Source organism: Streptomyces sp. NBC_01446, assembly GCF_026340095.1.
In the GTDB taxonomy this organism is placed as follows: Bacteria; Actinomycetota; Actinomycetes; order Streptomycetales; family Streptomycetaceae; genus Streptomyces; species Streptomyces aureus.
This window is the reverse complement of record NZ_JAPEPO010000002.1, coordinates 171,484-228,828: the sequence shown is the minus strand read 5'-3', so window position 1 is coordinate 228,828 and position 57,345 is coordinate 171,484. Positions and strand designations below refer to the sequence as shown.

The 57,345-nt window shown below is 68.6% G+C and carries 49 protein-coding genes and 13 pseudogenes (2 of these 62 cut by a window edge); 39 read left to right on the top strand and 23 right to left on the bottom strand.

The window, feature by feature from the left end; all coding sequences use genetic code 11:
* From OG456_RS38485 to OG456_RS38475, 3 genes are all read left to right on the top strand, one after another.
* Nucleotides 1-1,291, top strand: the 3' portion of a protein-coding gene (locus OG456_RS38485; RefSeq protein ID WP_266569754.1) for a non-reducing end alpha-L-arabinofuranosidase family hydrolase. 134 nt of this gene lie to the left of the window's left edge; the window shows 1,291 of its 1,425 coding nt (coding positions 135-1,425); its start codon lies off the left edge, out of view; it ends in the stop codon at nt 1,289-1,291.
* 665 nt (nt 1,292-1,956) lie between these two features.
* On the top strand, nt 1,957-2,496 hold the full coding sequence (locus OG456_RS38480) for a winged helix-turn-helix domain-containing protein (protein WP_266569753.1): 540 nt from the start codon (nt 1,957-1,959) through the stop codon (nt 2,494-2,496).
* Entirely contained in the window at nt 2,493-3,029 is a 537-nt protein-coding gene (locus OG456_RS38475) for a transposase (protein ID WP_266570726.1), read from the top strand. The genes OG456_RS38480 and OG456_RS38475 overlap by 4 nt, the downstream gene beginning before the upstream one ends.
* An 8-nt stretch (nt 3,030-3,037) precedes the next feature.
* Here the strand turns inward: OG456_RS38475 and OG456_RS38470 are convergent.
* A pseudogene (locus OG456_RS38470) lies at nt 3,038-3,157 on the bottom strand (transposase); the annotation flags it as partial.
* Between the two features lie 27 nt (nt 3,158-3,184).
* Nucleotides 3,185-3,574: pseudogene (locus OG456_RS38465) on the bottom strand (chloride channel protein); the annotation flags it as partial.
* Nucleotides 3,575-3,729: 155 nt separating this feature from the next.
* Here OG456_RS38465 and OG456_RS38460 point away from each other — a divergent pair.
* From OG456_RS38460 to OG456_RS38445, 4 genes and pseudogenes are all read left to right on the top strand, one after another.
* Nucleotides 3,730-3,894, top strand: a pseudogene (locus tag OG456_RS38460) (zinc ribbon domain-containing protein); the annotation flags it as partial.
* A gap of 355 nt (nt 3,895-4,249) precedes the next feature.
* The gene (locus OG456_RS38455; protein WP_266569752.1) at nt 4,250-6,310 is read left to right on the top strand and encodes a glycoside hydrolase family 15 protein; all 2,061 of its coding nucleotides are present in this window, start codon (nt 4,250-4,252) and stop codon (nt 6,308-6,310) included.
* A gap of 460 nt (nt 6,311-6,770) precedes the next feature.
* Nucleotides 6,771-10,505 (top strand): S8 family serine peptidase, encoded by a 3,735-nt coding sequence (locus OG456_RS38450; protein WP_266569751.1) that lies wholly within the window; start codon nt 6,771-6,773, stop codon nt 10,503-10,505.
* A 137-nt stretch (nt 10,506-10,642) separates the two neighbouring features.
* Nucleotides 10,643-11,635: a helix-turn-helix domain-containing protein gene (locus OG456_RS38445; protein ID WP_266569750.1), complete on the top strand. Its 993-nt coding sequence runs from the start codon at nt 10,643-10,645 to the stop codon at nt 11,633-11,635.
* Nucleotides 11,636-11,674: 39 nt separating this feature from the next.
* Here the strand turns inward: OG456_RS38445 and OG456_RS38440 are convergent, their stop codons facing one another.
* Entirely contained in the window at nt 11,675-12,361 is a 687-nt protein-coding gene (locus OG456_RS38440; protein WP_266569749.1) for a hypothetical protein, read from the bottom strand.
* A 539-nt stretch (nt 12,362-12,900) separates the two neighbouring features.
* On the opposite strand from OG456_RS38440, the gene OG456_RS38435 reads away from it, so the two are divergent.
* Both OG456_RS38435 and tnpB read left to right on the top strand, forming a co-directional pair.
* The gene (locus OG456_RS38435) at nt 12,901-13,476 is read left to right on the top strand and encodes an IS607 family transposase (RefSeq protein WP_266569748.1); all 576 of its coding nucleotides are present in this window, start codon (nt 12,901-12,903) and stop codon (nt 13,474-13,476) included.
* Nucleotides 13,473-14,969 carry an IS607 family element RNA-guided endonuclease TnpB gene (tnpB, locus tag OG456_RS38430; RefSeq protein WP_266569747.1) on the top strand — a complete coding sequence of 499 codons (1,497 nt, stop codon included), beginning with the start codon at nt 13,473-13,475 and terminating at the stop codon, nt 14,967-14,969. The genes OG456_RS38435 and tnpB overlap by 4 nt, the downstream gene beginning before the upstream one ends.
* Nucleotides 14,970-14,972: 3 nt before the next feature.
* On the opposite strand, the gene OG456_RS50590 is transcribed toward tnpB, so the two are convergent.
* From OG456_RS50590 to OG456_RS38410, 4 genes and pseudogenes are all read right to left on the bottom strand, one after another.
* Entirely contained in the window at nt 14,973-15,131 is a 159-nt protein-coding gene (locus OG456_RS50590) for a hypothetical protein (RefSeq protein WP_323136451.1), read from the bottom strand.
* Between the two features lie 246 nt (nt 15,132-15,377).
* Nucleotides 15,378-15,661: pseudogene (locus tag OG456_RS38420) on the bottom strand (AMP-binding protein); the annotation flags it as partial.
* Nucleotides 15,662-16,207: 546 nt separating this feature from the next.
* Nucleotides 16,208-16,333: a hypothetical protein gene (locus OG456_RS38415; RefSeq protein ID WP_266569746.1), complete on the bottom strand. Its 126-nt coding sequence runs from the start codon at nt 16,331-16,333 to the stop codon at nt 16,208-16,210.
* A gap of 141 nt (nt 16,334-16,474) precedes the next feature.
* Nucleotides 16,475-16,750, bottom strand: a pseudogene (locus tag OG456_RS38410) (transposase); the annotation flags it as partial.
* A 325-nt stretch (nt 16,751-17,075) separates the two neighbouring features.
* On the opposite strand from OG456_RS38410, the gene OG456_RS38405 reads away from it, so the two are divergent.
* From OG456_RS38405 to OG456_RS38395, 3 genes and pseudogenes are all read left to right on the top strand, one after another.
* Nucleotides 17,076-17,750 carry an HAD family hydrolase gene (locus tag OG456_RS38405; RefSeq protein ID WP_266569745.1) on the top strand — a complete coding sequence of 225 codons (675 nt, stop codon included), beginning with the start codon at nt 17,076-17,078 and terminating at the stop codon, nt 17,748-17,750.
* 62 nt (nt 17,751-17,812) lie between these two features.
* Nucleotides 17,813-18,224, top strand: a pseudogene (locus tag OG456_RS38400) (LLM class flavin-dependent oxidoreductase); the annotation flags it as partial.
* Between the two features lie 649 nt (nt 18,225-18,873).
* A pseudogene (locus OG456_RS38395) lies at nt 18,874-19,476 on the top strand (transposase); the annotation flags it as partial.
* A 465-nt stretch (nt 19,477-19,941) separates the two neighbouring features.
* Here the strand turns inward: OG456_RS38395 and OG456_RS38390 are convergent.
* On the bottom strand, nt 19,942-20,385 hold the full coding sequence (locus OG456_RS38390) for a MarR family winged helix-turn-helix transcriptional regulator (protein WP_266569744.1): 444 nt from the start codon (nt 20,383-20,385) through the stop codon (nt 19,942-19,944).
* A gap of 107 nt (nt 20,386-20,492) precedes the next feature.
* Here OG456_RS38390 and OG456_RS38385 point away from each other — a divergent pair, with 107 nt between their 5' ends.
* From OG456_RS38385 to OG456_RS38370, 4 genes are all read left to right on the top strand, one after another.
* Nucleotides 20,493-21,032: a phenolic acid decarboxylase gene (locus OG456_RS38385; protein ID WP_266569743.1), complete on the top strand. Its 540-nt coding sequence runs from the start codon at nt 20,493-20,495 to the stop codon at nt 21,030-21,032.
* 26 nt (nt 21,033-21,058) lie between these two features.
* Nucleotides 21,059-21,400, top strand: coding sequence for a YciI family protein (locus OG456_RS38380; protein ID WP_266569742.1), 342 nt, complete (start codon nt 21,059-21,061; stop codon nt 21,398-21,400).
* 806 nt (nt 21,401-22,206) lie between these two features.
* Nucleotides 22,207-22,398: a hypothetical protein gene (locus tag OG456_RS38375; protein ID WP_266569741.1), complete on the top strand. Its 192-nt coding sequence runs from the start codon at nt 22,207-22,209 to the stop codon at nt 22,396-22,398.
* A 381-nt stretch (nt 22,399-22,779) separates the two neighbouring features.
* Nucleotides 22,780-23,658, top strand: coding sequence for a hypothetical protein (locus tag OG456_RS38370; protein WP_323136428.1), 879 nt, complete (start codon nt 22,780-22,782; stop codon nt 23,656-23,658).
* Between the two features lie 676 nt (nt 23,659-24,334).
* Here the strand turns inward: OG456_RS38370 and OG456_RS38365 are convergent.
* Nucleotides 24,335-24,502, bottom strand: coding sequence for a hypothetical protein (locus tag OG456_RS38365; RefSeq protein ID WP_266569739.1), 168 nt, complete (start codon nt 24,500-24,502; stop codon nt 24,335-24,337).
* Nucleotides 24,503-24,716: 214 nt separating this feature from the next.
* On the opposite strand from OG456_RS38365, the gene OG456_RS38360 reads away from it, so the two are divergent.
* Nucleotides 24,717-25,832: a PP2C family protein-serine/threonine phosphatase gene (locus OG456_RS38360; RefSeq protein WP_266569738.1), complete on the top strand. Its 1,116-nt coding sequence runs from the start codon at nt 24,717-24,719 to the stop codon at nt 25,830-25,832.
* Nucleotides 25,833-26,105: 273 nt separating this feature from the next.
* Here the strand turns inward: OG456_RS38360 and OG456_RS38355 are convergent, their stop codons facing one another.
* Entirely contained in the window at nt 26,106-26,762 is a 657-nt protein-coding gene (locus OG456_RS38355) for a hypothetical protein (protein WP_266569737.1), read from the bottom strand.
* A complete protein-coding gene (locus OG456_RS38350) occupies nt 26,759-27,580 on the bottom strand; it encodes an ABC transporter ATP-binding protein (RefSeq protein ID WP_266569736.1) in 822 nt (273 codons plus the stop codon). The genes OG456_RS38355 and OG456_RS38350 overlap by 4 nt, the downstream gene beginning before the upstream one ends.
* Nucleotides 27,581-27,775: 195 nt before the next feature.
* Here OG456_RS38350 and OG456_RS38345 point away from each other — a divergent pair.
* Nucleotides 27,776-27,934 (top strand): annotated as a pseudogene (locus OG456_RS38345) (IS5/IS1182 family transposase); the annotation flags it as partial.
* A gap of 421 nt (nt 27,935-28,355) precedes the next feature.
* Here OG456_RS38345 and OG456_RS38340 read toward each other — a convergent pair.
* Entirely contained in the window at nt 28,356-28,754 is a 399-nt protein-coding gene (locus tag OG456_RS38340; RefSeq protein ID WP_266569735.1) for a hypothetical protein, read from the bottom strand.
* A gap of 35 nt (nt 28,755-28,789) precedes the next feature.
* On the opposite strand from OG456_RS38340, the pseudogene OG456_RS38335 reads away from it, so the two are divergent.
* A pseudogene (locus OG456_RS38335) lies at nt 28,790-29,533 on the top strand (RNA-guided endonuclease InsQ/TnpB family protein); the annotation flags it as partial.
* A gap of 120 nt (nt 29,534-29,653) precedes the next feature.
* Here OG456_RS38335 and OG456_RS38330 read toward each other — a convergent pair.
* Together OG456_RS38330 and OG456_RS38325 are read right to left on the bottom strand one after the other, a co-directional pair.
* Nucleotides 29,654-32,536, bottom strand: a complete 2,883-nt coding sequence (locus OG456_RS38330) for a M48 family metalloprotease (protein WP_266569734.1) — start codon at nt 32,534-32,536, stop codon at nt 29,654-29,656.
* Nucleotides 32,533-33,060, bottom strand: coding sequence for a hypothetical protein (locus tag OG456_RS38325; RefSeq protein WP_266569733.1), 528 nt, complete (start codon nt 33,058-33,060; stop codon nt 32,533-32,535). Before OG456_RS38325 ends, OG456_RS38330 begins: the two co-directional genes overlap by 4 nt.
* Before the next feature lie 207 nt (nt 33,061-33,267).
* On the opposite strand from OG456_RS38325, the gene OG456_RS38320 reads away from it, so the two are divergent.
* Together OG456_RS38320 and OG456_RS38315 are read left to right on the top strand one after the other, a co-directional pair.
* Nucleotides 33,268-33,654, top strand: a complete 387-nt coding sequence (locus OG456_RS38320; protein ID WP_266569732.1) for a hypothetical protein — start codon at nt 33,268-33,270, stop codon at nt 33,652-33,654.
* 276 nt (nt 33,655-33,930) lie between these two features.
* Entirely contained in the window at nt 33,931-34,629 is a 699-nt protein-coding gene (locus OG456_RS38315; RefSeq protein WP_266569731.1) for a nucleotidyltransferase domain-containing protein, read from the top strand.
* A 231-nt stretch (nt 34,630-34,860) separates the two neighbouring features.
* Here the strand turns inward: OG456_RS38315 and OG456_RS38310 are convergent, their stop codons facing one another.
* Together OG456_RS38310 and OG456_RS38305 are read right to left on the bottom strand one after the other, a co-directional pair.
* A complete protein-coding gene (locus tag OG456_RS38310; RefSeq protein WP_266569730.1) occupies nt 34,861-35,757 on the bottom strand; it encodes a hypothetical protein in 897 nt (298 codons plus the stop codon).
* 212 nt (nt 35,758-35,969) lie between these two features.
* A pseudogene (locus OG456_RS38305) lies at nt 35,970-36,100 on the bottom strand (IS5/IS1182 family transposase); the annotation flags it as partial.
* 119 nt (nt 36,101-36,219) lie between these two features.
* Here OG456_RS38305 and OG456_RS38300 point away from each other — a divergent pair.
* From OG456_RS38300 to OG456_RS38260, 9 genes and pseudogenes are all read left to right on the top strand, one after another.
* Nucleotides 36,220-36,378, top strand: coding sequence for a hypothetical protein (locus OG456_RS38300; protein ID WP_266569729.1), 159 nt, complete (start codon nt 36,220-36,222; stop codon nt 36,376-36,378).
* Between the two features lie 108 nt (nt 36,379-36,486).
* Nucleotides 36,487-37,290 (top strand): hypothetical protein, encoded by an 804-nt coding sequence (locus OG456_RS38295; RefSeq protein WP_266569728.1) that lies wholly within the window; start codon nt 36,487-36,489, stop codon nt 37,288-37,290.
* Between the two features lie 62 nt (nt 37,291-37,352).
* A pseudogene (locus OG456_RS38290) lies at nt 37,353-38,915 on the top strand (IS1182 family transposase); the annotation flags it as partial.
* A gap of 312 nt (nt 38,916-39,227) precedes the next feature.
* The gene (locus OG456_RS38285) at nt 39,228-39,767 is read left to right on the top strand and encodes a hypothetical protein (protein ID WP_266569727.1); all 540 of its coding nucleotides are present in this window, start codon (nt 39,228-39,230) and stop codon (nt 39,765-39,767) included.
* 304 nt (nt 39,768-40,071) lie between these two features.
* On the top strand, nt 40,072-40,251 hold the full coding sequence (locus OG456_RS38280; protein ID WP_266569726.1) for a hypothetical protein: 180 nt from the start codon (nt 40,072-40,074) through the stop codon (nt 40,249-40,251).
* A gap of 112 nt (nt 40,252-40,363) precedes the next feature.
* Entirely contained in the window at nt 40,364-40,939 is a 576-nt protein-coding gene (locus OG456_RS38275) for a hypothetical protein (RefSeq protein ID WP_266569725.1), read from the top strand.
* Between the two features lie 77 nt (nt 40,940-41,016).
* A complete protein-coding gene (locus tag OG456_RS38270; RefSeq protein WP_266569724.1) occupies nt 41,017-42,363 on the top strand; it encodes an IS701 family transposase in 1,347 nt (448 codons plus the stop codon).
* Nucleotides 42,364-42,645: 282 nt separating this feature from the next.
* Entirely contained in the window at nt 42,646-43,887 is a 1,242-nt protein-coding gene (locus tag OG456_RS38265; RefSeq protein WP_266569723.1) for a PP2C family protein-serine/threonine phosphatase, read from the top strand.
* A gap of 88 nt (nt 43,888-43,975) precedes the next feature.
* Nucleotides 43,976-44,224: a hypothetical protein gene (locus OG456_RS38260; protein ID WP_266569722.1), complete on the top strand. Its 249-nt coding sequence runs from the start codon at nt 43,976-43,978 to the stop codon at nt 44,222-44,224.
* A 213-nt stretch (nt 44,225-44,437) separates the two neighbouring features.
* Here the strand turns inward: OG456_RS38260 and OG456_RS38255 are convergent, their stop codons facing one another.
* Entirely contained in the window at nt 44,438-44,974 is a 537-nt protein-coding gene (locus OG456_RS38255; RefSeq protein WP_266570724.1) for a DUF5994 family protein, read from the bottom strand.
* 594 nt (nt 44,975-45,568) lie between these two features.
* Between OG456_RS38255 and OG456_RS38250 the strand changes: the two genes are divergently transcribed.
* A complete protein-coding gene (locus tag OG456_RS38250; RefSeq protein ID WP_266569721.1) occupies nt 45,569-46,078 on the top strand; it encodes a transposase family protein in 510 nt (169 codons plus the stop codon).
* A 221-nt stretch (nt 46,079-46,299) separates the two neighbouring features.
* Here OG456_RS38250 and OG456_RS38245 read toward each other — a convergent pair whose 3' ends face one another.
* A complete protein-coding gene (locus OG456_RS38245) occupies nt 46,300-47,763 on the bottom strand; it encodes a hypothetical protein (RefSeq protein WP_266569720.1) in 1,464 nt (487 codons plus the stop codon).
* Nucleotides 47,764-48,002: 239 nt separating this feature from the next.
* The gene (locus OG456_RS38240) at nt 48,003-49,043 is read right to left on the bottom strand and encodes an IS701 family transposase (protein ID WP_266569719.1); all 1,041 of its coding nucleotides are present in this window, start codon (nt 49,041-49,043) and stop codon (nt 48,003-48,005) included.
* Here OG456_RS38240 and OG456_RS38235 point away from each other — a divergent pair.
* From OG456_RS38235 to OG456_RS38215, 4 genes and pseudogenes are all read left to right on the top strand, one after another.
* Nucleotides 49,012-49,836, top strand: a complete 825-nt coding sequence (locus OG456_RS38235) for an ISAs1 family transposase (protein WP_266569718.1) — start codon at nt 49,012-49,014, stop codon at nt 49,834-49,836. The genes OG456_RS38240 and OG456_RS38235 overlap by 32 nt on opposite strands.
* Nucleotides 49,837-49,855: 19 nt before the next feature.
* Nucleotides 49,856-50,336, top strand: a pseudogene (locus OG456_RS38230) (transposase family protein).
* A gap of 135 nt (nt 50,337-50,471) precedes the next feature.
* Nucleotides 50,472-51,116 (top strand): IS21-like element helper ATPase IstB, encoded by a 645-nt coding sequence (gene istB / locus OG456_RS38225; protein WP_266569717.1) that lies wholly within the window; start codon nt 50,472-50,474, stop codon nt 51,114-51,116.
* A gap of 711 nt (nt 51,117-51,827) precedes the next feature.
* Nucleotides 51,828-52,079 (top strand): hypothetical protein, encoded by a 252-nt coding sequence (locus OG456_RS38215; protein WP_266569715.1) that lies wholly within the window; start codon nt 51,828-51,830, stop codon nt 52,077-52,079.
* A 221-nt stretch (nt 52,080-52,300) separates the two neighbouring features.
* Here the strand turns inward: OG456_RS38215 and OG456_RS38210 are convergent, their stop codons facing one another.
* Nucleotides 52,301-52,651, bottom strand: coding sequence for a hypothetical protein (locus OG456_RS38210; RefSeq protein WP_266569714.1), 351 nt, complete (start codon nt 52,649-52,651; stop codon nt 52,301-52,303).
* Nucleotides 52,652-52,714: 63 nt separating this feature from the next.
* Between OG456_RS38210 and OG456_RS38205 the strand changes: the two genes are divergently transcribed.
* Together OG456_RS38205 and OG456_RS38200 are read left to right on the top strand one after the other, a co-directional pair.
* A complete protein-coding gene (locus OG456_RS38205) occupies nt 52,715-53,053 on the top strand; it encodes a DUF6233 domain-containing protein (RefSeq protein ID WP_266569713.1) in 339 nt (112 codons plus the stop codon).
* 91 nt (nt 53,054-53,144) lie between these two features.
* The gene (locus OG456_RS38200) at nt 53,145-53,354 is read left to right on the top strand and encodes a hypothetical protein (RefSeq protein ID WP_266569712.1); all 210 of its coding nucleotides are present in this window, start codon (nt 53,145-53,147) and stop codon (nt 53,352-53,354) included.
* Here the strand turns inward: OG456_RS38200 and OG456_RS38195 are convergent.
* Nucleotides 53,351-53,854 (bottom strand): hypothetical protein, encoded by a 504-nt coding sequence (locus tag OG456_RS38195; protein WP_266569711.1) that lies wholly within the window; start codon nt 53,852-53,854, stop codon nt 53,351-53,353. The two genes, OG456_RS38200 and OG456_RS38195, sit on opposite strands and share 4 nt — an antisense overlap.
* 156 nt (nt 53,855-54,010) lie before the next feature.
* On the opposite strand from OG456_RS38195, the pseudogene OG456_RS38190 reads away from it, so the two are divergent.
* Nucleotides 54,011-54,255 (top strand): annotated as a pseudogene (locus OG456_RS38190) (Na+/H+ antiporter); the annotation flags it as partial.
* 12 nt (nt 54,256-54,267) lie between these two features.
* On the opposite strand, the gene OG456_RS38185 reads toward OG456_RS38190, so the two are convergent.
* Together OG456_RS38185 and OG456_RS38180 are read right to left on the bottom strand one after the other, a co-directional pair.
* On the bottom strand, nt 54,268-55,377 hold the full coding sequence (locus OG456_RS38185) for a mechanosensitive ion channel family protein (RefSeq protein WP_266569710.1): 1,110 nt from the start codon (nt 55,375-55,377) through the stop codon (nt 54,268-54,270).
* A gap of 757 nt (nt 55,378-56,134) precedes the next feature.
* Nucleotides 56,135-56,965: a dienelactone hydrolase family protein gene (locus OG456_RS38180; RefSeq protein WP_266569709.1), complete on the bottom strand. Its 831-nt coding sequence runs from the start codon at nt 56,963-56,965 to the stop codon at nt 56,135-56,137.
* Nucleotides 56,966-57,108: 143 nt separating this feature from the next.
* Here OG456_RS38180 and OG456_RS38175 point away from each other — a divergent pair, with 143 nt between their 5' ends.
* Nucleotides 57,109-57,345, top strand: partial view of a GlxA family transcriptional regulator gene (locus tag OG456_RS38175; protein ID WP_266569708.1) — the start only. Its footprint extends 810 nt past the window's final position; only the first 237 of its 1,047 coding nucleotides appear in the window; its start codon is at nt 57,109-57,111; its stop codon lies beyond the right edge, outside the window.

The window sequence follows — 57,345 nt, the reverse complement described above, 5'->3', positions numbered from 1 at the left end:
CGGTTCCGGCCGGTGCCTCGATGTGCCGAACGCCAGCCAGACCGACGGCACCTACCTGCAGATCTGGGACTGCTCGGGTAAGGCCAACCAGCAGTGGACGTCGACGGACAGCGGCCAGCTGACCGTGTACGGCAACAAGTGCCTGGACGTCCCCGGCCACGCCACCGCGCCCGGTACCCGGGTGCAGATCTGGTCCTGTTCCGGCGGTGCGAACCAGCAGTGGCGGGTGAACTCCGACGGCACGATCGTCGGTGTGGAGTCCGGGCTGTGCCTGGAGGTCACGGGCTCCGGTACGGCGAACGGAACGGCGGTGGAGATCTGGACGTGCAACGGCGGCAGCAACCAGAAGTGGACCGGCCTGTCCGGGACGACCCCGCCCGGCGGCTCGTGTTCCCTTCCGTCCACGTACCGGTGGACGTCGACAGGGGCATTGGCGCAGCCGGCGAACGGGTGGGCCGCGGTGAAGGACTTCACCAACGTGGTGTACAACGGCAAGCACCTGGTCTACGCGTCGAACGTGTCGGGATCGTCGTACGGCTCGATGATGTTCAGTCCCTTCACGAACTGGTCGGACATGGCGTCGGCCGGCCAGACCGGGATGAGCCAGTCCGCAGTGGCACCCACGCTGTTCTACTTCGCGCCCAAGAACATCTGGGTGCTGGCGTACCAGTGGGGCGCGTGGCCCTTCATCTACCGCACGTCGAGCGACCCGACCAACCCCAACGGCTGGTCCGCGCCGCAGCCGCTGTTCACCGGGAGCATCTCCGGCTCCAGCACCGGCCCGATCGACCAGACCCTGATCGCCGACGGCCAGAACATGTACCTGTTCTTCGCCGGTGACAACGGCAAGATCTACCGGGCGAGCATGCCGATCGGGAACTTCCCGGGCAGCTTCGGCTCGTCGTACACGACGGTCATGAGCGACACGACGAACAACCTGTTCGAGGCGCCGCAGGTCTACAAGGTGCAGGGACAGAACCAGTACCTCATGATCGTCGAGGCCCAGGGTGCGAACGGGCGCTACTTCCGCTCGTTCACGTCCTCCAGCCTGAGCGGTTCGTGGACCCCGCAGGCCGCCAGCGAGAGCAACCCCTTCGCGGGCAAGGCCAACAGCGGTGCCAGCTGGACCAACGACATCAGCCACGGTGACCTGGTCCGCAACAACCCCGACCAGACCATGACCATCGACCCCTGCAACCTGCAGTTCCTCTACCAGGGCAAGTCCCCCACCGCAGGCGGCCCCTACGACCAACTGCCCTGGCGGCCGGGGGTCCTCACCCTGCAGCACTGACCCGCCCGATCCGCGGTGACCGTGATGTGGTGCGGTCTGCGAGCGGTTCACGGCGTGGGCCATTCCACCTGCTGACCGACGCTCACCGTCTCGAGGAACCCCAGCCGTGCGGCGGCCGGGGTTCCTCTCACCTCCGGTGCAGTTGTCGCGGTCCAGCCCGTCTTCGAAGAGGTCGAGACTGAGGTTCGCTTGGGCTGAACGGTCTGAGCTACAGCTTTGAGGGCTGGTGCTGCGACGAGGCGCTGCGTGCGACGTTCCGATGACGCTCGAATCGGAAGTCTGAACCCTTACGGACTCCCCGAGCCAGGCCGCGCGGACCGGGCCGTCGGCACGGAGGCAAGGACTCTGGTTCCGGCGTCCTACTGCACCTGCCCAGCGGCGGCGCGAGAGGAAGTCGCGCAGGACAACATCGACGTACCGTTCATAGCCTCAGCAGCATGTCTTCGGCCAGGCCGGGTCACGTCCGCTGGAATGGTGAATTGACGGCCACTCGGTGATCTCGTTTTGAGGCTAGGCGGTGAGTTCGGTGGGCAGGTCGGTCTCGCTGGTTTCTGACTCGATCGGGTGGAGGCGGGCCTTGGCCAGCAGGCCGAGTCCCATGTACTGAGGTTTTCGGGTTGTCGTCGGGTGGTGACGGTTGATGATCCCTGCGGTATGCCGGTGGTGTGAGATATCCGGAGGGTGGGGGCCTGACCGCTGAGCGTCGGGCGTTTCGTGAGGGGATCCGGCTCCAGGCCGGAGGACGGTTCGCGGTGGGTGAGAGGACCGCGGTGATCGCGAAGGACCTGCGGGTGAGCGTGAGGTCGGTGGAACGCTGGCGCCGGGCGTGGCGCGAGGGCGGGACGGAGGCCCTGCGCTCGGCTGGGCCGGCGAACTCCCCGACCGTAACCGATGCCCAATTCGCCGTACTCGAGGAGGAGTTGGCGAAGGGGCCGGCTGCACACGGCTTCGAGGATCAGCGGTGGACCCTGGCCCGGGTGCAGAACGTGATCCGCCGCCGTCTGCGGCTCAGTTTGTCGGTGGCGACGGTGTGGCGGCTGCTGAAACGGCACGACTGGTCCTGGCAGGCACCCGCCCGCAGAGCCCTCGAGCGCGACGAGCACGCGGTGGAACTGTGGAAAAGGGAGGTGTGGCCGCGGGTAAAAGCCTCGCGGCGGCCCATGGGGGCTGGATCGTCTTCGAGGACGAAGCCGGATTCTCCATGACGCCGCCCCGCGCCCGCACATGGGGCCGGCGCGGACACACCCCCGTCATCCGGGTCCGGGGCAGATCCCGACGCAGGACCTCGGTCGCGACCCTGTGCTGCTACAAACCCGGCGAGCCGAGCCGACTGATCTACCGGCCCCGCGCTCACCTGCTGTTGAAAGGAGCCCGGAAGAGTTTCTCCTGGCGCGACTACCGGGACCTGCTCGTTCGGGCCCACATCCAGCTCGGCGGACCGATCGTGGTCGTCTGGGACAATCTCAACACCCACCTGACAGCTGGGCTGAAGCGGTACGAGGCCGAACACGACTGGCTCACCACCATCCGTCTCCCGCCGTATGCACCTGACCTCAACCCCGTCGAGGCCATCTGGTCCCTCGTGCGCAGAGCAATGGCCAACACCGCCTTCGACACACCCGACCACCTCGACCGCATACTCCGCCGCGAGTTACGCAAAATCCAGCTCCAACCCCACCTGATCGACGGTTGCCTCACCGCCACCCGCCTGACCCTCACCCCACCGACCCCACCCTGAAAATGTCAGTAACGGCGGGCTTCGGTCCATTCGTCGTTCTGCTCGGCCAGGACCGCGCCGGCCACGCGGATCACGGCGGCGCGGTCGGGGAAGATGCCGACCACGTCGGTGCGCCGCCGGACCCGCCGCGGCCCGACCACGCCCGCCACCTCGATCAGAAGGACCGCGGCGATGAGCGGATTGCCGAAGATGGCGGCGATGGCTGCCGCCGCGCCTGCCGCGCCCAACAGGGCGGTGCTCTCGGGGCTGGCGGGGGCACGGACGAGAGTCCGGAAGAGCAGGGCCAGGCCGCCGCCGAGCGCGATCAGCGGGGCCTCCGGGCCGAGGACGGCACCTAGCGGCAGGCTCGCGGCCGCAGCGATGATCACTCCGGGCAGGACGGTGGCCGACGCCCCGCCGGCGTGGAGGCCCGACGCCGGGACGTGACCGCCCCCGCCGGGCAGATGGGTCACCACCAGCCCCACGACGACCACGGCGAGCAGGGGCAGCGGCCACCAGGCCGGCGGGGAGTCCCAGCCGAGTGCCTGCGGTACGTACGCCCACATCACGTGTTCCAGCTCGTGCAGGCCGACGAGGAACCAGAAGGCGGCCAGGGAGATCGGAACGCCGATGAGCGCGCTGAAGAACAGGACTTTGCGGTAACCGGGCGTCCGCAGGAGATCCCGCAGCCGGTCGGCCTCGGTGGGCTCCTCGGGCTCTCCGCAACACCTCGCGCACCTGCCCCGAATGCGGGCACGTGGACGCGCAGAACCGCGACGGCGAAAAGTTCCAGTGCACCTCATGCCAGCACATCGACCACGCCGACCGCGTGGGCGCCTGGAACGTCGCACTCAGGGCCGGGCTGGTCCTTCCCGACGTGGCATAGCCACCGACAGGAGAAGCCCCCCGGATTTATCCGGGCGGAGGAGTCACACGGATCTCCTGCAGAACACTCCGCGGGCGGCCGCGAGCGGCGGAGCATCCGCCGCCCGTCCAGCAAAGACGCTCCTGCGGGGCCTCGCTACCGGGGCCCGCGCCGCGCGTCGTCGTCCGGAGGGCGACGCCGTCACGGCCGCCGCGACGGACACGAGCCGGAATCCGGAACGCCGTCACCACGTGCGGCTCCCTCGTCAGGAGGGTTTGACGTCGGCGGCCTACGCTGATCGGGGCCGCCCAGTCCGCTTCATCCGCGGCGTGACGGTGCCCTGAGTGTGGCCGGCCGGGCTGAAAGGGGTCTGCAAATGGACGACTATCCTCTGATCGAGGATCATGGCCTGATCGGTGATCTGCAGACCGCGGCCCTCGTGGCAACCGATGCGACGATCGACTGGTTCTGTTGTCCGCGGTTTGATTCGCCCAGCGTCTTCGGCGCTCTGCTCGACCGGAGCAGGGGCGGCCACTTCACCGTGCGGCCGACAGCGGGGACGTACACCACCAAACAGCTCTACCATCCGGACACCGCCGTTCTGGTGACGCGCTTCATGACCGAGGCCGGAGCGGGGGAAGTCGTCGACTTCATGCCGGTGACCGGAAAGACCGCGACCGACCGGCACCGTATCGTCCGCATGCTGCGCTGTGTCCGCGGCAGCATGACGTTCGAAGGCGAGATCGCTCCGCGCTTCGACTACGGCCGTAAGCCGCACGAGCTGCACCGCACGGAGCACGGTGCTCTGTTCACCTCGGAGGACCTGGACCTCGCCGTCCATCCCGTCCGTGAGCCGCAGGACGAACGGCTCTTGAACGTCCTCTCGGCCGACCAGAACGATTTGAGCTTCTCCCTGACCCTGCGGGCGGGGCAGCAGCGCGGCCTGGTCCTGGAATCGTCGCCCGGGGGGCCTCCGCACGAGGTCCGCGTGGAGGAGTTCGAGCGGCTCTTCGACGAGACGGTTGGCTTCTGGCGTTCCTGGCTGGGGCAGTCCACCTACTCGGGCCGCTGGCGGGAGGCGGTGGAACGTTCGGCTGTGACGCTCAAGCTCATGACGTACGCGCCGACCGGTGCGCTGGTCGCCGCCCCCACGACGGGACTGCCCGAGCAACTGGGCGGTGAGCGCAACTGGGACTACCGGTTCACCTGGATCCGCGACGCCTCGTTCTCGGTGTACGCCCTGCTGGGCCTGGGATTCAGGGAAGAGGCGGCCGCGTTCATCAACTGGCTGCACGCCCGCGTGAAGCAGGAAGCCGCCAAGGGGAACGGTTCCGGGCCGCTGAACATCATGTACAGGGTCGACGGCTCCGCCGACCTGGTCGAGGAGACACTGGAGCACTGGGAGGGGTACCGCGGCTCCGCTCCGGTCCGCATCGGCAACGGGGCGGCGAGCCAGCTTCAGCTGGACATCTACGGCGAGGCGCTCGACAGCATCTACTTCGCGCATCAGCACGGCATGCATCTCGACAACGGGGGCTGGAAGGCCCTGCACACACTGCTCGACTGGCTGGTCGACCACTGGGACCAGCCCGGCGAAGGGCTGTGGGAGACCCGCGGCGGCCGGAAGGACTTCACCTACGGTCGTGTGATGTCCTGGGTGGCCTTCGACCGTGCCCTGCGGATCGCTTACGACGACGGCCGTCCCGCGGCCGGCGGACGCTGGGTTGACGCGCGGGACGAGATCTATGCGCAAGTGCTCGACCGCGGGTGGGACGCTGAGAAGCAGGCCTTCGTGCAGCACTACGGCGACGATGTGCTCGACTCGTCGCTGCTGCGCATGCCGACGGTCGGCTTCATCACGCCGGACGACCCGATGTGGAAGTCCACCTTGGACGCGATGGAACGCGAGCTGGTCAGCGACAGCCTGGTCTACCGATACAACCCGGAGGCGTCCCCCGACGGGCTGCGCGGCTCCGAGGGAACCTTCTCTCTGTGCACGTTCATGTACGTCGACGCGCTGGCACGGGCCGGACGTACGGACATGGCCAGGTTGGTGTTGGAGAAGATGCTCACGTACGCCAACCATCTGGGCCTGTACTCCGAGGAGATCGACCTGACGGGGCGGCAGTTGGGCAACTTCCCGCAGGCGTTCACACACCTGGCACTGATCGACGCGGCGATCACCCTGGACTCGATGCTGCAGGGCGCGCGGAGGGATCAGCCGTGGGCGGCAGCGCCGCCCGCGTGTCTCAGTGCGGTGCGTGGGTGGGTGCGGGCCCGAGGAGGACGAGGGTGTCACCGTCCCGCGGCACGCTCTCCTCGCTTCTCCGTGACGGGCTCCAGCCGTCGGTCGGCCCGTACCACGAAGAGCGTGTCGTGCTCCGGTGGCAGCGGGGCGGTGGCCGGCTGCGCCACGAACCGGGCACCCCGCCCGTAGCGCTCCGCGAGCACATGGCGGACCAGCGAGCGTCCGAAGAGGATGTCGCCGCCGGTGTACTGAGCGACCACGCCGTGGCTCTCGTGCGATGGCCCCACCCGGTAGACGGGCCCGTCGACATTGTCCTGCATCACGATCGAGGCGAGCGCGTTGAAGGCGTCGTCGTCGGTGGCGAGGACGACAGCCGTCACACCCTCCAGACGCGCCCCCGGGTTGATGGCCGTGGCTAGTCCTGGTGGGCGGCGAGCCGTGGGTGGTCGACCTGGGCAGGGCTCTGCGGTCCGCCGGCCGTCTCCCGACGCATGTCGGCGAGACATAAAGGTGGGTCGCCAGGCCCACGTGTGCACGGTGTCATTCCGCCCGGAATCGCGCGGTTCACGACTGACAAGCCTTTGCCATGGCGAGGACTTGCCATCATGGTGCCTTCACGCCGCCGTCACCGGGTCGATAGACCCATCGCATGCTCTCGCCCTTTCACTCATCAGTCTTCCGCCGCAGGCGCTGGCAGCTGATCTCGGCCGCCACCGCGGTGCCGCTGCTGGCGTCGGTGCTCGCGCTTCCGCAAGCGCCCGCCCAAGCCGCTCCGAGCAAGCCAACGGTTCCCGCCAAGCCTTCGGCGACCCACAAGGTCACCCTGGTCACCGGCGACGTCGTCACGGTCACCACGACCGCCGACGGAAAGCAGATCGCCGACGTCGACCGGCCGGACAGCGCCGTCGGTGGCGTAAAGATCCAGGAGATCAAGGGCGACCTGTTCGTCGTCCCGGACGAGGCGGTGCCGCTGCTCGGCAAGGACAAGCTGGACCGGCGGCTGTTCAACGTCACCGACCTGATCGAGATGGGTTACGACGACGCGAAGTCGGCCACGGTGCCGCTGATCGCGACGTACGCCCAGCCGAAGGCTCACGCGGCCGTCGAGCAGAAGGCCCCTCGCGGCAGCAAAGTGATTCGCAAGCTCAAGGGCATCCACGGTGCCGCACTCAGCACGGAGAAGCGGAAGGCCCGCACCTTCTGGTCCACCGTCGCGCCGCACGGCAGCGCGAAGCTGGGCGCGGGCGTGGCGAAGCTGTGGCTCGACGGCCGGGTGAAGGCCAACCTGAAGGAGAGTGTGCCGTTGATCGGCGCGCCCGAGGCCTGGGCTGCCGGCTACACCGGCAAGGGCGTCAAGGTCGCCGTGCTCGACACCGGTATCGATGTCAACCACCCGGACTTCGCCGGCCTGATCGACGGTACGGCCAGCTTCGTACCGGGTGAGGCCATCACCGACGTCAACGGACACGGCACACATGTGGCCAGCACGATCGTCGGATCGGGCGCCGCCTCCGGAGGGGACAACAAGGGCGTCGCGCCCGGTGCCGACCTGTTCGTCGGCAAGGTGCTCAGCGGCCCGGAGGGCTACGGCCAGGACTCCTGGGTCATGGCCGGCATGCAGTGGGCGGCCGAGTCCGGTGCGGACGTCGTCAACATGAGCCTCGGCGACTCCTACCCGACGGACGGCAGCGATCCGATGTCTCAGACGGTCGACGCCCTGTCCGAGGAGTACGGCACGCTGTTCGTCATCGCCGCCGGCAACGCGGGCCCGGAGAGCATCTCCGCCCCGGGAGCGGCCGCCTCGGCGCTGACCGTGGCCGCCACCGACAAGCAGGACGAGCTCGCGTCCTTCTCCAGCACCGGCCCGCTGGCGGGCTCAGGCGGCATGAAGCCGGACATCGCGGCGCCCGGCGTGGACATCACCGCGGCCCGCTCGCAGGAGATGACCGACGGTGGTGAAGGCCTCTACCGCACCCTCAGCGGCACCTCGATGGCCACCCCGCACGTGGTCGGCGCGGCGGCGATCCTGGCCCAGCGGCACCCGGACTGGACGGGCGCGCAGCTCAAGGAACACCTGATGAGCACCGCGAAGGGCCTGGCCGGCGGGTACTCGCCGTACGAGGTCGGCACCGGCCGTGTCGACGTGGCCGCCGCCGTACGCACCACGGTCCGCGGCACCGGATCGCTCTTCTTCGGCAACCACACCTGGCCGCACGAGCCGAGCGACGTCGCCGTAACGAAGGACCTGACCTTCACCAACACCGGTTCCGCCGACGTCGCGCTGAACCTGGCGCTGACCGACGACGGCGGCCCGTTCACGCTGGGAGCGACCAAGGTGACCGTCCCGGCGGGCGGCACCGCCGACGTCCCGGTGACCGGTGACCCGCAAACCGCCCCGGCAGGCCGGCACGTCGGCTACGTGACAGCCACCGACGCGGCCACCGGGAAGCCGGTGACCCGCACCTCCCTGGCGCTGCTCAAGGAGGAGGAGCGCTACGACCTGAACATCAAGCTGGTCGGCCGGGACGGCAAGCCCGCCGCAGGATGGGTCACGGTCAACCTGGCCGGCGACTCCTGGCCGTGGTCGGTCTACGTCGACGGCTCGACCACCCTGCGCATGGCACCCGGCCTGTACACCGTCGCGGCGTACGTCGACGTGGCCGGCGAGAAGGCGGACCGCTCGGGTCTGGCGGTACTGGTCGACGCGGAGACCGTGCTCAAGGACGGTTCCGCGGACGTGGTGCTGGACGCGGGCAAGGCACGCCTTCTGCAGACGGAGGCGCCACAGCGCACCGAGGACCGCCAGCGCAAGGTCGACTTCAACGTCCACTACAAGGGCCTCGACCCGTTCACGGACTACCGCAGCGCGTACGTGCTGCCGCCGGCGTACGACGACGTCTACGTCGCGCCGACGAAGCCGATGGCGCACGGCGAGTTCATGCTGACCACCCGCTGGCGAAAGGGCGCGCCGCTGCTCAGCCTGAGCACGTCGGGCGGCCGGCGTGACTTCGAGGCGCTGGTGCAGGCGGGCAGCGCCCTGGGCACCGCCACGGACAGGCTGCACGCCGTCTACGCGGGCGACGGGGCGCGGGCCGACTACGAGAAGGTCAGCGCCAAGGGCAAGGTCGTCGTCATCCAGCACAGTGCCGAGGTCCTGCCGGAGGAGCGCGCCGCGGCCGCGGTCGCGGCCGGGGCGAAGGCGCTGATCGTGGTCAATGACGGTGTCGGTGGCCTGATGGAGTTCGTCGGCGAGTCCACCATCCCGGTCGCCACCGTGCACCGCGACGCGGGCAAGGCCCTCGTCGCGATGGCCAAGGCCGGCAAGGTCAAGCTGACCGTGAAGCAGACCGAGTACACCCCGTTCGTCTACGACCTGACCCGGGACTACCCCGGCCAGGTGCCGGACCGGCCCCTGGTCTACAAGCCGGCCAAGAAGGAGCTCGCCCGGATCGACGCCCGCTACTACGCGGCCACGGACGGCGGGTTGGCGGAGGGCTACCGGTCCGACTTCACCCTCAGCCCGTCGTTCAACTTCCCCGAGGCCGAGTGGCACCCGGGCACCCGCACCGAGTGGGTGACCCCGGGTCAGGTCTGGCGGGAGTTCCACACGCAGGGCGTCGACGGAGCCCTGCCGTGGACGATGGTGTCGGGCGACAACACCTACGCCAAGGACAGCACCACCCGTCTGGACTGGTTCGCTCCGGTGACCCGGCCCGCCCAGAGCGAGTCCTTCGGTGTGTACAACTCCCGTTGGGGCAACTACATGACCTGGAACGTGCAGCCATGGGCCTCCTCCAGCGACAACATGCGGCTGGGCGGCTACGTGCCGTGGGGTGAGACGCCGACCCACCTGCAGGTCTTCCAGGGCGACAAGCTGATCCACGACAACCCGCAGAGCGCGGACATGCAGTGGGAGGAGGTGCCGGCGGGCAACCTGCCCTACCGCGCCGTCCTCGACGGGGAGCGGCCCGCTGACGTCTTCCGGCTGTCGACCCGCACCCACACCGAGTGGACCTTCATGTCCGACACCGTCGACTCGGACAACTTCGAGCCGTTCTCGGTGCTGAACCTGGACTACAAGCTGGAGTCGGACCTGCACGGAGACGTCAAGGCCAATGCAACCCAGCAGATCGCGCTCAAGCCGGTGTCGATGGACCTCGGCACCGTGCCGGGCACCGTCACCAAGGTGACGCTGGACGTGTCCTACGACGACGGTGCCACCTGGCAGAAGGTGACCGTGGCCAAGGGCGCCCACGGCTACTGGACGGGTTCGTTCAGGACGGCCAAGAAGCCCGGCGGCTTCGTCTCGGTCCGCGCGGGCGCCGCGACGGACAGCGGCTTCGGAGTCAAGAACGAGATCATCCGGGCGTACGGCCTGCGGTGAGCCGCACTGTCGGGTCCCGGGGAGTCGACTCCCCGGGACCCAACTCCTCACACCTGCTTTCAGCAGGGGATTTTCACGGTCTGCCGTCATGGCGCATACTCTCCCCGCTGCGGGAACCGGAAGAGAGTCGGTCGCCGATGCTGGATGTCCTGGGCCTCGAGCCCGAGGACGAGCGCGTCTACCGGGCGCTGCTCGGACGCCCGAACTCCACCGCCGACCTTCTGTGTGACCTGCTCGTCCTGTCGCAGGCCCGCGTCGACAAGACCTTGTCCCGCCTGCTCGAGTGGGGGCTGGCGACCAGGTCGGCGGACGCACGGTTCACCGTCGCGCCGCCGGCGATGGCACTTGGCGCTCTCATCAGCCAGCGCCGGGACGAACTGCGCATGGCCGAGCAGGTACTGGTGACCTTCGCCGAGGAACACCGGGCCGCGATGACCGGCAGCAGCATCACCGATCTGATCGAGGTTGTCACGGGCGTCGATGCCATCCGCCATCGGTTCCTCCAGGTGCAGCAGGCGGCCCGGACGCAGGTCCGCTCCTTCATCACCGCACCGTTCGTCGCCCTGCCTCCCGACGAGAACACGGCCGAGCCCATGGCGCTCAACCGCGGAGTGCTCTTCCGAGCCGTCCTGGACCGTGCCGTGCTGGCAGAGCCGGGCATCGTCCAGGACGCGATCGATTCCGTGCGCAACGGGGTGCAGTTGCGCGTCGCGGACCACCTGCCGATGAAACTCGTGCTGGCCGACGCCGAACTCGGCCTGGTCCCGCTCGCGGTCACACCGGCGGGAGAGCCCGGCGCCGTGCTGCTGCGCCGCAGTGGCCTTCTGGACGCCCTGGACGCGCTGTTCGAGACGGTATGGCGCACGGCCCATCCGCTCGAGCTGTCGGGCTCGGGAGGCGCATCCGAAGCCACCGTCGAGGTCGGTCCGCAAGGTCCGACCGAGCTCGACCGCAGAATCCTCGCGCTGCTCCTGGCCGGCCTCACGGACCTGACGGCCGCGACCCAACTCGGTTTGTCACCACGTACGTTGCACCGGCGCCTGCGTCATCTCATGGACCTGGCCGGAGTCCGGACCCGGATGCAGCTCGGCGCCCATGCTGTGCGAAACGGCTGGACGGACCCGCTGTGAACGTGGCCGGGGTGACGGTGCGGCCGTCCCGGCACCCCTTCAGGCGAGGACGTTGACGGCCCGGGCGACCACCAGCCCGAGAATGAGCAGGGAGACAAGGGACTGAATGCCCATGGCGATCTTGGCCCAGGGGGCCAGGGGCATCACGTCGGTGGGGCTGAAGGCGGTGGCGTTGGTGAGCCCGAGGTAGAGGTAGTCGATGAAGCGGGGCCGCCAGTCGGCGCTCGCCAAACCGGGGGAGAGCTGCTGTGGAAAGGCGAGCGCGGGCGTGGGGGGCATGTGGTGGCCACGGGCCGCGGGCCCGCCGCTGTCGAGTTCGAAATACAGCAGAGCGAAGGCCAGAACGGTGCAGGACCACACCGTGCCGCCGGTCTGCAGCAGGCTGGTGGCGGAGCTGGTCTCCTTGCCGTTCCCGAGGATGTCGTCGACCAGCTGGAAGGTCGACCAGACGGCGCTGAGCGTGAGAACCCCCACCAGGGCGATCGACGCGGTACGCAGGATGGCCGAGCGCCGGCTGATGAGGCCCGGGTCTCCGGCGACGAGCGCGAGCAGAAGCAGTCCCTCGATGGCCGGGAGCAGCCAGCGAGGCGCCAGACGGAGGTCGTCGGGGAGCAGGATGGTCAGCACCATGGCGGCGATGACGGCCGCGGCCATCGGCCACCGGGCCTCACCGACGGGCTCGTGCGGACGCGGGCTCTCGGTTGGCTTGGGGGTGCGTCCGGTCACGGTGGCGGGCCTTTGCGGTCGGGTACGGAGTGGATGTCGCCGTCCTGCTCTCGGAAGATATAGCGGGCCGGTGGGCGGGCGGCGGATCTCACGCCTGTGTGCCGTGGCCCACGACGCGACATCACCGACCCCGCCTGGCGCACCCAGGTGTGCCGGTCTGTGCGCGGGGCGACGCCAGGCTCACCGCTGGCCCAGAAGCCGCTCCAGAACAAGGACCGGGTGGGCGACTTCATTCGCCCACCCGGTCAACGGGGTGCATTCCAGGGGACTTCAATGCCGCAGGTCAAGAACCCTCGCCCGGCCGCGGCCCGCGCCCTTCCGTCACAGCCCGGTGCTGCGCGGTCCGCGGTCGCCGGGCAGGGCCGACGCGCCGGATCCGCTTAGGCGTTCCCCGTCGGGAGCCGGCCTCAGCTGCCGCTTGAGTATCTTCCCAGTGGCGTTCATGGGCATGTGTCCAGGAACTCCACCAGGCGGGGGCCACCAACTGTTGCGTAATTCGTCAGTGAATCTCAGCCTTTCTCATGTGTTATCTTGATTGCGTGAAGCTTTCCGAGTGGGCGGCGCGCAATGGCGTGCACTACCAGACCGCATGGACGTGGGCGAAAGAGGGCCGTATGCCGGTCCCGGTGCGCCAGACGCCGTCCGGCACGTGGCTGGTCGACGAGCCCGCTTCGGAGGTGCCTGGCCGCGTCGTGGCGTACTGCCGAGTGTCGTCGGCGGACCAAAGGACGGACCTTGACCGGCAGGTGGCCCGCGTGGTCCAGGGGGCCACTGGTCTTGGCCTGCCGGTTGCAGAGGTCGTGACCGAGGTCGGCTCGGGACTGAACGGTCGTCGGCGCAAACTGCACCGGGTTCTGTCAGACCCGCAGGCGGTGGTGATCGTGGTTGAGCATCGAGACCGGCTGGCCCGGTTCGGCGTCGAGCACCTCGAAGCCGTCTTGTCCGCGTCTGGGCGTCGCCTGGTTGTCCTCGACCCCACCGAGAGTGCTGATGACCTGGTGCGCGACGTCACCGAAGTGCTGACGTCGATGTGCGCGCGCCTGTACGGGCGGCGGGGGGCGAAGAACCGGGCCGCCCGCGCGGTGGCCGTGGCGACCGGTGAGGCCGCCGGGTGAAGAAGTTCCGGCCGCAGCCCGGGTTCGTGGTTAAGGCGTACCGGTTCGCCCTGGACCCGAACGCTGTCCAGGAGCGGGCACTGCACTCGCACTGCGGTGCGGCACGGGCCGCCTACAACTGGGCGGTTGCCTGGATCGAGGCGTCGTGGTGGCAGCGCAAGGCCGAATCCACCTACGGCATCCCGCAGGAGCAGTTGACCCAGTGGCGGCCGTGGTCGCTGCCCGCGCTGCGCAAGGCGTTCAACGCGGCCAAGCACACCGACCCGAGGTTCGCCGCCTGGTGGCAGGACAACTCCAAGGAGGCGTACAACACCGGCCTGGCGAACGCCGCCGCTGCGTTCGACAACTACGCCAGGTCCAGGCAGGGCCAGCGCCGTGGCCGCGCGATGGGAATCCCGCGTTTCAAGTCGAAGCGGAAGGCGCGCCCCTCCTGCCGGTTCACCACCGGCACCACCCGTGCCGACGCCGACGGCCGGCACGTCACGCTGCCCCGGCTCGGCACACTGCGCACCCACGAGCCCACGGTGAAACTCCTCGCACGCATTCAGGCCGGGACGGCCCGGATCCTGTCGGCGACCGTCCGGCACGAGCGCGGGCGCTGGTTCGTGTCGTTGCAGACCGAGGTGAAGCGCGACCTGGTGCGCGTCGCCCGGCCCGGCGTGGCGATCGGCATCGACCTCGGTGTGAAGACCCTCGCGGCGATGGCCGACAGTGCCAAAGAGATCCGCGAAGTGGCCAATCCGAGGCACCTGGACACTGCGCTGAAGCAGTTGCGCCACGCCTCTCGCACGGTCTCCCGACGCCAGGGACCCGACCGGCGTATGGGGCACAAGCCCTCGAAGCGGTGGGAGAAGGCCAACGCCGCCCGCAATCGGGTTCACCACCGGGTGGCGAACCTCCGCGCCGACGCCCTGCACAAGCTCACCACGAGCATTGCGGCCGAGTACGGCACCGTCGTCGTCGAAGACCTCAACGTCGCCGGCATGCTCCGCAACCGGCGCCTGGCCCGCCGGATCGCCGACGCCGGGTGCGGCGAGATCCGCCGCCAGGTCGAGTACAAGACCCGCCAGCGCCACGCCACCCACCTCGTGGTCGCCGACCGCTGGTACCCATCCTCCAAGACCTGTTCCGAGTGCGGCGCAGTGAAAGCCAAGCTGCCGCTGCACGTTCGAACCTACATATGCGACGCCTGCGGCCTGGTCATCGACCGGGACGAAAACGCCGCACTCAACCTCGCAGCCCTCGCGGCAGCCGCAGTAACTGGTACCGGAGTGGCCGGAGACCAGGACACCGCCCCGGCGGCGTCAAAGCCTCGTGGAGCCGACCGTAAGACCCGCGCCACCCGTCCCGGCCGCACGGCCAGGACGGGGCGGGCAGGTGGCGCAACCCTGCCGCACCAGTGGCAGACGGAAACGAGAGACCGTCCCCAAGCCGAAGCCTTCACGCTTTGGCGACGTGACGGACCTTCCGGGCCGAAATGCCCGGAATGCTGAGAGCTACTGAGGCTCTGAGCAACGGTACTTGTAGATGGCCATGGCCTGCTTGCACCAGGCGATCAGCTGGTCCTCGGTGAGGTCGGCGCCGGGGTTGAGGACGACACAGGCCTTGACCTCCTCGCCGTGGCTCTCGTGCGGCACGCCGATGACGGCGGCCATGCTCACTGCGGGGTGGGTGAGCAGAACCTCCTCGATCTCGCGCGGGTAGACGTTGAACCCGCCGCGGATGATCACGTCCTTGGTGCGGTCGACGATGTAGAACCATCCGTCCTTGTCGCGGCGGGCCAGGTCACCGGTGCGGAACCACCCGTTGCGCATCACCTCGGCGGTGGCCTCGGGGCGGTTGTGGTAGCCCTTCATGACGTTGTGCCCGCGGATCGTGATCTCGCCGACCTCGTCGCAGCCCTCGACACGCTCCCAGCCCCTGGTGACGAGCCGCGCTTCCACACCCCACACCGGAAGGCCGATGGAACCGGGGCGCACCTGCTCGCCGACCGGTGTCAGAGTGGCCAGCGGGCTGGTCTCCGACAGTCCGTACCCCTCGCGGATGTGACCCCGAAGCGCTCCTCGAAGCGGCGGTGGATCTCCACCGGCAGCGCGTCCACGCCGGCCATGGCCCTGCGCAGATTCCTGGCAATCGCCGACACGTCGACGTCCGAGGCCTGTTGTTCGAGCAGGGCCCAATACATGGTGGGGACGCCGGCGAAGAAGGTCACCCGGTGGCGTCGGGGCGGTGGACGGCGGGTTTACCGGGCCTCGGCGGGCAATCGACTCCACGCCGTCCTGCGCGACCTCCTGCCCGGCGGAGTGCCCACTGGACTGTCGGCCGACAAGGCTCACCGACACCCTCCAGCCCTGGCGCACGAGCGTGATCCAGACCTTCGGCGAGCCGGAGCTGGTCGTCCTGGACGACGATGTCGCCGGTCTCCACGGGCGCGGATGCTGTCGCTGCCGGTCCTCACAGTGCCGACCTGAGTAAACGGTTCGGTACACGCCGTCGAGTGAGCGCTGGAGGGGACCGGCGCCTACGATTCCGAACTCGCCCGGTCACTCGCTGTGCCATCAGCTCCAACTACTCCCGGCTCGTCGCCGCCGCGCGTCGACCCAGACGAACGCATAAGGCCCGGCGTCCAGTGGCCGGTTCCCGGCGAACGGTGTCCACCCGCGCAGCTCGGCCATGGTCTGGGCGCGGGAGCCCGCTCGTCTCGGCACAGCGCCCACTGCCGAGCGATTCTTCACCAGACGCTCAGCCGCGTTGTCGCGGTGGTCCGCCGCTCCGCCATCAAGTCCCGCACCAGCGCGGCCTCAGCGGCCACGGCGCCGAACCAGCCCGTTCCGAGCACATCTGAGGCGCTCTGCACGACACCGCGCCAGCGCGACCGCGTCCCGCTACACGGAGTGGGCAAGGATGGCGGCGGAGGTGTTTTCGATTGCCCAGCGGCGACAGACGTGGTGGGCGATAACGGCGCGCAGACCGCGTGCCCTAGGCACTGTCTCTCGGATCATGTGCGGAGCCAGATGGCGAGGGCTGCGAGGGTGACAGTGCCGAGGTAGATGTAGGCGCGTTTCTCGTAGCGGGTGGCGACGGCGCAGAAGCCCTTGAGGCGGTTGATGGCGCGTTCGACGGTGTTGCGGTTCTTGTGGCGTTCGCTGTCGAATTCGGTGGGCCGCCCGCCGCGGGAACGTCGGTTCTGCCAGTGTCTTCGCTGGTCGAGGCGTTCGGTGATGGTGTGTCGGATTCTGCCTCGTCGCAGGTAACGGCGATTCTTCCGGGAGGTGCGCCGAGCGCTCCCTGCTCCCTATCCTCCACCGCATCCACGTAGCCCGCTTGCCGTGACGTTGGCCTCAGCTGACAGCCGTGCAAGGCTCCTCCGATCGGATCCCCTCGAAGTGCCCAACGCTCGTCGTTGTGGTTCGCTGCAGTAGGGAGACATCTGTCCGCCTTCAGCTCAGCGCCCACGCGTACGCGTGGGCGAACAACGAATCGTGCGGTACTCCTCCAAGCGTTCATGGAGGAGTACCGGGATCACATCGTGCGAGTGCTCACCGTGCTGCCGCTCAGAACCTGACACCACTCACCACCTCGCGCCCAGAGGAACGGATATGACAGGACCCCTCGCTGTCCTCTTCGACATTGACGAAACCCTGGTCCACACCGGAGGTGCGGGAAAACGCAGTTGGGCCTGGGCGTTTGATCAACTGCACGGTGTACCCGCAGACATCGGAAAACACACGTCGGCGGGCGAGACCGACCCGCAGGTGGGACGGGAAACATTCCGTGCGGTGCTGGGTCGTGACCCCAGTCACGAAGAGATGATGCGGCTCTACAGCGCCTACCTGTGGCACCTGTCCGAGGAAATCTGGTCCTCCGAGACCTATCGAGTCCTGGACGGTGCCGAGGCAACCTTGCGCCGGCTCGGACGAGCGGGCGCCATCCTGGGCGTGGTGTCCGGCGCCATGGAAGGCGCGGCGCGACTCAAAATGGAACCGGGCAAGCTGGGCCGCTATTTCGTCTTCGGCGCCTACGGATCGGACTCCCCTGACCGGGAAAAGGTGACGCGCCTGGCCGTCGCGAAGGCCGCAAGACTTCATGGCCGCGCCCTCGCCAGAACCGAGGTGTACGTCATTGGAGACACTCCACGTGACATCGAGGCCGCGCACGCGGCGGACGCCACCGCCATCGGGGTCGCCAGCGGTCACTACACCGCGCAGCAACTTCGCGCTGCGAAAGCCGACTATGTGCTGGAGTCACTGAAGGAGTCGTTCCTCGGCCTGTGACCCGTGCAATGCGGAACACGGAGGTCACCTTCGGCGAGAACCTCGTTCGATTGAGCGCGTTCACCTCGACCACGCTGATCACAACCAATGACCCGGTCAAGATCGCTGAGGATTTCAGTGTGCTTCAGCACCTGTCGGCGGTCGTACCGACGTCATGCCGGGACGGGGAAACACCGGCCCGTGTATCCGTGGTTCGGGCAGGACATCCGCAACGCCGTGCCGCTCACGGTCGAGCACTATGGCCTGCTGCGCCGCCTGTGGCGCGAGGAGGTGGTGGGTTGGCAGGGCAAGCTGCGCACTTCCCTGCAGGGATTCACGCTTGCGCTGCGGCCGCTGGACAACGTTCCGCCCTTCGTGTGGCACGCCTCCATCCGCACGCCCGAAGTGGCGGAGTTGGCGCCCTATTTCGGAGACGGATTCTTCGCCAACCACATCTTCTGGTCGACCTGGCACACCCAGGCGATGGTGGAGCTGTCCCTGTGCGGTCGGCCCAGGGCGCGGTGACGGCATCGCTGCCGTTCCGTTTCCCTGGACCGCCGTCCCGAACCGGACGTGCGTGTTTCCACGCATCCCGGCTCTCCACGTGTCTTGCCCGGTGGTCAGCCGTCGTTGGCTGCCGTTTCGATGGCTCACGGAGTTGGAATCTTGGCTCCGCGGTAGCGGTAGCGTTCGATCATGACGCTGGATGCGCCGAGGAGCACGGTGCCGCTGTCGGCGAACCTCCGTCCCTGGTCACAGAATCCCTTCAACTGGCTGCTGGGGAGGCCGTGTTTGCGGCGGAGCCAGATCGCGACGTCGCAGTACGCAAGAGTGAGGGGATCTTCCCGGGGGAGAAGGTCTCCTAAAGTGGGTGTCAGACATCGACGACCGCCACACTCGACCACGTCCGCCCTTACAAAGCGGATATCACGCCACTCGGCCCGGCTCGAGCGGGCTGGTCCCCTCCATAATGGGCCGACGCTGGGGGAAGCAGTCGCCGACCGAGGTTGCGTCCAGGGAAGTGGTGTACGGGTTTCCACCTAAATCGGGGGTTTGGTCCCGTAGTTGGGTGAGAAGCCTGAACGTAAGACGGCCACCGGCTGATCCTTCGAGAACGACCAAGCTCTTGAAGGAGAACAGCACGATGACCGCACCGGACAGTCTGCCGTTTGCCGCGCTGTTGGAGGAGAACCTCGCCTCGGCGAGTCCCGATCTGCTGCGGCAGATGGTGAAGACCTTCGCCGACGCCATGATGTCCGCCGACGTCGACACCGCCTGCGGCGCGGCCTACGGCATGCCGAGTGAGGAACGCGTCAACTCCCGCAACGGCTACCGGCACCGCCAGTGGGACACCCGGGCCGGCAGCATCGACCTGGCCATCCTCAAGATCCGCTCCGGTTCCTACTTCCCCGACTGGCTGCTCGAACGCCGCCGCCGCTCCGAACAAGCCCTGATCTCCGTGGTCGCCACCTGCTACCTGCTCGGCGTCAGCACCCGCCGAGTCGAGAAACTCGCCGCCACCCTCGGCGTCACCCAACTGTCCAAGTCCCAGGTCAGCGAGATGGCCAAGGTCCTCGACGCCCGGGTCACCGAGTTCCGCAACCGACCGCTGGACGCCGGCCCCTATACCTTCGTATGGGTCGACGCCCTGACCCAAAAAGTCCGCGAAGGAGGCCGCGTCGTCAACGTCCACTGCCTGGTCGCCGTCGGCGTCAACAACGAGGGCAAACGCGAGGTTTTGCGCCTGGACCCCAGGGCAACCGACCGCTGGACCGCGCCGCGGGGCCGTCGGCCTTGCGGCCGCCCGGTAGGGCCGGGGATCTGCTCAGGGGCTGGCCGTCGGGCACGGCGCGGGCGAGCTTCCGGGAGGCCAGGCGGGCTTGGGCGCCGGTGCGGTGGGGAGGTTCGACTGGCCGGAGTCGCCGGGGAGCCGGTTCAGGATGCTGCGCACTATGGCCCCTGTTGTCTGGGGGGCCCGGTCCGAGATGACGATGCGGGCGAACGGCGAGGCCGCTGGGTGGAGATCGATGCGGGTCACCGGGAGTTTGCGGGGGTGGATCGCGACGAAATCCTGCGTTCCCGCGCGCTCTCGCACACCGAGGCAGAGTGCCACGCGGCCATCGCCGTGCGGAAACCCGCTGGGTCCGGCTCGGCCGGTAGCTGGAGGGCGAGGAGCGGGGGCCGGGGCGCCGAGGGATTCCGGCCGTGGGGTCTAGCGCTGCGGTGGCTCCGCCTCCAGGACGGTGAGCAGTTCTGCGAGTACCGGCAGGGCTTGCTCCAGTGCCTCGCGGCTCTGTGGGGCGAGGTCCTCCAGCGCACGGTGCAGGGCGGCGGTGCTGGTGCGGTCGTAGCGGTCGAGCATGTCCATGGCCTTGGGGGAGGCCGTGAGGCGGACGGTGCGCAGGTCTGTGGCGGATGGGGTGCGTTCGACCAGGCCGGCTGCGGTCATGGTCCGGACCAGGTCGCTGACCGTGGAGGGCGCGATCCGCAGTCGTGTCGCGACCTCGCGCGGAGTCGCGCTGCCGGTTTCGGTGAGTGCGCGCAGCAGTTCGATCTGGGCCTCGGGCAGGTCGGGCAGGTTCACGGTGCGGCGGGTGCGCAGCACGGCTCGGCGCAGCGGGCCGAGCAACCGGCCGAGCTCGGTGGCGGTGTCCATGGAGGCATTCTGCCACGGTATTCATTTTGTCTCAAAATAGTTTTGTGTCAAAATGAAGGTGTCGGTCGGAGCACGGGCCGACGCCACATCACCGAGGAGGTTCCACCATGACGACCACTGCAGACTTCGAGACGTCCGTCGCCCGGCCCGCTCCGCCGCAGAACCTGTCCGGGATCGTCGGCCACCGTTTCATCTACACCTACTCCAACGGCTGGCAGTACGAGATGTACGTGAAGAACGACCACACCATCGACTACCGGATCCACTCCGGCATGGTCGGCGGGCGCTGGGTCAAGGACCAGCACGTGGATCTCGTCCAGCTCGACGAGGACAGCTACAAGGTCTCCTGGAACGAGCCGACCGGCACGTCGGTCTCGGTCAACGTCATGCCGGGCAAGTGCCGCTTGCACGGGGTGATCTTCTTCCCGCACTGGGTCGAGGAGCACGGCGAACGCACCGTGTGTTTCCAGAACGACCACCTCGACGAAATGCACACGTACCGCGACAACGGACCCACCTACCCGATCTACGTGGTCCCCGAGTTCGCCCACATCACCCTCTTCGAATACGTCGGCGCGGACGACGAGTCCGTCATCTCCGTCGCCCCCGGCGACCTCCCCGCCAAGTGGTCCCACCGCACCAACTGACCCACCCCGGCCCCCAGGAGACAGACATGCTTTTCGCTCTGCTCGTCGAGTACACCGGGGAGACTGTCCCCGAAGAACTCATGCAAGCCCACCGAGAGTGGCTCTTCCCCCGCTTCGAGGAAGGCTCCTTCCTCATCTCCGGCAGCCTCGACGCGGTCGACGACAACCCTCCGTCGGCCCTTGCGATCTTCACCGCAGACAACCTGGAAGAAGCACGCGCCCTCGCCGACAACGAGCCGTTCTTCCGCGCCGGCGCCTGCCGGCACCGGGTCGTGCCGTTCAACGTCCGGGTGCGCGCCTCTGGCCTCGACAGCGCGTTCACCGACGACACCAAGGTCCTCGCGGCACACCAGCCATTGGCCGGGTAGCAGGTGATGTCCAGGGATGCGGCGTGGATGATTCTGGTTCGCATGACCCGCTCCTCTCTGCCGGCTAGTGAGAGGGCCCGGCCCCCACGCCCGTTCGTCGCTGATCAACTGCCCGGCGGCTTGGGTTCCTGGCCGGGGCTGACGGGCGCCGAGGGACGGTCGGCCCAGAGGTCTTTTTTTCCACTTTCTTCCCCTATGTAACGATCCTGCAAGCGGGCTGCAGCGGGGTCGTTACAAGACCTCTGCCGCCTCACACCGGCAAGGGGGCGACCCGCAACTGTGGGCAGGGAATGTCGTTGTGCCAGGCAGGGCAGCAGCTCTCGGGGCTCCCCGGGTTCGCCGACGACAGCCGTGTGGACGAGCAGCGGGGATGGCGGTGCACACCTGCGGCGACTGCCCGACATCGGGCCCCTCTGCGCCGTCCCGCAGGTCGCAGAGGGGCCCCCTCCCGCAACCTCCTGCTTGCCCGCTGTGGCGAGAAGAGTCCCGCTCGAGCGGGGCGGGAGGGCGGCTGCGGTGAGGGAAACGAACAGATGCCCCCACGGCGAGGGCGCGGGTACCGCGGGGGCATCGGCCAGCCACTCCAATGGGAGCCGCTTGGAGTGATCGTGCCAATGTGCCTGTCCCGGCTACGGCGGCGGCGCTCCCGGCGCGGCGTGTCACGGGCGTGCACCCTTTGGCCGCCCGCATCCGGCCTGCAATACCGCGCCGAGGGGCTTTGCGGCCCTACTCTCTGCCCCCTCCGGCCCGGCGGCGCCACCCGAACGAGTGAGCCACTTTGGGGCCAGGGCGGGTACGCGCGGGTGATGGACAACGCCAGCAGCCGTGTCCCGGCAGCCGTGCGCGAGATGATCTCCGGCATCGTCACGGCCGTCCGCGACGGCGACGACGCCCGCATCAAGGCCCTGCTCGAACGGCTCTCGAAGGTCGCGGACCTGGCTGCTCTCTTCCTGCTGCGCAGCTGTCTGAACGAGGATCTGCGCGGGCGTGAGGACTGAGCTTCTCCGACGCGGCGATGCCCACCCGGTCGAGATGCCGGCGGGCGCGAAGGCGCGCTGCGGTGATCCTCCTGCAGAGTGCCGGGCGGGCCTGCGGCCGCATGTTCTCCACCCGCTCGACCTCGAACAGCCCATCCCCACCACGCATACCAAAATCATCCCGTACGAATGATCACGGACCGCGCGCGGGTCGCCGGTTAGAGAGACACGCTCCTGGCGCACCGGAAGGAGGAGACCCGCAGCACCCTCGGCGAGTGGACGCCGACGACCACCGCGACGACACGCGGCTCACCGGCCTGACCCGCAACAACCAGCCCACGGAACGAACTGTCAGAAATCGAACGCTCCAGCCGAACCACTCACGTCGGCGCGCGCACGTGAATGATCGAAGTTAATCTTCGGAGCACCCGAGGTCAGACGGAACCCCAGGCCGGCGAAGGGAGAAGAATGCTCGTGGAGAAAAGCACGACCATGCGCGGAGTCCAACCGGGTCTGTTGACCAAAGTCCCGGAAGTCACGCTCATATTCTGGGTGGCGAAGCTGGGGACGACGGCATTCGGAGAGGCATTCTCCGACTACGCTTTCTTCAACGGCTACATCGGGAGGAACGCGGTCATTCTCATGGCCATGGCCCTGCTGGCAGGCTGTTTGATCGTGCAAGTGGCCACAAAGAGGTACATCCCGGTCGTCTACTGGCTGACGGTGACCGCCGTCAGCATCTTCGGCACCATGTCGGCCGACTACCTGAACCTGAACCTCGGAATGCCGCTGTGGGGTTCCACGGTCATGCTGCTGGGCCTGCAGGCAGTGGTGTTCATCGCCTGGTACACCAGCCAGAAGACGCTGGACATGCACTCCATCAACACCCGTCCGCGCGAGGTGTTCTACTGGCTCACCGTCATCTTCACCTTCGCCCTCGGCACGGCTGCCGGTGACTTCGCCGCCGGCCCGCTCGGCTTGGGTACCCTCGCGTCCACGTTCGTGTTCCTCGCGGTCATTCTGCTGCCGCCCGCGGGGTATCGGTGGCTGCGGTTCAACGAGGTGTTCGCCTTCTGGTTCGCCTACACCATCACGCGCCCGCTCGGTGCGTCCTTCGCCGACTGGCTCGGAGTTCCGGCCCCCTACGGCGACGGCCTCCACCTCGGGACGGGCCCGATGAGCCTGGCCACCGGGGCCGTACTGGTCGCCGTCCTCGCCCTGGTCATCACCCGGCACCGGTCGGAGACCGCCCGGCAGAACCCGCTACCCGAGGTGGGATGAACGCTGGAGCACGATGGTGCGGGTGCCGTCCGACCCCACGAACACTGCGCGGAAGCACGCAGGGGTCCGCGCCGGTGAAGGGTTGTAAGGCAAGGCCGCAGGCTTGACGCCGAGACCGTCCGGCTACAGGCCCGGTTCGGGCGTGGATGGATCTGGCCGTGGCCGGCATGAACTCGCTACGCCCAGGCACCGTCCTCGACGGCAACTGGAGTACGCACGGGTTCGGCGGCGGCAGAGGGCCCTGAAGATCATTCCCCACACCGTCCAAGATCGTTCCCCAGCGGCATGGGGCACCGAACCGGTCGCTGGCGATCGGCCGCTCTGCCCCAACCCCTCTTGTGGGGAACGGGGTTGGCACACAGCCGGGTGAGCGGCGGAACGAGCCGTGCAGCCCCGCGCTCCGGCCAGTTGCTCTTCAGCGCTGCTGACGGTGCCGGGCTGGATGCCGAGCGGATCACTGCCACTCCGCCATTCGGCATAGTGGTCGCACTACAGCCGTGGCACTGAAGCGGTGGGCCTGACGGCCCGGCCGAACGGGCCGGCCGATCGCGGCCCGCCGGCGTCCCCGTCATGCGCCCATCCGCCCAGACACGTGCCCATGGCGCTGGCCGGTCCATGCCCCTCGAATTTTCCGCGGAGAATTCGAGGGGCATGGACCGGACGCCGTAGGCCCGGATCACTGCCCGCAGTGCGGGCACGTCTCGCCGTGGCGGTCCCGGGTCTGAACCACCAGGCCCCGGTCCCGGAGCCGTCGCAGGTGATAGGCGACCCTGGACGTGCTGGTCAGCCCCACGGTCGCGCCCAGCTCGCGCACCGATGGCGCCTGCCATGCTCGGCAATCCATTCACGCGCGCCCCGGACGATGCGGCGCTGCCGTCCGGTCAGGGCGTACGGGGCAATAGTGCTCATGTATTCAAGAGCGCGTGTTCGATTTTGGGGCGAGTCTCACAGCACGGTGCCGTGCAGGGCGCGGCGGTCTCCGTCAGGGCCGGTGGCAGGCGACCGCACTGCCGGGCTCCGCCGGTGCGAGCCGAGCAAGGGCGGTGTAGACAGGAGTCATGCCGCAGCGCCTCGGTGGACTTCGACGGCCGGTGCGAGGGGGTCGGGCGTTGATCGCCATCCCGATCGCGTGGATTGTTGCGGTGTCCGTGGTCGACGATCTTTCTCCGTCCAACATTTATCTGGGTTCGCTGCTTGTCGCGGCACCGGCGATCACGCCGTTGTTCGGCGGGCCCTGGTCGGTGGGCCTGGTCGCTGCGCTGGCGGTGGTCGCGCTGACGGCCAGCGGGCTGCTGCGCGATCCTGAGCAGTTGCTCTCGTCCAACGACCAGGCACAGATCATCGCCCTGGTGCTGGTCGGCACGGCCCTGGTGATCTTCTGTGTAGTGCGGGAGCGTCGCGCAAAAGAGCTGGCGCAGGTGCGGTATGTGTCCGAGGCCGCCCAGCGTGTGGTTCTGCCGCCACTACCCAAGGAGATCGGGCCGCTGCGCGTGGCTTCTCTCTACCTTGCCGCGGAGGCCGAGGCCCAGATCGGCGGGGATCTGTACGCGGCGACGCGCACCACCGCCGGCACCCGGCTGATCGTCGGCGACGTGCAAGGCAAAGGGATGACCGCGGTCAATGACGCCGCCTTGCTGCTCGGAGCGTTCCGCATCGCGGCCCACCGCCAGGCGAACCTGGGCGAGCTGGTGGCCTACCTCGACCGAAGCGTGTGCTGGGACCTGATGGAGCCAGGCGAAACGAACCGCTACGGAGAAACGTTCATCACCGCCAACATCCTCGACATCCCCGACCAGGACGGCCGGGTCCAGATGATCTCCTGCGGCCACCCGCCGCCCATCGTCCAGCGCAACGGCCGACCGACGACGATGGACACCCTGCATCCCGCACCTCCGATGGGCCTGGGCGAACTGGCGCATCCGCGCTACCACGTCGACAGCTTCCCGTTCGAGCCGGGAGACCTTCTGCTGCTGTACACGGACGGCGTCACCGAGGCCCGCGACTCCACCGGCACCTTCTACCCGCTCGCCGAGCGCATCACCGGCTGGACCGAGAACGACCCCGACGCCTTCCTCGGCCGCCTCCGGCGCGACCTGCTGCGCCACGTCGGCGGACACCTGAACGACGACGCCGCCGTGATCGTCATAGAGCGCACCGCCACGCGCCGGGCCTGATCACCCGGCCCCCTCTTGCACCACTCAAAGAATCGATGGCACGCGCTCAAGGAATCGCTGTCACGGGAGTGCGCCACGAGCAATGGGTACTCCCACGCGCAATTCGCGGCCGGGTTCGGCACCCGCCCATTGCCGACCGCTACATCACCGAGGCGTCGAGCTCCTGGGCGCTTTCGCCAGCCACACTCACCGAAGCGGCCAGGACGGCGGAGCATGCTTTCTACCGGACGGCGCTGCGCAGCCTGCGCCGGTGCGGGCACACCGCCGCAGAGTTCATGCCTTTCTGCGGGTGATCGCCTGTGTCACAGCAAGTGCGGCCGCCAAGAAGCCCGCGGTGACGGCGAGCAGGGCACCCGTGGGTGCCAGGGCGTCCGCCGAGTCCGACGCGTTCTGCAGGTGGGTGAGCATGAGGTTGACCGGGGAAACACCCTTGCCCAGCAGCACAGCCAGGAGGAGCACCAGGGCGAGGACGAGCGCGTAGCCCTGCCGTCGGAACACCAGCCGCGAGCAGACCAGTCCGATGGCTATGCCGGTGAAGGCGCAGGTGAGTTGGGCCGCGGTCCCCAGCGCCAGGTCCGCGAGGCCGGGTGTGTGGGTTCCGAACAGCAGCGGCAGCACCAGGCCGGCAGACATCAGCAGCAGGCACCATATGGCGGCCGTCCCGACCGTCGCGAGCAGGACGCGTAGAGGGCCGCCGGCGCTGACGACGACGATCGAGCGGTGCGCCTGGTCCTCGAGACCGATCAGTGTCATGGTCAGCCAGACCGAGCACGGCAGCATGGCCCCGGCCACCGAGGCGTAGGTCGCGGTGAGCGGGCCGGTGTCGCTGCCGGTCAGCACGGCCACCAGGCCGAGAAACAGCAACAGCGGCGCGAGGTAGCGCTGGGAGAGCAGCAGCACCGTGGACATATAGCGGACCAGCGCGATCACAGGGCGGTCCCCCGCGCATCGGCCCGGCAACTGCGTTCGTCCGCGGCCTCGGCCAGGCTGGCCACCGACCACCGGTGCTGGAGTGCCGTCTGCAGTACGGCGTCCGAGTGCTCCCGCGCCACCCGCAGGACGACCTCCCCGCCGCGCTGGGCGGTGTCCGTCACACCCGGCAGCACGGACCAGTTCACCTCGATCGGCATGATGCCGGTGGGCGGCACGGTCAGGACCAGCTCGACCATCGAGGTGCGGCTCCCGGCGTGCCGGCCGCCGCGCGAGGTGACCCGGCCGTCGCTGATGGTGTAGGCGCCGCGGGCGTGCGTCTCGGTGATCGCCTCGCGGTGGTCGGTGAAGACCACTGCTCCGCCCTGTGCGGCCACTTCGTCGATGAACTCGGCGAGGACACTGTGGGCCGAGGCATCCAGACCTGACCAGGGTTCGTCGAGGACCAGCAGGTCGGGCTGGACAAGCAGGGCCTGGGCGAGCGCCACCTTCTGCGCGTTGCCCTTCGACAGCGTGCGCAGCGGTGCGTTCCACCCGCCCACCAGGGACAGCCGCTCCAGCAGGTGATGGCCTCGGGCACGGGCGGCGGAGGTCGACAGGCCACGGATACGCCCCATGTGAGTGAGATAGGAGATCGCCGAGATGCGGTCGTGGCCGGTGAAGCGGTCCGGTACGTAACCGATGCGCGGTGGTCGGCCCGACACGCTCCCGGTGGTGGGTTGCGACAGTCCGACGAGGATCCTCAGCAAGGTCGACTTTCCCGAACCATTGCTGCCGACCACCGCGAGGACGTCACCGGTCGCGACTTCCATGTCCACGTCACTGAGGATCCATCGTCCTCCGCCGTACCGTTTACCCACCGCCTCACAACGTAACAACTCGACTCCTCACTGTGGCCTGCACGCTGGTCCTTCCAGCCTGGCGGACGAACTTGACAGTTAAGCTGACAGGCAGGTAAAGCCCCTGGTAGATGGGTTTTCGACCAAGACAACCGTCTCCACCAGAGGCTTAGCGTGCTTGTTTACCCGTCGGGCGTCGACGTGTCCAACGCTGCCCTTCGCTTCCTGTCCGCCCGACTGCGGGCGCGTCGCCATGCTCTCGGCACCCGATGGCGACGCCTGAACGCGGGCCGACAGGCCCCGCTCACCCTCGTCCACCTCCGCAACGGACACTGCTCACCAACTCCCGTAGTTCGGCGGCCTGTTCCACAGAGGGCTCCATGCCGAGAGAACGAGACAGACAAGATCAAGTAACGCCGACAGGATCACGAGACACTAGGTGCCAGCGCTCGCCCACCTGCTCGTCGGACTGAGGTCATGGAGTCGTTGCAGACGCTGTGGATGATCTTCAAAGCCAAGTCGAAGTCGACGCCACGGAAGTACTCGCCTATCGCCGTGGATCCCTCATGCGCCGCCAGCGCATTGAGGGATTTAGCCTCCCAGTCGCGGGCGTTGGCTGCCGGCCTCGATATCCAGGCCCGAACCATGACCGTGTCGTGAGCCAGGCTGACCCGCTCCAGGGATCTGATGCGGTCAGTGGCACTCTTGCCAGGCCTTGGACCCTGCCTCGGCCGTGAGCTGGTGATACCGAGCTTCAGGTCCGGCCCGGGGCCGATGAGGCCGAGAGCGTAGATTCGCTCACCGGGCGCATCCAAGGGCGCGCCTGCCATCTCCAGTTTCGCGCGGACGCGGGCAAAGCCCGTGTGGCGATGAGGACCTGGCCGCATCCGTCGCGGGCCGTGTCGATCAGCTGCTCCAGGAGGCGGGTGCCAGTATGCCGGTCGGTTTCGTTGGTGTAGCTCCCGTAGACGGGGAAGTTGACGGCGAGCAGAGACGGGATCGTGGCGGACGGAGCCAGTAGCGCGCAGACGTTGCGCAGGATGCGCTCGCCGCCGGACACGCTGGAGTCCTCGAAGACGGTGTGCCCGATCACCGTGGTGTAGGCGTCGGGGTCGATCCGGGCTCGCTCCACGCCGGGCACGATTCCCTGCACGCGGGCCAGGAAGTGCTGTGACCACAGCTGGATGCGTTCCTGGCAAGGTCAAGACTGTCTCGGTCAAGCGTGAGGGCCGCAAGTGGTTCGTCGTACTCACCGCTGAACAGGCACAGCCCGAACCGCTCCCCGGAACGGGCAGCACGGTCGGCATCGACATGGGCATAGCCAACTTCCTTACCGATTCCAACGGCGAGTTCGTGCCCAACCCGCGTCACGGCCAAAAGGCCGCCGCGAACCTCGAAACGGCACAACAGGACCTCGCCCGGTTCGGCCGCGTCCGCCGCGACAAGCGCACCAAGAATCACCAGCGGGCCGTCAAACGTGTCGCCACCGTGCACCGCAAGGTCCGCCGACAGCGTCTCGACCACGCACACAAGACCGCCCTTGACCTGGTCCGCCACCACGACTTCATCGCGCACGAAGACCTCAAGATCCGCAACATGAGCAAAACGGTCGCACCCAAGCCGGATCCCGAGACGCCGGGTAGTTTCCTGCTCAACGGGGCCGCCGCGAAGACCGGACTCAACCGCTCGATCCAAGACGCCGGTTGGGGGGTTTTCCTCACGATCCTCACCAGCAAGGCTGAAAGCGCCGGCCGGGAAGTGATCGCCGTGGACCCCCGCAACACCTCCCGCCAGTGCCCAGAATGCGGGCACACCGCGAAGGAGAACCGGCCCACACAGGAGAAGTTCCACTGCGTCTTGTGCGGCCACTCCGCGCACGCGGACACGGTGGGCGCGATCAACGTTCTACGGGCCGGGCTGGTCCGTCGCAACGCCAACCAGGCACAGCGAGAAGCCCCCTCATTCATAAGGGGGAGGAGTCACGACCTCGTTGATGTGTTCCTGGGCCATGGTCCGGCACGCCCTGCGGCGCGGGTCCGCTGAACCGGGGGCTCAGCGGACCCGATAGCCCGCCTCCGCCAGGATCTTGGTGACGGCGCGGTCGGTGCTGGCGGCGTAGGATCCGGCGACGTCCAGGTCGTACCTGGCGGTCGCGAGACCGAGAAAGGCATCGACGTCGAAGGGCCGCCGGTCCACGGCTGCTAGGCACTTGCGGCCGCCGTCACGGGCACCGGTGCCGAACTCGTGCCAGTCGGACTGGGCCTGGGGGTCGGGGACGCGGAAGTAGTATCCGTCCTCCCACGAGCCGAGTGACGCAATGTCCGTGCAGAGCGTGCGGATTCGGGCCAGCACAGCGGCACTCGCCACCGGATCGTCGTCCAGCGAGACGTTGAGGGTGTGCAGTTGGTCGGTGGAGCGGACAGCGTTGGTCAGGAGGTACTCCCCGCCATGGCGGTACCAGGCGCGGACCTGCTTGGCTCTCGTGGCTGCGGATGCCGTCGGCGGGTCGGCGAGAAGGTGCTGGAAGTTGCGCTGACCAGCCGCGTAGTCCGGGACGGCGGCCTGGTAGGTGGCCAGGGCCAGGGGCTCCGCGACGGCCAGGACGAGCACCAGCGCCGCGGGCAGGGCCACTGCGGACCAGCGGGCGGCCGGCCGCGCGCCGGACGGCTGCCCGTCCCCGGCCCCATTGCTGCGGCGGGCCTTCCTCGCCACCTGCTGCAGGAGCACAGCCGCCGCCGCGGCGAGGAATGCGAACATGAGGACGGCGTTGACGAAGGCGAACACGTCGACGGCGGAGAAGGCTTGCCACACGGGGTGCCAGCCGCAGGTGCTGGTGCGGACGCTCAGCGGTGCGATGCAGCCGTCGACGGAAGTGAGCAGGCCTGTGCCGGCGAGGCCGACCGTGGCCGCGGTCTGGGCCGCGACGAGGGGGACGAGAGGGTGCCGGCCGCCGATCGCCGCCAGCGCCGCGACGGCCACCGCCCCGGCCGACGCCAGGAACACCCAGACCTCGAGGCGCAGTCCTCCACTCCCGCCGGCGCCCGCCTGCCATCCCCGCCCGGTGTGCAGGTACGCGAGAGCCCCGGCGACTGCGAGCCAGCTCACTGCACCGCCGAGCAACCCGGGCGCCAGGGCCCGGCGCAGCGCAGGAGGAGCCTCCCGGCCGCAGGGCCAGTCAGTGCCGGCGAGTCGGGCGCGGACCACCCAGCGGGGAGCATGACCGCCGGGCGGCCCGAGGGCGAGGGCCAGGGCCGGAATGATCCAGGCGGCGGCGGCCGCAGCGGTGAACAGGGGCCACCTCATCGAGCCCAGGAGCGCGGGGAGCACCGCCGCAACGGCCGAGACGGTGGACTGCCCCACGCCGGTGCCGCTCGCCTGCTGGATCAGCTGGCGCGAACCGGGCGTGACCATCTGCCAGAACACCCCGTAGAGCCCTTGGGGCGTCAGCCAGGCGAACCAGACTGTCGAGACGACCAGGGCGGCGGCCAGGCACAGGACGAGAGCGGGCCGCAGGGATCTTCCGCGCCACGTGCCGGCCCACAGGCGGGCACACAGGGTGAGCCACACGGTGAAGGCGACACCGGAGGCCACGACCAGCAGTAGCCCGACCAGTCCGCCGATCCACCACTGCGACACTCCGGAGCCGAAGCCGGCCACGAGAGCTCCCGCTCCGAGCCCTGCCCCCAGCCACAGGCCGGTGCGCACCCCGGTCGGGGCCGGCCTGCCCGTCACCACCGCGTAGGCCACCGACCGCCACAGCGCCGTTCCGATCACCCCGCACACCAGCACAGCGGGGAGCAGCGCCGTGCCCTGGAAAATCCAGGGGCTGAGCCGGCGGTACGTGCCGAGGTAGCCCAGAAGGTGGCTGTGGATCAGCACCGCACTCGCGCCCGTGAGCAGGGCCGGCAACGCGTGCAGCCCGAAGACCGGTGCCGGATCGGTCAGGGCGGAACGGCGGACCTGCGCCGCAGGATGCGTACTCCACAGCACCTTCAGCGAGTTGGCGGCGCCACGAAGGCCCCTGGGTGCCGAAGCCGCGGCGACGGCACGGTGCACGTCCGCGCAGCTGCGGGCGGCCGTGAGGTCGGCGTGGATCTCCCGGACACGCAGCACGTCGGACCGCGCCAGGTGGACGAGGGCTGCCAGGACCAGGGGCAGCACGAGCGTGCGGATCTGAAACGGCGACAGCTCGAGCGAGGCCGATGCTCCGAAGCCGGCGACCTGAAACGCCGCCCACACCTGGTAGGGGAGCAGGACGAGGGTTCCGAAGGCCCGCCACAGGGCGACGGTGGCGTAGGTGACGGTGACGTCACGGTTGGAGATGTGGGCGAACTCGTGCAGCAGCACGGTGCGAAGGTGTCCGGGATTGGTGCTTCGGCAGGCGATCAGACCGCCGTGCAGGCTGACGACCGGTCGGCGGGTACGGCCGAAGACCACGGCTCCGGCCGTCGGCGTGGCCCGGTCGACGACGACTCGCGGGACACCGGCCAACCCTGATGCCGCGGCCGCTTCCTCGACCAGCCGAAGGACGGTGCCGTCGGAATCGACGGTGCGCAGGTCGACCAGGCGGTGGCGTCGGACTTTCCATGCGGGAAGGAGCAGGAAGATCAGCGCAGCCGTGACCGCGAGCAACCCCGGCGCGAGGGCGATCTGCCACCAGGGCGGTATGGGCACGGACCGGTCCATGCAAGCCCAGAAGGGGATCCACTGGGCGACCAGGCGCAGTGTCTCGGCTGCCGTGCCGGCCCGGTCCGGGTCCATCCCGGCGGCGAGCAGACAGTCGGTTCCGTCGGCGGCGTGCAGGGTCGACACGATCGTCAGGGCCATCGCACCGGTGGCGACCAGCATCAGAACGACCAGCACGGCGAAGCGGGCACCCGTACCGGGCCCCAACGCCCTTTCGTCGATGCTGGGTTGGGGAACGGCGGTGTTCACTGCGGGGCGCCGCCGGTCGGATCGTCCTCCTCCGGCGCGTCGGGCGGGGACGGGTCCGGCTCCGCCAGCACCAGCGCGGCAACAACGGCGTCCGCGAGCTCTTGCGCGCGTTCGACGGCAGCACCTCGCTGGACGGCCGCGTCGAGGACATGCCGGTGGATCTCCGCCAGCTGGTCCCGGTCCAGTGGCGGCAGGACGGCCGGAGGCAGAGGCCGGCGTACCACCCGCTTGAGCCAGCGGCCCGACCGCCGTACGGCGCCCTCTGCGGCCGCACCGGCGAGGGTCGACGCGACCTGGTTCAGCACCAGCCACACCACGGGCGTGACCAGCGCGGCCGCCTCGGCCAGACCGAACCCCAGCGGCTCCTGCCTGTCGCGCCCCGATAGTCGTCGTACGACCGATGCGTCGTCGAGTAGCAGCAATCCCTCCACCAGGACGATCTCGTCCGGCGCCACCTGCACGACAACATCACGGACGACGTCCCGCACGTGACGTCCCCCCGACGGCACTTCCAACGAACCCATCCACCACCCCTATGACGGACCGTCAAGAACAGGCATTCAAGATGGCACAGCTGCGGCCGGTAGCACCATGCCGCCCGCTCGTCGTCGGAACCGCGTCCGGGGCTGATGCCCCGCACGCGGGGAATACAGCACGGTTGGAATATCGACTCTCCGCCAGCCGCCCCGGGTGTCCTAGGCACAGGGCGGCGGCGAGCCGCCGTCGGCCGGTTGGCGTGGGCGGGAGGGTGCTCCGGCGGAGAGGGGCGGGATGCGGCCTGCCTCCGCCGGAGCCTTCCGCCGCTTCGGCGCGGCCAGGCGTGGGAGATTCCGGGCCGCCGCAGCGGGCACACCCTCCTCGTCATCGAGGCGGACCCGGCCCTCTCGGCCTTCCCGCGCACCGCTGTGACGGTCCTGGTCGACACCACCGGCACCGCCCCCGACACACTGCTGTCGACCCGGATCACCGCGCCCGTGGTGGGCGACGTGATCGGCACACAGATCATGACCCTCACGGTCTCCGCGATCACCGCGGGCAAGTACCTCGGGATCGCCCCCGATGAGGAGATGAGCGCCGTCTCCCGGACGCTGCGCATCGCCCTCGACCTCACCGACTAGATAGACGCCCCGGCAAGGGTCCCGGCGGCCCCTCAGCGTAGACGAGTGGGCGGTGGACACACAGGGCACCCTCGGGTACGTCACCGCCCCAGACCGCGCCGCCGAAGCCCTCGGTGGCTTCGTTCACGCCGGAAGGCAGCCGTTGTGCGTGAGTTCGGGAGTCAGTCAGCAGTCACGTGGCGTGAGATGTTGACGAGTTTTGACAGCGCCGCTGTGCCGTCGCGTCGTGTGAAGAATTCGCTGTGCCTTGGGAAGGCCTGTCCGTAGGGTTCGGGCATGGACGACCCCGTGCTCACCGCTCGCGAACTGATACGGGATCGGTTTCCCGCCGCCCGGGCAGCCTTCCTGGCCGGCAGCGTGCTGACCGACCGCCGGACGCCCACCTCCGATCTGGACATCGTGGTCCTCCTGGACGGGCCGCCCGCCCCCAGCCGGGAGAACCTGGTGTATCGCGGCTGGCCCGTGGAGCTGTTCGTGCAGACCCAGGCCGTCTGGCACCGATTCGCCGACGAGGAGACCGCGAAGCGGAGTTCGCCGTTGCTCGGCATGTGTTCGGACGGCATGCTCCTGCTGGACAGGGACGGGCTGGGCGCTTCGCTCCAGGCCGAGGCGCGAAAGCGTTGGGCTGCGGGCCCGCCACCGCTCTCGGACCGTGAGCGGGACTACCAGCGGTACATCCTGACCGACCTCCTCGAGGACCTGCGTGGCTGCGCGGACCCCGCCGAACAGGTGCACTTGGTCGCGCACATGCTGCAGCGCGCGTCGGAGCTGGTCCTGCTCGTCGGCGGGCACTGGCTCGGCGGAGGCAAGTGGCTGTCACGGCGGCTGGCTGCGGCCGACCCCGGGCTGCACCGCGCGTTGACCGAGGCCGCCGTGCAGGCCTTCGCCGGAGACACAAGCGTCTTCGCCGCGGCCGTGACACAGGCGCTGGACCGAGCCGGTGGCCCGCTGTGGGACGGGTACGCCATCCGATGAGCCGGCCGGGCACGGCTCACCAAGACAGGGCACACGACCCGGCAGGCGGCAGGCGGCAGGAGTTGGTCACGGCGGCAGCTTCCTCGCCTCCGTCCAGATCGGGTCACCGCCTTGGCGCGGCGACCGAGGCCGCCGCCCTTCGCCGGGCCCGTGCCGAACGGTCGGGAACACCGTCTCCCGTGACCGTTCCCCGGTTGTTGGGGAGGACGGCGTAAGCGACGCGGAGATGACCTAGCGGCCGAGGGCCTGTCGCACCGTCAGGTTGTGGTACTTCCGCAGCCGGTACAGCTCCCAGCACGACAACACCGTCACTGACACCGGGGCGCCGAGCAGGAACACGATCCGGGCAACGACGGGAACCTCGGCGTTCGCGTTGCTGATCACGTCGAGGGCGGCCATCACCCACACCAGCAAGGTGGCGAGGATCGGCGGCAGCACCTCGTGGATGTCGGCGGTGCGGAACACGTGCATGAGGCAGAGCGCGATCCCGTACAGGGCGAAGCCCACCGACCACGCGCACAGGGTGATGAGAACGACCATGCCGGGGGTCCCGATGGCGTCACGAAAGCCGGCGGTCGCCGGGTCGGGCGCGACGGCGAGGGGGAACGTGGCCATGGACCCCATCAGAGCCGCCACCGCTCCGAAAGACTTCAGGGACCGACGCAGGTAGAGCCTGCGCAGCGCACCCTGCGCGGCGAACGCGAACAGGACGATCACGAACGGGAAGGCACACACCAGGAAGAGTGTGCTGGTCCAGCTCTGGTCGAACTTGTCGCCCGCGACGGTCTCGACGCCCTTGGCGGTGTCGACCGGCTGGTACGACATGACCAGCACGAGCCAGGCGGCGATGCCGAGCCCGGTCCGCCACATCTGGATCTTGCCCATCGTCAGGTCCTCGACGACGTCCGGGCGCGAAGGGCGGAAGGCCCGCTGGGCGGCGTAGAACGGGTTGTAGACGCACTTGAGGATCCGTTGCCTGCGCGTCAGCGGGGGCCGGGGCGGGCGTGGGTACGGCGGCTGCGGGCCACCGCCGTGCGGCGGCTGTGGCGGGTACGGGCCCCAGCCCTGCGGATGCCCAGGGTACCCCTGCGGCGGCACGGGCGCGGGCTGCGGCGGGTAAGGCCCCACGCCGGGACCTCCGGCCCCGGGGTAGGGCTGATTGCCGGGAACGGGGCCCGGCTGTCCACCAGGGCCGGGTCCGCCCGTCGGATCCCAGTAACCATTGCCACTCATGCCATGCGCCCCCGATGTTCGGTCTGTGCCGTGCGCGGCGCGTCACGAAACCGCCCGCTCCACGTGCGGCGTGATCCTACCCATCGTGGAGCCCGAGAAGTGCACGTCATTCCGGAGCGTTTGAGGCCCTGTCTGCCTCGGGCGACAGGTGAGCGTCCGGCGGCTTCTCCGCCTCCGGGTGCTTTGGTGAGCGAGCCGGGATCTGGTCCAGGACGAGGCCGATTCGGTGGTATGCCTCCGCCTCCAGGGCTATGTAGACAGGGGAGCGAGAGCCGGAGCCTCCCTGCGGCCGGTGAGAATGGTGTCAGGTTGCGCAGTCGGCGTCCGACAGGGAACTCCACAAATGTTGAGCCGCACGTGCGGCGAGCACGACGGGCGCCGAGCCGGCGCGTGCCGCAGGCCGTCCTCGTCTGGCAGCACGGCCTGGCCGTGGCGGCCACCAAGGCCGTGCTGTACGCCGCGGGCTTCACCGCTGTTCACACCATCACCGATGTGGACCAGCAACTCCCTCGTTAGGAGGGCTGGTTGACCGCGTGACCTTCGTGAATCGCCTCTATCTTCACAAACGCGCAAGAATCCTGCGTGATCCCTACCGGATTAGCTCGCAGCAATCGGAGGAGACGTATGGCTGACTCGCACGACTGGGTGGAGCTGTGGCGGCGAGTTGCAGAAGTGGACGCCCAGGGCAGCCGACGCTTGATCGGTGATGTGTGCGGCGGGCTCGATCTGGTCACCGACTGGGGGGACCGGACGATCCCGACGAAATCATTGCGCTCGCGATTGCCGGGGCCAAGTCGGCAGAGTCCACCGCTGCGGGCCTTGGCCTGGAGTGGGCGCTGTACACCCCGCAGCAGGCCGCTGTCGTCGGCCTTGTATGCGCAGATCGACGCGGCCGGATCAGCGTTGGAGAACCTGGCCGGGTATCTGCATGTCATGGACGCGCGTCACGACGTCGTCCTGCCGGAGTTCAACGACTCTGAGACGCCGAACCTCAACAACGCCGAAATGTCGATGGGATGTGCCGGCGAGGAGGCACGTGCCGCCACGTGTGATGCGGAGACGGCGGTGCGCATCCTGGCTGAGACTCCGTATCTGGGACGACAGCCAAAGGACGCCCACGAGACCATCATCGCGGTGGCAGACCTGCTCGGGGAACAAGCAACGCTGATCACCGAACACCATGTTCACGACGAGGCGGAACTGCGCGAGAACTACGGCGACGGCTTCGGTTGTGGCTGCGTCGTCCGGATCACGGACAGCACGGGATCAGCTTGGGAGTTCCAGCGGGGTGACAGCTCCTGGAACCTGTGGCGACGCGCCGATGTTGACGGCAGCGGCATTCTGGGGAACTGGATCGAGCTGGACGCCGGTGACGCGCGCGCCCATCCCGGGCACGTAGTTTCCTTGATCGAGCAGGAGATCGCCTAGAAGACTGCTGAAAATCTCGGTTCTGGCTCCGGCTCGGTGGAGTTGGGGCCAGTCTTGTATGCATGCAGGGGGAATGGGGCGGGGAGATGGTCGGGCCGGATGTGTGGGAGACCTGCCGGGAGTTGATCCCGGCTGGCAGTGTGTTCGCGTTCCTGGCCGAACATCGCGAGGTGCTGTTCCCGCCGGGGATGTTCTCGGACATGTATCCGTCGTCCAACGGCCGTCCGAGTCTGCCGCCGCAGGTCCTGGCCGCGACGGTGGTGCTGCAGAGCCTGCACGGGCTGTCGGACTTCGAGACGGTCCAGGAACTGCGGTGTGACCTGCGCTGGAAGGCGGCCTGCGGGCTCGGGCTGTACGACACCGCTTTCGATCCCTCGCTGCTGACGTACTTCCGGCGCCGTTTGCGTCGCTCGGCCGATCCGGTGCGGGTCTTCACCAAGGTCAAAGAGGTCGTGGCCGCGACCGGGGTGCTCAAGGGCAGGCAGCGGCGGGCGCTGGATTCCACCGTGCTGGACGACGCGGTGGCCACCCAGGACACCGTCACCCAGATCATCTCCGCGATCCGCCGGGTGATCCGCGAGGTCCCCGGGGCCGGGGAGACCGCGGCGCGGTGGTGCCACGCGCACGACTACACCGACCCGGGCAAGCCGAGGATCGCCTGGGACGACGAGGCTGCCCGCGCCGCGCTGGTCGATGCGCTGGTCACCGACGCGGTCAACCTGCTCGGGCACCTGCCCGAGCAGAACCTGGGCGAGAAGGGGGCGAACGCGGTCGGCCTGCTGGCCCTGGTCGCGGGCCAGGATGTGGAGCCGGCCGAGGACTCCGACGGGCGCGACGGGCGCTGGCGCGTCGCGAAGCGCACGGTGGCGGACCGGACCGTGTCCACCGTCGATGCGGACGCACGCCACATCCACAAGAACCGCACCCGTCACCAGGACGGCTTCAAAGGGCATGCGTCCTTCGAGCCGGAGAGCGGCCTGTTCACCGCTGTCGCCCTGACCAGCGGCTACGGTCCCGGCAATCACGAGGCCGCCGTGGCCGGCGATCTGCTGGCCGACGAGGACGGCGAGTTAACCGTGCTCGGCGACTCTGCCTACGGCACCGGCGACCTGCGCGCACAACTGCAGGCCGACGGCCACACCCTGGTGATCAAACCGCCACCGCTGCGGCAGGCCGTCCCCGGCGGGTTCACCATCGACGACTTCCACATCGACCAGGCCGCGGGCACCGCAACCTGCCCGGCCGGACACACCGCCAACCTCGGCCAGACCAAAGCCGACGGCGCCCGCACCGCCCAGTTCAAGCGCGCATGCACCAGCTGCCCCCTGCGAGAGCGCTGCACCACCTCCAAGACCGGACGCACCCTCAACGTCCACCCGCAGTACGAACTGCTGGCCGCCGCCCGCCACCAGGCCGCCACCGACGCCGGATGGCAGGACGAATACCGCCGATGGCGGCCACCCGTCGAACGCGCCATCGCCTGGCTCGTCGCCAAGGGCAACCGCCGGGTTCCCTACCGAGGCGTCATCGCCAACAACATCTGGCTCCACCACCGCGCCGCCGCTCTCAACCTCCGCCGACTCATCAACCTCGGACTCACCCGCACCAACACCACCTGGCACCTCACCCCCGCCACCGCATGGCGGAAAGGGCCACCCGGCCCACAGCCGGACAGCCCCAACAACAAGATTTTCAGCAGTCTTCTAGGCGCAGCTCGACGGCCGAGCTCATCCTCGGCGCCGTTGCGTTTCTGCTCGCCCAGGAACCCAGTTCCCCGGCTCCCCTGAACGTCAACTTCAAGATGCTGGCGACATGCAGGCGCCGGATCGAGATCGAGCCAACTCGCTTGAGAGCACGGCGAGATGGTGATCGTTCCTGGAACGATCGGCCCTGTCAGCTGTCTGAACTGGAGGGTGGAGTCGTTGCTGGTTCCTCGCGTGTACCAACCGGACTCGTTCGCGCAGTTCCTCGAAAGCCGGATGAACATGACGCCGGAGCTGGAGGCCACCCGACTCAGTACGGAGCAGGTCGCCGACGTGGCGCTGCTGGCCGTGGCGCATGCGGACTCCTACGCCGGCACAGCCCGGCTCATCTCGTTGATGGCGAGTCTTCCGGTGCCCAGTGATGAACCGCGCGACTTCTGGTTCGAGCTGTGGCAAGCGGCGGACGATCCGGTCCTGCTGCCCGGCAACCTGCGCGGTCAGCTGCTGCGCGCCGTGGACGGCGACGGCACCGCCCTGGCCGATCAGCTCCTGCATGTGATCGCGGAGATGAGCACCGAGCAGCGGTCGGCGGCCGCCGAGGTGATCGGCCAAGCCATCGGCACCGAGCACCTCGGCGGCTACAAGTCCGACTACATCGGCGAATTGTGGCTGCGCGACGTTGAGAGCGCGGCCTGGCAGGTCCTGCACGCCTACCGCGGCCGGCGAACGTGGGAGGACCAGCAGGAGTTCGTCCGTGCATGGCAGCACGCCTGAACCGTCCAGTGGGAAGGAGATCATGACAGAGCCGAACCGCACCTACCACGGTGTGCAGCCCACCCATGACGACGACGGGGCAGTGCCGCATCCTGGTGGAGAAGACGAAGTTGGGGCCCACCGAGCGGCAGGTGGACGGGCTCGTGCTGTACGAGCTCACTCCGAAGGATGCCGAGGCGCTGGGCGGGTTCAACTGGGCTACAGCGGTTCGGGCCCCGCCCGGGCAGCCGACGCGATCCTCGCTGATGCCCTGGACCTTGGCGACCCCTGGGACTCCGGTTTTGAAGGCTGGCCCCTTGACCCCGTGCTGCAGGCCTTGAGCGTCGACTTCGCCTCCGACGTGCTGGTCCAGTGCTGCGGTCGGTGGCGCCTCAGCCGCGCCGGCGTCCTGCGCTGGTGCCGCGGCTGGTTCGCGCAGCAAGGCATCGACGCCCTGCCCGCTGCCCTGGCCGAGCTCCCTGAACTGGCCAGCAGCCGCCTGTGACGGTCGGCCGCACGGCGGACCGTGGGGAGCGGGTCCGCCGTGACCACGGGGCCTTCTTGTGGCCCTGTGACCACGGCAAGATCGTGGAGACGACTGTAGGGGGAGGTGCGGTGTGGCGAAGCCGAAGAAGAAGCGGGGCGTGCGGATCCCGTTCGTTACGGACGACCGCGGGGAGAAGTTCGGCCGCGACGCGATCGACGTCAAGCCGCACCCGCCGTACGTGGAACCGCTCAAGCGCTTCGAGTGCGGCGTCGACGTCCACGTCCGGCACGGCAACGCCGATGACCCGGACTCCAAGTCGTCGCACTACGTCAAGAACCCCGGCAAGGACCACGGCCCGCGCTGCCCGTACGACCTGGAGCGCCGCGGCAAGGAGCTCGTGGACGGCAGCACAGTGGTCCGCAAGGGCGGCCAGTGGCGGCTGATCTGCCCGCCCATCGGGCGCCCCGGAGCCCGGGGCGCCGGCACGAAGCCCTCAGGTCCGCCGGCCGGCGGCCGCGCCTCCGGGGCGGGCGCGGTAAAGACGAGCGAGAAGGCGGGGCAGGCGATCGCATCCGCGCGGCGGATCGTGCGGCTCCTGGAGGCTTTCGAGCAGGATCCGGACACGGTCGCCGAGTTCGCCGCCACCGTTCCCGGCCCCTTCGGGCTCTGGGATGGAGCCAGGCCGGCACTGTCACGGCAGCTGTAGTTCCGGCGTCTGTGCTGGTCAGTGCCTCGCAGGGGCGGGTGAGGACATGAGTACGGCCACCGCGATCATGAACGTTTGTGACGACGTATCAGGACGCGGTGGCCGTGGAAGCCACGATAGCCGAGCAGGTGTGGAGCGAGACGTTCGGGAGGGCCATGGGGGCGGTCGCGGGCTGCTTCGCGCGGCGTGAGGCGCGGGCGACGGCGGCGGAGTTGGTCGTGGGGCTGCTGCTGGAGGTGGACACGCGCAGCTGCTGGACGCTCGGGCAGGCGCTGGGGCACCCGGGCCCGCACCGGCTGCAGCATCTGCTGTCACGCGCCCGCTTTGACCACGAACGGGCCCGGGCAGAGATCGCCCGCCTGGTGGCCGATGAACTCGCCGGGCAGGACGTGATGTTGGTGGTGGACGAGACGGGCGATGCAAAGTCCTCCACGGACTGCGTGGGGGCGGGGCGGCAGTACTCGGGTGCGATCGGCGGTGTCGGTCTGTGTCAGGTGGCGGTGCATCTGGCGGCGGTCACGGCGACAGTGAAGGTGATCATCGATCGGGCCCTGTATCTCCCGGCGGACTGGGCCGCGGACGAGGAACGCCGCGAGGTGACCGGGGTGCCGGAGGAGATCGTGTTCGCGACGAAACCGCAGCAGGCGCTGGCCATGGTCACCGACGCACTCGCCACGGGGATCGAGGCACGCTGGTTCGCGGGCGACGAGGTGTACTGCGGGCGCGAACTGCGCCGGGGTGTGCGGTCGTTGGGGATCGGCTACACGGTTGGCATCGCCGCCACGTGCCAGGTCACCGACGGAGCGGGCCGCCGGTGGGAGGCCCGCAAACTGATCAACAAGGTGCGGCCCGGACAGTGGATGCGCCGGCAGACCGGACACGGCACCAAGGGCACCCGCGAGTACGACTGGGCCTGGCTCGACGTCCGCCACGACGACGCTCCCGACGAGAACGAGAACCGGGCGGGGACGAGCGTTCTGGTCGCGCGTCGGCACCGCTACACCGGCGAGGTGTCCTACTTCCGCTGCTGGGCTCCCGGTGACGTCTCGCTCGGCACGCTCGTGGAAGTGATCTCCCGCAGGTGGCGGATCGAGGAGACCTTCCAACTCGCCAAGGGCTTCACCGGACTCGACCAGGGTCAAGTGACCTGCTGGAACTCCTGGATGCGCTGGTCACTGTTCTCCCTGATCGCCGCCGCTGTCCTCGCCCTTACGGCCGCCACCGTCCACGAGGCCACCGAGGAGCGGCCCGAGCTTGTCCCGCTGACCTGCCCCGAACTCATCCGTCTCCTGCGGGCCCTCACACTGCCCCCACCAGTCCGCGATCGCGATCACGTCCTGTACTGGACCGCCTGGCGCCGCCACCACCAAGCCATCGCGACAGCCTGCCACCAGCAACGACACCGCCATCACGACCAGCCGTGATCAAGAACTACAGCTGCCGTGACGGTACGCCGACCTTGGGGCGAGTGTTTTCGACAGGGTGTTTCGGAGCCACTCGGGCAGCGAGATCGGGAGCCGCTGTTTGGACATCGGAATTGAGAGCCACGTCTCCTGACCTGGTGTGACATGCTGCCGTTGGCGTAATCGGCTCGTGGGGCCGGTTGGCCGCGTCAGGCTGTGCGGATTGACAGTCGTATCAGGAGCCCGTGTGTACCGATCACGTGATTGGGTCTTCGAGCGGATCCGTCAAAGGCGGGTGCGGCTGTGACGGCAGGAGAGTCGCAGCCCGAAAAGGGTGAGGTGGACCGGTCGGAAGGATTCGGTGAGCGGCTGCTGGGGGTGCTGCTGGAGCGGGCCCACGAGATGCCACCGCATCTGATCGCCCCGCTGATCGTGGAAGTGGTGGGCCGGGTCGGGGGCCGTGACGTCTCGGTCCTCCTGCAGGACTACGAACAGCTGATGCTGGTGCCGCTGCCGGGCAGGCGGCTGACCGTCGGTGAGCACGCGCCGATCGATGGCTCCCCCGCCGGCACGGCCTTCCGGAGCGGGGCCCGCGTCGAGGTGCCGCAGGCAGACGGTGTGCGGATGTACCTGCCGTTGCTGGACGGCAGCGACCAGGTGGGGGTGCTGGCGCTCACCCTGGACACCGTCGACGACGACGACCGGCGGCTGCTGCACCGACTGGCTGACCTGGCCGCCCACATGCTGGTCACCAAGAACAGCTACACCGACCAGTTCACCCAGACCCGACGGCGCGAGCCGATGAGCGTGGCCGCGGAGATCCAGTGGTCCCTCCTGCCCCCGCTGTCGATGTCCACCCCGCAGGTCGCGGTGGCCGGCATCCTCGAACCCGCCTACGAGGTCGCCGGCGACAGCTTCGACTACTCCCTCAACGACGACATCCTGCACGTCGCCACGGTCGACGCGATGGGCCACGGCCTGGATGCCGCCACCATGGCGACCGTCGCCATCGGCGCCTACCGGCACGCCCGACGCACCGAGGTCGGGCTGTCCGGGATCTACGCGTTCATGGACCGGGCCATCGCCGGGCAGTTCGGGCCCGAGCACTTCGTCACCGCACAGATGATGCGCCTGAACGTTGCCACAGGCCACCTGCAATGGGTCAACGCCGGCCACCCCGCGCCGCTGCTGATTCGCAACGAACAGGTCGTCCGGCAACTGCACAGCCCCACCACCTTGCCGGTCGGTTTCGGCGGCGACGAGCCCCAGCTCAGCGAGCAGACGCTCCAGGTCGGCGACCGGGTGCTGTGCTTCACCGACGGCCTGATCGAGGAGCACGATGCCCGCGGCGGGCAGTTCGGCGAGGAGCAACTCATCGCCTGCGTCAACCGCATCGAGCACGCCGAGGAAGGGGTTCGGGCGGTCGTGCGCTCCCTCTCCCACACCCTGATCCAGGAGCGGGGCGGGATCACCAGCGACGACGCGACCCTCTTCCTGATCGAGTGGCGCGGGGGCGCCGCCGACCACCTTGCCACCCTGGAATGAGCCGATACCGCCCGACTGGTGGTGCGGCCGTTGGCGGTGAGATCTGGCATGTCACGCGAGAAAACCGCGAGGGATCTATCGTCAAGGTATGAGCGTGTTCATCAAGCTGGTGGAGAACCGACCCCCCAAGGAATACGCGGCGCTGGCGGCCGCAGATATCTCCTACGACGACATCACCGAGGGTGAGTCGCCCGCCACGTACGAGTACGACCTGCTTCCGAGCGGCGCATTGCGGATCCTCAGGATGACCAAAGGCGAAGCCGCTGTCGTCGAATCGATCTACGCTCCCGGACTCTGGTTCCGTGTCCAGGGGCAATGCCGCGGTAATGCGGAATAGCAAGCACTCTATCGGCGACGCCGGACGCTGCCAGCTGCTGAGCCCGGTCGGTCGGTGCTTGAAGTCCGAGCAGAATGTGCTCATGCTTCGCGACAGACTACGGAATCACGTCGGAAGCTACCTGCAGGTGTAGCGTGGATTGTGGGTTGCGCACTCTCACGTGTTGCGCCTGAAAGGACGGCCCCGGCGGTTTCACCGGGGCCGTTTCGAGCATCACGACGCTGAGCGTGCTGGCGCGGTCACACGGGCGCCATGGCCGCCCTCGGAGTCCCAGACCGCTTCTCGGGCCTGGTCGGCTTCTGTCACGATCCGTTGGAATTCGGCCCTCTCCAGCAGATCACTCGGCGTGTGGCTGCGCAGCGGTCCGGTAGCCGCGGTCATCAGCCAGGCGGCGATGGCCGGATCCGTCTGCGGCGGAATCACCAGCAGGTCCCAGCGGCCGACGGCGTAGGAGAGCAGCAACAGCTTGTGGGGGTCTTGCTCGGCCTTGAACCAGCCGACGCTCACCACGTGCCCATCAACGGGCACCTTCCGTGGGATGACCGGCCATAGGGTCGGGTTCACCGTGACATGCGTGATGCGTCCCCAAAGGGGATCCAGCACCGCAGTCAACGCAGCAAGTTCCGCCGCCAGGTCGCGGGAGCGGGGCCACCAGGCACCGTCCAGAAGAGCACCAGGTGTGTCCGTTGAGGCGAGCGCGAGACGCAGCGGCAGCGAAAAGGTCCGCTCCTCGACCGCCGACGTATACAGAAATGGCCGCGGTCATGACGCGGACCTGTCCCCGGGCCGGTGTACACCGGCCCGGTGTTGTGAATCGCCGAGAACGACAGGAGCTTAGAAACTCTTATGCGAAATGTTCCCGGTAATTTCAGGATACTCTCGGATACAGCCCGCCGGACGGTTTCGGGGCGACGAATATCAGGACGTTTTGACGGGTCTTCGAATTGAGCGGTGCACTCGGCTGGAGGTGCTGACCTGTCGTCACGATGGTGAGAGTCGTGGTGGTTGTCAGCGTCCGAATACAGAGTGCCTTTTCCAAGCTAGCGGCGCTGACCGCGAGTTGGACGGTCCTGCGTAACGACGAAGCTCCTGGTAGACGGGTTCTTGACCAAGATCACCAGTTTCCGCCAGGAGCTTCGCGTGCTTGTCTATCCGTCGTCGATCCAGGGGCATTGCGTGTTCGCGATCGGTCCGGTTCGCCGGTCTCGCGTGTGACGTGACGTCATGTTCCGGTACCAGGTGGGATGTTCCCGGGAAGCAGTACAGGCACGGCGCTGGTGATCATGTGGTTGTCGAGACCCATGAGAACCGAGCGAGACCGTGCCTGCCCGAACATCATCTCCCATGCCCGCCAGGCTGGACCAACTGGCCCTCCCGAACCTCCGCGTCACCCAGCAGGACGCCGCCGACCTGCGTCGCTTCCTGATCTGGGTGCCCGATCCACGCGGCCTGCGAGGACGGCGCTATCCCATGCTCCCGCTGCTTTGTGCGGCCGCCGCCGCAGTCCTGGCCGGCGCCCGCTCCCTCGTCGCGATCGGCGAATGGATAACGGACGCCCCGCAGTCCGCCCTGAGGCTCCTCGGCTTCCCGGCCGACCCGCTCACCGGCATCCGGCCGGTGCCGCACGCGGCCACGGTCCGCCGCCTGCTCCAACGCGTCGACGGCGATGCCCTCGACGCGGCCATCGGCGCATACCTGAAGGCCCGAACGCCATCGTCACAGCTGTCCGAGCCGCCGCCGAAGCCGTCGTTGCGGGCGATCGCGACCGACACCCCGGCCCGGCGTTCCGCGACGATCACCGAAGTCAAATTCCTGCGGGCCTCGATCACCGCGTCCTCCGCCGCACGCAACTGAGTCACCGCACGCTTGAGTACATCCTCTTCACCCGTCACACCGGTCATCGTCCCAGGAGCCATCCGAGGGACGAAAAGTCATACCGCACCAGGACATGAGCTGTCCGCCCACCAAGCGATCACCTGTCCGCTCACCCGGACGGACCGCTGTCCGTGGACATGAGGCAGGAGCCATGGGGCCCCTGCCGCCTGGGGCGCGAGCATGCAGCCTCGTCCTGCCTGTCACGGGGACGGCGTCACCACCCCGCTTGCGTTGACGGTGAAGCGACCGTTCTTCGCGGAGTTGAAGGTGCCGTTCTTGATCCACTCGATCATCGCCGCCTGGACCGTGGCATGGGGGCCGGCCCAGCGGCGGCCGGGGCGCCCACCGTAAGGCGTTCCTGATAGCGGGGTGCAGCGCGGGCCGGAGCACCCCTCCCACAGAATCGCGTGGCTCGCGCACTGCACCTGCACCTGCACCTTGTTCGCTGTGCCAAGACTGTTGTAGAGCGCCGTTGCGTCGGTCGGTGTCGCGAGAGGCGTCCTGTCCTCAAGGCCGTTGATGACCAGTGAGGGTGTGGTCTGCTGCTGCGCGACGGCGGCGTTCCAGCCGTAGCTGGAGAAGGTCGGCGCGTGGCTGACGCCGGTCGGATGGTCGCGGTCCCCTCCCCATGTGCTGCCCAGGCGGTCTTCCTCCATGAGCTGCGTCCAGAGCTGTTGCTGACTGCTGGGGACGATGTGGCCGGTGCAGGCAGCGTCCCGTTCGGGGGCCATCGCCCAGGTCGAGTCGCTGTCCGATCGGGTGGTGAGGTTCGTCGGGAAGGACGTGAAGCCCGTCGCCGGTGTCACCTCCTCGGTCGGTGTGCCGAAGATCGATTCTGCGAACACGGCGCGGTTGACCTTCGCGATGACAGCGGCGCTGCCGGGAAGCACCGGGTTGGCCGCGTACAGGGTCCGGCCGACGTGCTGCCCGCCGAGCGAGTAGCCGACCAACGTGACCTTGCCGTCCGTCGGCCTGGACCGCGCGATCGCGTCATCGATGACCTGTCGGATGTCGCGTACCCACAAGTCGATGCGTCCGAAGCGATAGTTGCTGGAGTGCGCGCGCCGCTGCCCGTCGAGCGGATTATTGAGGAGCAGTGTTCCCTGCTGGTCGAGGCGGAAGAAGGGAAGGTTGCTGCGGTCGCATCCCTCGGGGTAGGGGCAGGAGCCGTCTGGGAGGTTTGGCCTGAGGCTTGCGTTGCCGGGATCGTCGAGTCCATGGCGGAACCGCGTCGAGCGGGCGTAGCCGAGCAGGCTTGGGGCGAAGGTGTCAATTCCCGCCTGGGCGAGGGTTCGCTGCATGCTGAGCGTCCCACCTCCGGGGGCGGGGTGTCGCATGTCGAACACCGGCGTGCCAGGGAGGTTGCGGCCATGGACCAGCATTGCAGCCCTGTTGGGAACATTCCGGCACTTGCCGTGGACGTAGACAGGCCGGACGCGGTGAACTTGGATCCTCGCCGGGCGGCGGTCGAACTGCGGGTCAGGCATCAGGCCAGGCGGCAGCGTGAAATGCAGGAAGTAGTCCTGGGCTCGGCTGCCGGTCGGTGTCGTGTCGCAGTGCGAGGCGGCGGACTCGACGCTGCCGACGGCCATCGCGCCACTGGAACCGAAGGAACCCGTGATCAGTCCGAGGGACAGCACGAGCAGCCATCGCTTCCGTGTCACCGATCTTCCGCGCCGCCCGGCGAGGGAGGCTGGGGTCGCCCTCAGGCCTCGCCCGCGCAGCGACCACTTCGATCGCTTGGGGGGGCACGCCCATCGGGCGCGGGCTCAGGTGGCTCGGGACGGTGACGCATCGCATCTCCTGTGGGCTGCTGCATGTCGGTACGGCACGGATGCCCTCGGGCCATATTGACCGCGACATGCCCTTCCCCAGCGACTGACACGGCAGCTGTAGTTCTTGATCACGGCTGGTCGTGACGGCGGTGTCGTTGCTGGTGGCACGCTGTCGCAACGGCTTGGTGGCGGCGGCGCCAGGCGGTCCAGTGCAGGACGTGATCCCGGTCGCGGACTGGTGGGGGCAGTGTGAGGGCCCGCAGGAGACGGATGAGTTCGGGGCAGGTCAGCGGGACGAGTTCAGGCTGCTCCTCGGTGGCCTCGTGGACGGCGGCGGTCGTAAGGGCGAGGACAGCGGCGGCAATCAGGGAGAACAGTGACCAGCGCATCCAGGAGTTCCAGCAGGTCACCTGACCCTGGTCGAGTCCGGTGAAACCCTTGGCGAGTTGGAAGGTCTCCTCGATCCGCCACCTGCGGGAGATCACTTGGACCAGTGTGCCCAGCGAGACGTTGCCGGGAGTCCAGCAGCGGAAGTAGGACACCTCGCCGGTGTAACGGTGCCGCCGCGCGACCAGCACACTCGTCCCGGCCCCTACACCGGCTGCGTTCTCGTTCTCGTTCTCGGCGGGAGCATCGTCGGGACGGACATCGAGCCAGGCCCAGTCGTACTCGCGGGTGCCCTTCGTGCCGTGTCCGGTCTGCCTTCGCATCCACTGCCCGGGCCGCACCTTGTTGATCAGTTTGCGGGCCTCCCACCGACGGCCGGACCCGTCGGTGACCTGATATGTAGCGGCGATCCCGACCGTGTAGCCGAGTCCCAACGCCCGTACCCCCTGGCGCAGTTCGCGTCCGCAGTGCACCTCGTCGCCCGCGAACCAGCGGGCCTCGATCCCGGCCGCGAGCGCATCGGCGACCATGGTCAACGCCTGCTGCGGCTTCGTCGCGAACCCGATCTCCTCCGGCACCCCGGTCGCTCCGCGGCGTTCCTCGTCCGCGGCCCAGTCCGCCGGGAGATACAGGGCCCGATCGATGATCACCTTCGTCGTCGCGGTGACCACCGCCAAATGCACCGCCACCTGGCACAGTCCCACGCCGCCGATCGCACCGGAGTACTGCCGGCCGGCGCCCACACAGTCCGTGGACGACTTTGCGTCGCCCGTCTCGTCCACGACCAATCACCACGTCCTGCCCGGCGAGTTCGTCGACGGCAAGACCGTGCGCGGCTCCCGCACCACCACGGCCACCGCGATCCAGCTGCTTGCCGCGATGGACCACCACGGCGTGGTCCTGGCCCAGCGGCAGATCACCTCCAAGAGCAACGAGATCCCCTCCTTCCAGCCCCTGTTGGACACCATCGATCTGGAGAACACCGTGCTGACCACAGACGCCCTGCACACCCAGCACGCCCACGGCGCCTACCTCCGCATGCGCGGCGCCCACTACCTGGCCGTCGTCAAGAAGAACCATCCCGCTCTGTATGCGCAAGTCAGGAAGCTGCCGTGGGCCGACATCCCGCTGGAGCACCGCACCCGCGACAAGGCCCACCACCGCGTGGAGATCCGCCAGCTCAAGGTCGCAGCCTTCCGCCACCTCGACTATCCCGGCGCCCGCCAGGCCATCCAAGTCGTCCGATGGCGCAGGGAATTGAGTACCGGCAAGCTCACCATCGAGCGGGTCTACGTGATCACCAGCCTGGACATCTACGACGCCACCCCGGCCCAGCTCGCCGCCTGGATCAGAGGCCACTGGGGCATCGAGAACCTCCTGCACCACGTCCGTGACCGCACCTTCCGCGAGGACGACTCCAAGGTCCGCACCGGCCACCTGCCCCGCACCATGGCCGGCCTGCGCAACCTCGCCGTCAGCCTCTTCCGCCAGAACGGCGAGACCAACATCGCCGCCGCCCTCCGCCACACCAGCCGCGACTACCACCGCCCGCTGTCAGCCCTCGGCCTCACATGACCAACCCGGACAGATCGCGATCATGCAATGGCCCTGGTCGTCGATCGATCTGTCCACCCGCACCCTGCGGTTCCTGACCGGGCAACTGACAGCCAGGCGCAAAGAGATCGGCACGCGGTGGCGGCGGCTTCCGCCAGCACGCCAGGCCCTGCTGGCCCTGGCCCACCTGCGGTGCGGTGACACCTACGCCCAGCTCGCGGCCGGGTTCGGCATCGGGATCGCGACCGTCTTCCGCTACATACGCGAGGCCGTCGACATCCTGGCCACCCTCCAAGGCGTATCAGGGCGCCGGTGGCTCGATCCGGGTACCCTTCCGCGGCCGTCGCCTCAAGCGGTGGCAGCGCCGGCACAACAGCACACACGCCAAGATCCGCTGCCTCGGCGAGCAGGCCATGGCCACCCTCAAGGGCTGGCGCCTCCTACGGAAACTCCGGTGCAGCACGAACCGCATCACCAACTTCGTGAAGGCCGTCCTCATCCTTCACCACGCATCAACGTGAGGTTGGAAAAGGCTCACCGCCGATCCCGCCCGAGCTGGAGATCGTGCTCAAGCGGATGCGGTTCCCGTACTTGCGCAGGGCAGCCCCCGAAGTCCTCGCGACCGCCCGCTCGCAACGCTGGGACCGGCCGAGGTGATGCGGATCCTGCTGGAAGCGGAGATCAAGGGCCGCGACGAGGCCACCCGCCGCAACCACCGCAAGCAGGCCCAACTCCCCTCCGGCAAGACCTTCGAGTCCTGGAAGGAGGAGGACTCCTCAATCCCGGTCCCGACCCAGCACGCGCTGATGACACTGGAGTGGATCTCCCGCGCGGAGAACTTGGCCTGCGCGGGCCCGTCCGGCACGGGGAAAAGTCACCTGGCGGAAGCACTCGCGAACAAGGCGATCGACCAGGGCATGAAGGTGTCCTGGTTCACCCTGGAATCGTTGACCGCCCACCTCGGCAGAGCGACCGTCGACAACACGGTCCCCAAGGCCGTCGCGAAGATCACCCGGTCCGATCTCATCGTCGTCGACGACATCGGCATGCTGCCTAGCGGGCAGGCCGCCGCCGAGGCGTTCTACCGCGTGATCGACGCCGCATACGAACGCCGGTCCGTGATCGTGACCTCGAATCTGCATCCCTCAGGATTCGATTCGATCATGCCGAAGACCCTGGCCACCGCCGCTGTCGACCGGCTCCTGCACCACGCGCACATCGTCCTCACCGAGGGCTCCTCGCTGCGGCTGACCCAGGCCACCACCGGCCAGGGCGTCCAGCCTCTCGACCCCGCCGGCTGACCTACAGACCGGTGACGCTCAACAGGTTGCGTATGTCGATCACGGTCTTGCCCGTCCTCGCGGCGAGGTCCGCCACCGACCAATCACCAGGCGGGTGATCTCCTTCCGGGCCTCCTCGTGGTCGAACCGGGCACGGGACAGCAGGTGCTGCAGCCGGTGCGGCCCCGGGTGTCCCAGCGCCTGCGCGAGCGTCCAGCAGTTCCGCGTGTCCACTTCCAGCAACAGTCCAGCGACCAACTCCGCCGCTGTCGTGCGCGTCTCGCATCGCGCGAAGCAGCCCGAGACCACCGCCATCGCCCTCCCGAACGTCTGGCCCCACGCCCGCTAATTGCATACCCAAGGACGGAATTTCCTGCATTGCACGCCGGCGGACGCCTCGACGACGACGCCGCCCTGGTCGCGATCCGCCGCACGACCGCTCTGCATCCGAGCCGTCGCCACGGGAGGATCATCCATGGCGGCGGGTTCCGCCACGGCTCCGCAACAGGCCAATGAGCAGGCGCGCCAACTCAAGCGCTCACTCGCCAGGTGAAGCGCCCGACCACAGGGACGTGTTCGTCCCAGGGCGACCGATGTGTCCGTTTGTTCCAGCAATGCTGGGACAGCGACCCTCTGTTTTCCCTGGTGGAAGGAACCGGCTGGGACGTTGAGAGGCTGGGACATGCATGGTCAGGGCTTCGGCGATGCCGAAGAATTTCCCGACGCCGCGATGTGGCCGAGTGGACCGCCGGCGCCGGCATCTTAAAATGCGACGTGGCTATCGAACTTCCTGACGAACTGATCGAACTGGAACGCGCTGCCTGGACGGAGATCCAGGAGGGGCGGCTGACGGTGGCCACGGCGCTCGCCGTGCAGCAGGCCATCGGCCGGTTCCAGGAAGAGTCGGGGGAGTCGCGGTTCGACGTCGAGATGGCGTTGAAGCGCGCGGTGCGTCACCCCGAGCCTGACACTGCGGCGGCCTGACGAGCGCGGGGGGCCGCTACGCCTCGCCGTCTGGCCAGGCCTTCAACTCGGTCCATGTGGCGTCCGCTGCCTGCTCCCTCCGCCAGTGCGATGCGGCGCTCGCAGCGCTGTAGCTGCCGATCCACGATCGGAACTTGCGCTCCGCCGTCGCGATGTTCGACCACCGGCCATCCATCACCGTGCGGCCCGCGGTCGTCGTGAGCGTGAGGCGGTAGCGGCGGTCACCCGCGGGAGCACTCCGCTTCGGTGAGTGGGGCGGTGAGGAGCGCGGCCTCGATGCCGGCGTGCCGTACCGCGTCGCGAAGGCTGGCCAGCACCTGAGACTCGGGCGCGCGCGTCGCGGCCGTCTTGGTGGTGGCGATCATGTGGGGCGTGCACGTGTCGATCCAGCGCGAGCCGGTCTGGGGGACTTCGACGATGCGGGTGGTCGTCGCGGGCCGGCCGCAGGCGACGCACGGCTGAGGGGTGTGGCTGATCCGGGCGAAGGCCTCCGCTCCGCTGGTTGTGGCCGGAGCGGGCGGGAGCTGGCGGGGGTCGACGTTCAAGATCCGCAGCGTGCTGCTGGCGTCCATCGCTGCTCCGTTCTGTTCGCCCCCTGGCTGCGGTGGTCAGCGAGCAGTCATAGTATCGAACACATGAACGACTCCGGTGCTCCGACACGCCTCGACCTGCTGCGCTTCCTGGAGCGTGTGCAGGTCGGAGACCTGGACCGCACCCGCCGATGGATCGCCGCCGAGGAACGCCGCGAGACGGAACGCCAACGTGGCGCGCAGGTCCAGCCGCCGACCCTTGACTGGCTGATCGAGATGGGCCTCGATGGCCGCGACCCCGTGTACGTTCACGTCGGCGGCTGTCACATGGCGGGCAAACGATCACGCGGCGTCGACCGAGATCAGGCTATCCGCGCGGTGACCGAAGGTGTCGACGCCTGCCCCCACTGCAGACCCGACACAGAGCTCGGGCTGCTCGACTAGCAGGACGAGAGCACAATCAACCAGATGCGTGGATTGCCGGTCGTTTCGTTGACGGGCCGTGCGGGCTGATCATATTGATCGTTGATTGGGTATGGAGATCACCGACCGCACCCCCGTTCGCGCCGAGCTCCTCGGCGCATACTGGCTCGACTCACCCGTCCTCAACGGCGAAGCTTGCTGTTGTGCGGCCCAGGCTGTCGGGCTGGAGACCGGCCGGACGAGCATGCTGCGGCCGGTGATGCTGACTGCAGCGGTAGCCCTCGTCGCGCTCGTATGCGTGGTCGCCTTCATCTCTCGCTAGGCGCTGCGCTGTGGCTTCTTCGCCAGCGACTTCCTGTTGGCCTTCTTCGCCGTGGTCTTCTTGGCGGCCGTCTTCTTCGCGGCGGCCTTCTCGGCCACGGTCTTCTTCGGCAGCTCATGCACGGTCGCGCCCTCGCCGCGGGATGCCTTCGCCTTCTGCACGGACTCTTGGACCATGAGGTCGACGACCGCCCCGGCCGGCGCCTCTTCCTCCGCCGCGTGCGACGGCTCTTTGCCCTTCTGTTTGGCGGTGATCAGGTCGGAGATCGCCTCCGTGTACCGGTCGACGGCGACGTCCTTGGGGATGTCGTCGGTGGCCAGTGCGTCCATGAGGGCAAGGGCCTTGCCGATCTCGTCCTCGGTGAGCTCGACCGGACCCGGGGCCAGGCTCTGGGGGGAGCGGATCTCGTCGGGCCAGCGCATCGCGTGCAGGATGATCGCGTTGTCTTTGATGCGGAGCAGGCCGAGCCGTTCGCGGCCGTGCCACGCGAACTTCGCCACGCGGCCTTCGAGTTTCGCTCGAGGGCGGTCCGGAGCAGCGTGTAGGGCTTGTTCGCCACCTGGCCGTCTGGCTCGAGGAAGTACCCCTGGCCGATACGGATGGGATCGATGGACTGCCCGCTGTCCGCGACCGTCGGAGCCGCGAGCTCCTCGCGCTTGCCGCTGCGCGCCGCGAAGGCTGTGAAGCGGCGGCTCAAGGAGGTCGAGGAACTGCCGGAGGAGGTGCAGGAGATGGTGCGCCGGGCGTACGACATCGGCCTTCGCATCAACTCGGAGCTGGGGGTGGAGGAACGACGGGAGTCGCAGGCGAAGCGGTACGCCCGGATCAAGCGGAGCCGGCGGATCCAGGCGCGCGCAGCGAACCGGGCGCCGACCCGGAGGTCGTCGACCGGGTGCTGCGGCAGTGCCGATCGTCAGCCCCGGCCGATGCGCGGCGCGCGGCCGTTGCGTTCGATCACGTGGTCCGGGAGGGCGGACGCCGCCTCGTCGGAGGCGATCAGGGCCGTCGCCGTGTTGATGCGGGGCAGCGCGTAGGGGTGCTGCTCGGCCAGCCAGCGGACCAGCTGTTCACGGACCGTGACCCGCACCGTCCAGATGTCGTCCGCGTCCTTGGCCGTGACCAGGGCGCGGACCTCGATCGTGCTGGGGGTGGTGGCGGTGACGGCCAGGCCCCAGTCGCGGCCGTCCCAGGCGGCGCACTCGCGCAGGGTGTCGTGCAGTCGCTCGCTCATCTGCGGGACCGGCGCGCTGTGGTCGAGGTGGAAGAAGACGGTGCCGGTCATCTGGGCGCCGCCGCGCGACCAATTCTCGAACGGCTTCGACGTGAAGTACGACACCGGCATCGTGATCCGGCGCTCGTCCCAGGTGCGTACAGCGAGGAAGGTGAGCGTGATCTCCTCGACGGTGCCCCATTCGCCGTCCACGACGACCGTGTCGCCGATCCGCACCATGTCGCCGAACGCGATCTGCAGTCCCGCGAAGAGGTTGCCGAGCGTGGACTGGGCGGCGACACCGGCGACGATGCCGAGGACACCGGCGGAGGCGAGCAGCGAGGCGCCCGCGGTCCGGAACGCGGGGAATGTCAAGAGCATCGCGGCCACCGCCACCACGCCGACGATCGCGATCACGACCCGCTGGATCAGCGTGACCTGGGTGCGCACCCGGCGGACCCGGGCCGGATCGCGATGGGTGGTGGCATAACGGGCGTAGGACGACTCGACGATCGCGGCCGCGATCCGCGCGACGAGCCAGGCGGTCGCACCGATGAGGACGAGACTGAGGGTCTGTCCGATCCCCGCGGAGTGATCCTCGGCGATCTTCGCCTGGTCGTACGACCCTCTCAACAGGGCCGTGCAGAGCACGAATTGGAGGGGTAGTCGGCAGCGGCGCAGCAGGCCCCACAGCGGGGTCTCGTGATGCCGGCGGTCGGCGCGCTGCAGCAGACGGTCGACGGCCCACCCCACCAGCAGGGTAAGCACGACCGAGCCACCGACGACGATCAGTGGGCGCAGTACGTTCTCCATGACTCGACGGTAACCGGGATCGGCCACCTCTAACTAACCACCGAAGGGGGCCTCGTGCCGATCAGCCTTGCCCAACTCAGCGCGACTCACGCTGTCCTGCAGCGCCGTGCTCGACGAGTCCTCGACTCTTTTGCGAGGCAGGGCGACCGGCATCGGATTCGAGCGGAACCTTGAGATCGTGCAGAGCGAACGCGACCCCGGATCAGGATCACACTGAACCCATGCCGATAGAATGTCAGGACGCCTTGCCAGACGCCCCGGTGGCGCGGCGCGTACGTGTCTTCTGCTGCGGTATCCGTGCTGACGGCCGGCGCAGGTCGGTGAACACCGGGGCGTCGACGGCTGGAAGCCAGTCCCTATGTTCTGGCGTCAGCGCGGCCTCCATCTGTCAGCGGTCGCACAATTCCCCACTTCCGAGGACTTGAGCGTCAGGTAATTCCCCATCCTCGCGGTCACGACTCCCCATGGGGACGCGGGGCATGAACGTGCCGAGGCTACCCGCGATTTCTCCTGGTTCGAACGTGTTGCAACTTGTGGGTGAAGCGGTGCATGTGGGGGTCGAGCAGCTCCTCCGACTCCTGGAGTACCTGCTCGTCGGTCAGCCAGCGGATTGCATCGAACTCGCCACCAACGCGGACACTGACTACCCGAAACTGAGTCCCCATCACACAGAAGACCGATCATTGGTCGAGCCAGATGAGGGTGTCGGCGAGGGCGATGGCGGTGAGGTCGCGGTGTCCGGCGGGCCAGGGCCCGGTCACGTGGCGGGCAGCGGTCGGTTCCCATGCGGGTGCAGGCGGTCGGTGAGGAAGGCAAGGATCTCGTCGCGGGCCCGGACGGTGGGGTGGCCGGCCTCGTCGACGAGATGGGCGGTGACGACGCTGTGCGGGGTGCCGACCAGATCGGCGAAGAAGGGCGGCGGAGCCGGGTTGGCGGCGCTGTCCGGGAGGACACGCCCGTCGAAGGCGTCGCCCAGTAGCGATCGGTAGGCGGCGAAGCGCTGCCCCGTGCACCAGCGATCGCCCTCGAAGCGGTAGGCGAGGACGGTGAGTCCGTCGCGGTCGAGCCGGTCGCGCACCGCGCGCGCGTCCGCCGCGTCGAGTTCGAGTCCGCCGGGGTCGTCGAGCGGCAGCGACGGGTGGTTGACCACCGGGGCGATCACCGCCGGCTCCAGGGCCATGGTGAGGGCGAAATTGCCGGTGAAGCACAGGCCGATCGCACCCACCCCTGGCCCACCGCACGCGGTGTGGGCCTGGCGCGCCAGGCCGCGTAGCCAGACTGTCACCGGGCTGGTGCCGCCCCCGGCGAAGGCGCGGAATTCGGCGCCGACACAAGCGCGGCGGACGACCTCCCGGCCGCCCTCGACCGTGGGGAAGGCGCCGTCCGTCCCGAACAGGGAGGGCACATGGACGGTGAAGCCCGCGTCCCGCACCCAGCGCGCGAGCCGCAAGACGTCGGGACTGATGCCCGGCATCTCCGGCAGCACCACGACCGCAGGCCCGACCCCGGCGACGTACACCGTCTTCTCCACCCCCTCCACGGCCACGCTGCGGCGGGTGAAGTCGGTGATCGGATCGTCGAAGCTCATGGGGCCAGCCTGGCCCCGGAGCCGGCCGCCGGGTGAGGAGCGGGATCGCCAAGGACAGGGGTAATCTCGCCACACGCGAGGAAGGCGAGCGATACGCGGTCGGCGACACGGGGCCAGGGAAACCAGGGGGTACGGGAGGAGCGATGGCCGAGGCGACGCGGCAGGCAAAGGAGCGTGCGGGTCCGGGCGCCGGGCCGGATGCGCTGCGGGTCGGGGTCCTGGCGTACCCGGACTGCTTCGCGTCCGAAGTATTCGGCGTCCCCGACCTGATGACGATGGCCGGGCACGTCGCCGGACCGGACGCGCCCGGCTACCGGGTGTCGGTCATCTCGCCCCGCCGCCGGGTCACCGCCTCGGGCGGCGCGAGGCTGGACGTGCGT

Excerpts from the sequence above, each read along its gene's own strand:
- OG456_RS38295 (WP_266569728.1), top strand. The coding sequence starts at position 36,487 with ATGGCTGACTCGCACGACTGGGTGGAGCTGTGGCGGCGAGTTGCAGAA.
- OG456_RS38205 (WP_266569713.1), top strand. The coding sequence starts at position 52,715 with ATGAACGACTCCGGTGCTCCGACACGCCTCGACCTGCTGCGCTTCCTG.
- OG456_RS38390 (WP_266569744.1), bottom strand. The coding sequence starts at position 20,385 with ATGGACACCGCCACCGAGCTCGGCCGGTTGCTCGGCCCGCTGCGCCGA.
- OG456_RS38360 (WP_266569738.1), top strand. The coding sequence starts at position 24,717 with ATGCCGCAGCGCCTCGGTGGACTTCGACGGCCGGTGCGAGGGGGTCGG.
- OG456_RS38455 (WP_266569752.1), top strand. The coding sequence starts at position 4,250 with ATGGACGACTATCCTCTGATCGAGGATCATGGCCTGATCGGTGATCTG.
- OG456_RS38380 (WP_266569742.1), top strand. The coding sequence starts at position 21,059 with ATGCTTTTCGCTCTGCTCGTCGAGTACACCGGGGAGACTGTCCCCGAA.
- OG456_RS38370 (WP_323136428.1), top strand. The coding sequence starts at position 22,780 with ATGATCGAAGTTAATCTTCGGAGCACCCGAGGTCAGACGGAACCCCAG.
- OG456_RS38385 (WP_266569743.1), top strand. The coding sequence starts at position 20,493 with ATGACGACCACTGCAGACTTCGAGACGTCCGTCGCCCGGCCCGCTCCG.
- OG456_RS38475 (WP_266570726.1), top strand. The coding sequence starts at position 2,493 with ATGACGCCGCCCCGCGCCCGCACATGGGGCCGGCGCGGACACACCCCC.
- OG456_RS50590 (WP_323136451.1), bottom strand. The coding sequence starts at position 15,131 with ATGGCCGCCGTCATCGGCGTGCCGCACGAGAGCCACGGCGAGGAGGTC.
- OG456_RS38450 (WP_266569751.1), top strand. The coding sequence starts at position 6,771 with ATGCTCTCGCCCTTTCACTCATCAGTCTTCCGCCGCAGGCGCTGGCAG.
- OG456_RS38325 (WP_266569733.1), bottom strand. The coding sequence starts at position 33,060 with ATGGGTTCGTTGGAAGTGCCGTCGGGGGGACGTCACGTGCGGGACGTC.
- OG456_RS38405 (WP_266569745.1), top strand. The coding sequence starts at position 17,076 with ATGACAGGACCCCTCGCTGTCCTCTTCGACATTGACGAAACCCTGGTC.
- OG456_RS38185 (WP_266569710.1), bottom strand. The coding sequence starts at position 55,377 with ATGGAGAACGTACTGCGCCCACTGATCGTCGTCGGTGGCTCGGTCGTG.
- OG456_RS38250 (WP_266569721.1), top strand. The coding sequence starts at position 45,569 with ATGCCCGCCAGGCTGGACCAACTGGCCCTCCCGAACCTCCGCGTCACC.
- OG456_RS38200 (WP_266569712.1), top strand. The coding sequence starts at position 53,145 with ATGGAGATCACCGACCGCACCCCCGTTCGCGCCGAGCTCCTCGGCGCA.
- OG456_RS38365 (WP_266569739.1), bottom strand. The coding sequence starts at position 24,502 with ATGGATTGCCGAGCATGGCAGGCGCCATCGGTGCGCGAGCTGGGCGCG.
- OG456_RS38180 (WP_266569709.1), bottom strand. The coding sequence starts at position 56,965 with ATGAGCTTCGACGATCCGATCACCGACTTCACCCGCCGCAGCGTGGCC.
- OG456_RS38260 (WP_266569722.1), top strand. The coding sequence starts at position 43,976 with ATGAGCGTGTTCATCAAGCTGGTGGAGAACCGACCCCCCAAGGAATAC.
- OG456_RS38375 (WP_266569741.1), top strand. The coding sequence starts at position 22,207 with ATGGACAACGCCAGCAGCCGTGTCCCGGCAGCCGTGCGCGAGATGATC.
- OG456_RS38315 (WP_266569731.1), top strand. The coding sequence starts at position 33,931 with ATGGACGACCCCGTGCTCACCGCTCGCGAACTGATACGGGATCGGTTT.
- istB (WP_266569717.1), top strand. The coding sequence starts at position 50,472 with ATGCGGATCCTGCTGGAAGCGGAGATCAAGGGCCGCGACGAGGCCACC.
- OG456_RS38210 (WP_266569714.1), bottom strand. The coding sequence starts at position 52,651 with ATGGACGCCAGCAGCACGCTGCGGATCTTGAACGTCGACCCCCGCCAG.
- OG456_RS38445 (WP_266569750.1), top strand. The coding sequence starts at position 10,643 with ATGCTGGATGTCCTGGGCCTCGAGCCCGAGGACGAGCGCGTCTACCGG.